The sequence below is a fragment of the Clostridium lacusfryxellense genome, assembly GCF_018861735.1.
Classification (GTDB): domain Bacteria; phylum Bacillota; class Clostridia; order Clostridiales; family Clostridiaceae; genus Clostridium_AD; species Clostridium_AD lacusfryxellense.
On the sequence record NZ_JAHLEB010000008.1, the window covers coordinates 57,672 to 115,342 of the forward strand.

Consider the following 57,671-nt stretch of genomic DNA (forward strand, 5'->3'; position numbering starts at 1 on the left):
ATATGAATTAATAAAGTATATTACAGTTGATAATAATATTAGCAATATTATAGTTCCAAATATGAATATATTTTTATTTGTAGAAATGGATTTTAACACAGCTTCAAAAGAATCTACTTTTAAAAGATAACAATGGATAGAATCAATATATACATATGAAACCATTAATTTTTTGCTATGATCATTGAGTATAAAGCCACCTTTTTCATAGTTAGTTTTAGATTCATGAAATTTCTTCTTAATTAGCTCAGTAGATATATTATTGTCTTTTAAGTATCCGTCATTACAAATTACTGTTCCCTCTTTATCTATTGCAATAAATTGATAATCATTATTTTCTGTATTATGAAAAACTGGTCTAAAAAAATCCTTAGTATTCATGTTGACTTCAACAATTCCTATATGGTTATCAGATGGAATATTTATAGACCTATATAAGGATACTACATTTTGATAATTCCCATTTATACCTGTATTTGTATCCTCAACATTATTTGCTACCCAATACTCCTTTCCTTTACTTGTAATAACTTGATTGAAATTTTTTTTGTTTTCCATTTCATTCTCATGATATATGTAAGGATAAATTTGAGGTATATATTTATCTTCTTTAATATAAAATTTTATTCTATTAATTGCTGGATTTGTGGATTGTATATTTTGAATGTCATAAAATGTATCTAAACTATATTTAACATATTCTTCATTAGATATATCTCTATTAGTTTCAATAAAATTCATCAGATTTTTGTTAGAAACTACAAGTTGTGCTGTAATGCTCATGGCTTCAATATTATGTTCAATATCCAATTTTTGCCCGTCCAACAGATACCCATTTTCTTGTAATTTGCCTATTTCTAATTTATTTCTTATGTTCCCAAAACCAATAACTGCAATTAGTATTAATGGAATAGCAAGTATAGTTATATTTGCTACCATGAGTTTTTTAGTTATGTTCCATTTTATTTTTAACAGACTTTTATAAAAACGCATATTAAGCACATCCATAGTATTTATATTTTATTTTATTATAACATATACATCCAAATTGGATAGTTACATAAAAACCCAGTTTTTACTGAGTCTTCATATCCCTTTTTATAATCAGAACTTGCTGATATTATTCAATAAACCTGCGTAAATTATAGTAGAAATACATCTATTAAATTTACTTCACAATTTCTAACGATTTTTGCATTTTCTCCACAAATATCGCTTCCATTGATCAAAATAATTTTCCCATTGGCTTTAGTTATTCTAATTTCACAAGGTTTAACCCCATTAGATCCATAAGTATTAATTTTTTTAGGATTATGATAACAAACGTTTATTTTACCTAAAAATTTAAAAGTAACTTTACCTTCTTTGTTAAATAACCATCCTGGTAAAATTGGCCTTAAAGATAGAATTAGTTCCTTATGTTTATAAGAGAATGCCTTTATCCCTACCATCATTATAAACCAAATACTAAGCATTTCAGCAGTTGAACCACTAAGCCTAGCTACATACCCACGTCCATGTGTAGAAGAATCTGGGTTTACTGAACTGGCTATAAAAGATGAATTTTCAAGGATACTTCTCCCATAAACATCTGGGTTTAAAAATGGAACTAATGTTGTAGTTATATCTTCATAATACTGTTTATATAAACCTGATTTTAAAAGAGCTAAAAGGTATTTATATTCCATATGCATGAAAACAGATTCTCTTTCAAGCCATCCAGCAGTAAATGCTCTTGCTCTTCCTATTTCATTTGACATAGCGTCAATAGGTTCAGATGTCTTATACATTTTTAATTTATTATCATATATATTACTTTCCTTAATTGCATTATATAGTTTTTCAGCCTTATCTTTGTCCTTCATTCCCTTTAATATTCTTGTAGGACCTTCAAGAAATAATGGAAGTAATTTAACTTCAAATTCTGTAACTTTTACATTTTGATATCCATTTATAGGATTACTCTTACCATCAAGGATTTCATAACTCTTTGCCTCGTAACACATGTAAGTTGGATATATTCCTTTTCCATATACTAAAGCGCGTTCTAATCCTTCATCAATTTTTCTATTAAACTTTTCAAAGACTACTAATATATCTTTTGTAGTAAAGTTCTCTTCTTTACCTACAATTCCATAACGTATTTCATCTCTATAGTTTTCTCTGTTTGTTGAGGTCTTATCCCAGTAGCTAAAATCATTTAATTTTTGCTGTAAATATTTATCCAATGTTACTGTGGTTACTTTAAGCAATTCTGCGATTTCTATAGGAAGCATTACCTCTTTATTGAATTCTGATGATATTTCAATAATAAACTCTACAATTCTTTTTAATTCTGCAGTTTCATTGATACCAGAACCAAATATTCCTGGTAACCCATTCATAGCATCGTTCCAGCCTGGCTTACCAGCTTCCATTTCAATTCCCATTCCATACGGATCTAAAGTAACAAATTTATTTAGTGCTAAAGAAATAAGTTTTACATATAGACTGGTTTGATATATTGCCCCTAGTCCACCTTTTGTTTTCAACCAATTGGTATCATTAATACTTATACTTAATTTTTTACATTTTTCTTCATCCTTTTCAATAGCTCCATACTGACGAACATTCCCCTTTGTAATTATATACTTCTCTTTTCTCTTAAGTATTCTAACAGGACTATCAAAAAAACGATAGCTATAATCTTCAAACATAAATTCTTCGATTTTATCAGGATAAATGTCAAGATAAGAGTCAACTAAATCCATATTATAAGTAAAATGGTCCGTCCAATAACCTTCAGCAAAGGCTGCATCAAAGTCTTGATTGGATACTTTAATAATATTTTCTAATAATTTTTCCTTTGAAACCTTTAATTCTAGTTTGTTATCTACTATATATGTGATAAGACTTCCTGGAGTAAAGTTATCTTTAATTATTTTTGAGATTCCGGATTTATCGGTTATTATAAGATCCATAATCCCTTCTAAAGCTCCCTCTTTTAATTTGAAAGTTGAACCTTTTACTGAAAGTGGGTTATATCCATCTACTTGAATTAAATTCATAAATTGTTTTACATTAAATGACCCTGTTTCTGGTTTGAAATATACATCATTTCTTCTATTTTGATTTATATCTCTAAAATTACCATTACCTTGAGAATAGTAAGCAGGTTCGATAGAGAAAAAATTATATTCTCTTTCTAAATCACCATGTTTTCTTGAATAAACGTGGTAAACCTGATTTTCATCGCTATTATTAAATGTAAGAGGATATCCGCCTCTAAGTATATTATCTAAATAACACTGCTCCACGTATTTATCAAACAAATGGTTTGATGTAATAGTTAAAGTATCTTCTACTATTTTCTCTACTATTTCTCTTGCTTCTTTTTCCTTTTTAGCTATATACTCAAAAGAAAATTCTGATATTTTTGTGTTAATAAGTTCTACACTAGAACTATGTCCAATAAGTGTGCATAATTCAAAGTTGTCTTTTAGCACTGCCATAAAACCTGAAAATCCACCAGACGCTTTATTTTCTACTACTTGCTTTTGATTATAAATTTCATGGAGTGAATCTATAAATTTTTCTGGAAATGTAAGTGATGTATTGCTTCCAAAAATCAAATCCATATCTATAATTGGCTTAACTAATTTCTTACTTTGTGAAGAAAAGCTCAGATAAAAGTTACCTTTACTAATTTCTCCAATTTCTTCAGAATCTCCAGTAGTAGCTCTTACCTTGTAGTAAGGCACGTTGTTTTCTAAATTATATACATCAAACCAAGCTCTTGAAAGATTAGACATAGCTTGATATTCATCATTTTTAACGCCTGCTGGAAGTATTTGCGTAATCCCATCTAATATTTCAATTTCCTTTTCTATTCCATCTAAATTTTCTATATTAACCTTCCGTACAATTGCTGCGAAACTTTCCTTTGGCATAGTAAAATAAGTGACTAAGATTTTCATATTTAGGATCTCATTTATCTCTTCAATTTTAATAATATTTTTTTCAATTATCATTCTTCTTTTATATTTATCTTGAGACGTAGAGGAGAAGATTTCGTGAATTTTACCTTGGTATTTTATAAAAGTTCTAAATCCTTGAAGCTCTATATTTTTATACATTACATTTGCTGGGAAAAACTCCATTATAGTGTTATCCTTATCTTTAACTCCAAAGCTCCCCATAGCTTGACCTCTATTTACATAAAAACTCCACATGGGTATTCCATCAAGCCCAGCAATTCCTGGTAGAAAGCTTGCAAAGGTCTTAGCTTTATCATAGTCTTCAATTATAAATTCATTTTTTTTATTAAAATTATATTTTACCGGCATTATTATCCCTACTTTCATTTATATTTTAGTCATTTAACAAAAACATTAACCTTCACTAAATAAAATGTGTTTGTCTGTGCCTTTATAATTATTAATACATAAAAACCCAGCTTTCACTGAGTTTTATGTAACTTGTTTATATTTTTATTTGATGTTTAGTTTTTTCTTATTTTCTGCTATTTTTACCTCTCTGAATTTTACTAAAGCGTCAAACCCTGCTTTGCTTCTCTTAGCTTTAAACTGTTCGAAAATAGTATCGAAATCAGCCTCAGATTTAGCCATTAAAAGTTTAGGAAGTGCAGTACCCCATAAATCAGCAATTTTCGTTGCACTAACACCTTCATTTGAGTCATTTAAAGGGTCAGTATTGTCAAACTGAGAATAATTAAATGTTTTTCCTTTTGTCCAATCTTCCATTTGTTTTGCTGGTTCTACAGCGGCAGGAGCCCATTTAAGATTCAAGTTAGTATCCATAAGCTGCCAAAATGTGAATGATGCACCATATTTTTTATCAAAAGCACCTCTATCAGTATTAAGCATTTTTAATACTTCGGGTTTAAATTGATCTTTACCATCAATTGAATCATAGCTTACACCTTTTTCACCTAGATATAGATCCTTTTGTCCTTCTTCACTAATTAAATAACCTAACATTTTTATAGCTCTTGCTTTATCTTTACAAGTTTTTGATATCATAGTAACTGTCCATCCCGAAACACCATTACCTGAAAGTTTAGGAGCATCTAATGCAGCATTAGAAGGCCCATCTACAGCTATATATACAGAATTCGGATCTTTATTATATAGTATTTGCTCTTGAGTTGCCATATCACTTCTTTGATAAAGCATTGAGAAGTATCTACCTTGGGCAATTTTCTCTTCCATTTGTGGTCTCTTATCTATATATACATCTTTTGCAAGTAAACCGTCTTTATTCATAGTTCTAAATGTTTTTAACCATTTTATATAGTCTGGGTCTGATAATTTATCATATAACTTACCATCTTTTTCAAATGGGATTGCTAAGAAATTTTGTAAATAACCCTCAAGTGAGTAATTTCCTGCATTTGTGAATTCATGTAATCCAAACGGAATCATTGGTTTTCCATTAACACTTGGGAATTTTTCTTTAGCCATCTTTAATGCATTTAAAAAACCTTCTGGTGTTCTCATATCTGGTTTTCCAATTGCCTCATACATATCTTTTTTAACCAAGAATGTCTGATTCGAAGGTTTTACCTCCTTGTATTTTTCAAAATCTGCTGGAGATGATGATGAATTAGGATATGCATAATAATGTCCATCAGCTTGTGTATACCACGAAGCTTTTGCTGGATCTGCTATTTTTGTAAAGTAAGGATCATATTGTTTAGCAAGTTCATCAAGTGGTTCTACAAGCCCTCCCTCTATAAGCTTCTTATATCCGTCTTCAGTCCAGCCCATAGTAATAATATCTGGTAATGATCCAGAAGCTATCATTGTGTTCAGCTTCTGATTTGCATCCCCTGCAGGAACTTGGATGTTAAAATTTACTCCTGTTTTTTTAGTAACATATTTTGAAGTTAAATCTTCTCCCCATTTTGCTGGAAACCAGTTGTAATTAATGTACCAATCTAAAGTAACTGGTGTTATATCTTGCTTCCACCCTGGTTTAGTTGCATCTACAGTTTTTTTAACTGTTGTAGTTTCAGTAGTTTTAGTGCCACATCCAGCAAGTAATGATGCACTCATAACTAAAGTTAATGCCATGCTAATCATTTTAGATAATTTTGTTTTTTTCATACTTTCCCCCTAAAAAAATTATTTTTTAACTCATATATTAATAAATACATTTTTTTCAAATGTACTTACTACTACCCTTTTACTGACCCAAGCAACATTCCTTTTACAAAATACTTTTGTAAGAATGGGTACACACATACAATTGGGAAGGTCGTTACTACCATAGTTGCAAATTTAATCGATTGAGATGTTACTGTAGATTTAGATACACTAACTGAACTACTTTGCATCATTTGATTAGCCCCCGATTGAGCTATTACCTTATATAAATATGTTTGAATGGGCTGAAGCGCAGAATCATTAATATAAATCATTCCTGCAAAGTAATCATTCCACTGGTACACTCCATGAAATAATGCAATTGTAGCTATAACAGGCATTGAAAGTGGAATAATAACTTTTAGAAATATGTAAAAGTCATTGGCTCCATCAATCCTTGCAGCTTCTTCAAGACTACTAGGAATTGTTTTAAAGAAAGATATAAATATTATTAAATCAAACATGCTAAAAGCTACCGGAATTATATAAACTATAAACTTGTCAAGCATCCCCAAATTTCTTATAAGTAAGAAGGTAGGAATTAACCCACCACTAAAAAACATAGTAATTATTCCTATAGTCATATAAAGTTTTCTTCCAATTAGTTCACTTTTAGATAAAGAATAGGCAACCATTGATGTGAAAAACACATGTACGGCTGTACCTATAATTGTTTTTAATGCCGTTATTTGAAGAGCTTTAACTATACCAGCATTCTCTAATACAGACTGGTAATTTAATAGACTAAATTTTCTTGGCCACCAATAAATTCCTCCTAACATAGCATCCATTCCGTCATTTAAGGAATTTACAACCACGTACCAAATTGGATATATAGTTAAAAAACAAATAATAATCATTATTATTACATTGGTTATATCGAATATTGCTTCGCCTTTTGTTCTGCGGTTTAAAATTTTCATGTTCATTTTCCACCCCCTAAAATAGTGATGTTTCATTTAATTTTTTACTTAAAGTATTTGCACTTACTAACAATATAAATGCAATTATAGATTTAAATAATCCTAATGCAGCAGAATAGGAGAACCTTCCTGACACTATACCCATTCTATAAACATATAAATCAATTACGTTACTTGAACTAGCATTCAACTGATTATTTAAAACTAATATTTGGTCAAAATTTGCATTAAGTATTCCTGATACGGCAAGAATAAATAAAATCACTATAGTAGGTTTAATACATGGCAAAGTGATTCTAAACATTTTAACAAACCTTCCTGCGCCGTCCATAGTTGCGGCCTCATATAACTCTTGATCAATACTAGCTATAGCAGCAAGATAAATTATAGCAGACCAACCAAGTTCTTTCCAAATATCAGATATAACTGCTATTGCCCAGAAATAATTAGGTTCTGCTAAAAAATCCGTAGGTACTTTAATAATATGAAATGTCAATAGAATATTATTAATTACTCCTCCATCTGATAACCAAGTCATTAGTATCCCACCAAGAATAACCCAGGATAAAAAATGTGGTAAATAAGATATAGTTTGTACAATTTTTTTTAATCCAACATACTTTAACTCATTTAAAAACAAAGCAAATAAAATTGGCAATGAAAACCCTATAGCTAACTTGTAAAAACTAATTCCTAATGTGTTTTTCATAACAACCATAAATTGTTCATCTTGAAAAACTTCTATAAAATATTTGAAACCAACCCATGGTGCTGATGAGATTGATTCGACTATGTTGAATTTTTTAAAAGCAATTATAATACCGTACATTGGAATATAATTAAAAATCAGCATCCATATTATTCCAGGTATAGCCATTAATTGAAGATATTTCTGTCTTTTTAATCTCAACATAAAATTCTTTTTGCGAATCTTTTTTTTGTTACCTTGTGGTCCAATTGGTAAATCAATCTCCATTTACATACCTCCATATTTTTTTCTATATGAGAAACGATTAATTCTGATACCGTTTTCTTAACTCTTCTCTATTGTATATGCTTTTCATTAATCCCATAAGATACCAAAATTCTGTTTTAGTGTGTTCTTTTCGGAAGTTTGCACAATGTTATTATTTTCACCGAAATATGAGCACCTAACCGAAAATAGAGGTATATTTATATTAAGAAATATTCATTATAATTAAACTTGAAAATATGTAAACATATTCATAGGAGGTTAAATATATGAAGGCCAATGAAAATAACCTAGTTTATAATTTCGAGAATGGAACCTTCTCCCTTAAAAATCCAGAAAACTCAAGCTATTTGTATTTTCCCCTTGCTAATACAAACAACATGATATCTTCAATAACACCACTCCTTGGTGGAGATATTAAAAGTTCACAAAATACTTTTCTTTTAACCCCTACTTCATCTGAGGACCTACACACTTTAAGAAGCAGCAGAAATTTTTGGGTTTATATTGATAAGAAAGGGCCTTGGTCGGCTACTGGTAATTCAGTTACTCAAATATCCAAACTTTATTCTAAAGAAAAAGAAGAAACTTCCTTAGAATGTGGTTTCCTATGGCATAAAGTAACAAGAATAAGTAAAGATTTAAATATCAAATCTGAAATAATAAACTTTGTGCCTGTTAATGAAGATAAAGTTGAATTAATGAAAGTTAAACTTATAAACTTAAGTGACAAAGACATTTTTATTACTGCAACCTCAGCCATTCCTATTTATGGTCGCTCTGCTGATAACTTAAGAGATCATCGCCATGTTACTTCCCTGCTTAACAGAATAAATACTAATACTTATGGTGTTAATGTAAACCCCACATTAACCTTCGATGAGAGAGGACATAAAAAGAATGAAATATCCTACTTAATTATTGGATCTGAAGCTAACGGTAACCCACCTATAGGTTTCTTCCCAGATGTTGAAGGTTTTCTTGGTGAGGGTGGAACCTATGATTGGCCTAGGTCTATTGTAAACAATGACCCACCTACTCATATTAGCAACCAAACGGTAGATGGATATGAGGCAGTAGGCGCTATTAGGTTCGAAAAAGTGCTACTTAAACCTAATGAAAGCAAAACTTATATAGTTGCAATGATAATTAATGAAAATCATGATACTGACTACTTTGATCAAAACTACTTCGCTCAGAACTATTTAAGTGAAGAAAAATTTGACATACTCCTTAAAGAGAACAAAATTCATTGGGAAAATGAATTAGGTAAACTAAAGTTCTCCTCAGCAGATAAACGGTTCGATTCATGGTCAAAGTGGGTTACCATTCAACCAATTTTAAGAAGAATATATGGTTGCTCATTTTTACCTCATCATGATTATGGTAGAGGTGGCCGTGGCTGGAGAGATTTATGGCAAGACTGCCTTGCTCTTATTTTAATGGACTCAAAAAATGTAAGAGACCTACTAAAAAATAACTTTTCTGGTGTAAGAATTGATGGCAGTAATGCTACAATAATTGGTAGTAAACCGGGTGAATTTTTAGCTGATAGAAATAATATCCCTAGGGTTTGGATGGATCATGGCGCATGGCCTTTTATTACCACGAAATTATATATAGACCAAACTGGTGATTTAGATTTCTTATTCGATAACCAAACTTATTTTAAAGATAAATTAGCGAATCGTTGTAGCACTGTAGATGAAAAATGGAGCTTAGATGAGGGTACTAAACTAAAAACTATTCATTCAAAAATTTATAATGGTACAATACTTGAGCATCTTTTAATTCAGAATTTAACTGTATTTTTTAATGTAGGAGAACATAATAATATTAAGCTTGAAGGCGCAGATTGGAATGATGCCTTTGATATGGCTACGCATAAAGGTGAAAGTGTTGCATTTACAGCCTTCTATGGTTCCAATCTTATAGAGCTTAGTAAATTATTGATTGAAATTAAAAGTAGGAAAAAAATTAATAATATTGAAATCGCCACTGAGGTTCTTTTACTTTTAAATATCAGAAATGAGATTGACTATAACTCAATTGAAAAAAAGAGGAATCAACTTAACAAATACTTTTCGGCTGTTAAATATACTGTTGCAGGCGAAAAATCTAATGTAAATATTGAAGAATTATCTAAGGATTTAAAAGAAAAAGGTGTATGTCTCCTTAAAAACATAGAAGAAAATGAGTGGATAAAAAATAAAGAAGGTTTTAAGTGGTTTAATGGTTACTACGACGACTGTGGAGAAAAATTAGAGGGTGATTTTTCTTCTGGTGTAAGAATGACTTTAACTGGACAAGTGTTTCCTATTATGAGCAAATATTTTCCTAGAGAAAAAGTTCAAGAAATAATAAAAACATCAAATAAATATTTAAGGGATGAAAAAGTTGGTGGTTTTAGACTAAATACAGACTTTAAAGAATTAAAGCTTAATATGGGTCGTGCTTTTGGTTTTGCATTTGGGCATAAAGAGAATGGAAGTATGTTCAGCCATATGGCCATTATGTACTCCAATTCCCTTTATAAAAATAACTTTGTTCGAGAGGGTTATGATGTTATAAGTATGATTTATAATCATTGTAATGACTTTGAAAAAAGTAGAATCTATCCTGGTATCCCTGAGTATATAAATGAAAAAGGAAGAGGAGTTTATAATTACCTAACTGGCTCTGCAAGCTGGCTTCTTCTAACACTTTTAAATGAGGTTTATGGAGTTAAATGGGATTTTGGGGACTTAATGCTAGAACCAAAGCTTGTACGTGAACAATTCGATGAAAACAATGAAGCTAAGGTTCAAACATTTTTTCAAAATCGTTCATTAGAAGTTGTATATAAAAATTCTAATAACCTCGATTTTGGTGAATACTCAATTACTTCTGTTAAAATAAATGAATGCTTAATTGACGTAACAATAAATAAAAATTATGTTTTAATATCTAAAAATATAATTGATTCATTAGGTTGTTCTTCCATTCACCAAATCGCGGTAGAGCTTTTGTAGTTGGAACAAAAACATAAAACTTTACCTTCATGTAACAAAAAAGCATCCAAATGGATGCTTTTAATATATTGTTTCTTCATTCATAGTTACTATCTCTTCATTTAATTCAAACAAATCTTGAAAAATACCATCAATAGTACTTTCATCAATAAATGCTCTAAGTTTTGGGTTACGTTCTTCCGTATTAATGTACTGTATGAAGTATCCTCCTACCTTCTCAGCAATACTTAATTTAATAGTTACATTTTGCTGAATTCTGTCTTTATTAAGTAAACTAAATAGAACATTTTTATCAGTAGATTTTATTTCAATTCTTTTATAATCCTTTATATCAATATATTCATTTGTATCTGTTGTAGCTCGAATGTTTTTTATATTATATTTGTCTAAATTACTATTGAATACTTCAACAAAATTTTGCATTGCCCTGATAACAATTTTTTTATCAATAGTTAAATTTCTTAATTGTAAAACTAATTGTTCTTTCCAATTCATCTCATTCACCACCCCCTATTAAAATATTCAGAGGACGAGGAAAAGATTACAATATCTTTTGTTTTACTCTAGTTGCTTAACATCTTTCTTGTTTTGGTCTATATCGTATGAAATAACAGAAAGCTTGTCACCATTTATTGTAATGCTTCGAAGTTTTGAATAATAAGTCAATTAGTTATTAATATTCTTTAAAATTTCTTCAGTTACTAACCTACTTGAATTTAAGACTAAAGATACTCCGGGACCAGGATGCAAAGAACTACCAACGAAAAATAGATTATCAGCTTTACTTGATTTGAAATGTGGTCTAAAATAGTTTGTTTGCATTAGATTCGGGCTAAGGCCAAAGGCTGTGCCACCATAAGCATTAAATTTGCTTTCCATATCTAATGGTGTAAGATAATTTTTATATTCAATATTTCCCTCTATATCCTCAAGTCCTTTGATACTTTTCAATTCACTTAGAATTGTATCTGTTAACATGTTAATGGTATATTTATCCCAAGTTATTTCTTTAAAAAACAGATTAGGTACCCGAAGCATAATATTTAAACACTCGCCATCATTTTTCGCCATACTCTTATCTATTCTACTTGGGCAATAAATATATAGAGAATAGTTTTTAGGTAAGGTACCTTTGAATGCTGACTCAATTCCCTCTTTAAAATTTTTACCTAAGTATATATTATGAACTGATAATTGTGGATATTTTTTTCTAAGACCTAAATAAATAATAAAGGTAGAACAAGAGTATTTCATTTCGGACAGCTTCTTATCAGTGTACTTATCTTTGTAATACTCATCTTTTACTAAGCTTTTCATAACATAAGGAAAATCAGCATTGCATACAATTATATCTGCTTTTTTTATGCCTTGGGATGTTTTTATACCAACACATTTATCCTCTGAAAATAGAATTTCATCCACAGTTACTTCATTCTTTATGATTCCACCAAATTCAATTATTAGCTTTGATAAAGCATCAATAAATGAATACATACCACCCTTAAAATACCACAATCCATATAGCTGAGTTGCAACAGGTATAAGAGTATAGATGTTAGGACCATTAAAAGGAGATATGCCAATATACATACACTGAAAGGCTAAAAAGTTTCGAAGGTTTTCATTCTTTATATATTTTGAAATATAATCATACGCATTAGAAAAAGTATGAATTTTTAAAGCTTTTAGGAATGTTTCTAACTTAAGAATATCTTTAGGTTTTTCTTGAGGTTTTCGCAAAAAATATTCATTTGAAATCAAATACTTTTCATAAACATCAGCTATAAATTTAAAATATCCTAGAGAATCTTCTTTCGAAATACCTTCTAGTGTCTTTGTTAAAGAAGAGATATTGTTATTAAAATCCAAAGTATTTCCATCAGCACAAAAAAGCCTATATGTAGGGTCTATTTGTATAAATTCCAAATAGTCATTATAATTTTTATTAACATATGAGAATATTTCTTTATAGGGATCAGGCATCATTAAAATAGAAGCTGATAAATCAAAACGAAAAGTTTCCGTTTCTATAAAATTAACACATCCACCAATAGTTTTATTTTTTTCGTAGATTTCCACCTCATACCCATTTTTCAAAAGTCTTAAAGCAGTAGAGAGTCCGCCAATTCCAGCACCCACAATAATTACTTTTTTATTCATAAAAATACTCCTTTCAAAATCACCATCATATATTATTTAGCATTTCCAAAAGTTTCAATAACTATAACATTACTACCATAAGTAGTTATTACTTTAGGATGAAATAAAGATAAGAGAAAGAATAATCCAAATTAAAGAAATGTAATACAGCAATATAGTTGCATTCGCAACTATATTGCTGTATTATATAATTAGTAGCAAGTGCAACTAATTTGGGAGGAATAAGACTATGAATGAAAATAAGAACTCATTGGGAAGATGGATTTCTCTGTTACATAGATATGGTCACGTCTATATCGGAAGACAACTTAAACAATATAATATAAGTAAAGGTCAGTATACCTTTTTAAATGCATTATATAAAAAAGATGGATTAAGACAGGAACAATTATCAGATTACCTTAAAATTGACAAAGGTACCACCGCAAAGGCTATTAAGAAGCTGGAGGATGATGAGTATATCACTCGAAAAGTAGATGAAAAAGATAAAAGAGCTTATAATGTTTATCTTACGCAGAAAGCATTAATAATTAAACCTGTTGTTAGAAAAGCGATGATGAATTGGACAGATATTTTGTTTTCAGGATTTAGTGAAGATGAAAAAAAGACATCCTTAGCATTACTCGAACGAATGGGTGAAAATGCCACAAGCATTACACAAAACTATTTTAGTGATGATTCAGCGCATTAGGAGATGATAAAAATGAACATAGCAGTTTCTGCTAAGAGATTTGTTAACAATAATTTTCATGCTCTTACACATAAAAATTATAGATATTTTTGGTTTGGTCAATGTGTTTCTTTAATTGGTACTTGGACACAAAACATAGGGCAATCCTGGCTAGTGCTTTCAATAACAGGCTCTCCATTCTTACTCGGAGTCGTTGCAGCCATGCAGTTTTTACCTATAACTTTTTTCTCATTATTTGCTGGGGTATTAACTGATAAGTTTCCGAAGAAAAAAATACTTATTTTTACTCAGAGCGTATCTATGGTATTAGCATTTACATTATCAGCTTTAGTGTTTACTAATACTTTAAAATTTGAATATATATTGGCTTTAGCTTTATGTCTTGGATTTTGTAATACTTTAGATATGCCAACAAGGCAAGCTTTTAATGTTGAAATAGTAGGAAAAGAAGATCTAATGAATGCTATTACTTTAAACTCCGCTACTTTTAATTTGGCGAGAATTATTGGACCAGCTATTGGAGCCATGCTTATGGGATATCTAGGAGCAGGATGGTGTTTTTTATTAAATGGTTTTAGTTTTATGACAGTTATTTATGGACTGATTCATATCGAGTCAACCAACTATGTGAGAAAGAAAAGTTCTGAAAAAGGTATACTTAAGGAAATACTTGATGGTCTAAAATATATTAAAAACAAACCCGTATTATTAGAAACCCTAATATTAGTTAGTATTATGGGAATATTCGTTTTTAACTACAATGTTCTAATCCCCGTATTTACAAAAAATATACTTCATATGGAGGAAAAAACCTATGGTATTCTACTGTCTTCACTAGGAGCTGGTTCCCTCTTTGGAGCACTTATTATGTCCTTAAAAAGTAGAAATGGACCAAATAAATTTCTTATGATCGGTAGCTCTATCGGAATTGGCATAATGTTAATTTTTACAGGAATCAGTAATATATATTATCTTACTGCAATTAGTTTAGCCATAACTGGTATATTTAATATATTTTTTTCAACCACAGCAAACACAACATTACAGTTAAATTCTAAGGATGAATACAGAGGGCGTATTATGAGTGTGTATTCACTTGTATCTGCTGGACTCGTACCACTTGGAAGCCTCCTTTCGGGACTTGTAGCTGAGAAATATGGTGCTGACACTTGTTTCATATTATCTGGCATTTCAACAATAATATTATTATTATTACTTGTCTCCTGGTCTAGACTTAGAGAAAAAAGCATTCTAACATCAGAATAAATTATCCGCCTTAGGTAGTAAGAGTTAACTTAAAGTTAGCTCTTTTTTATTTGAAATCTAATATTCTCTTTAATTAAACACTACTTTATGATATTCAAAAAAACATACTAGAATAAGATATTTATAAATGGGCAAAATTAATATATCTACCTTGAAAATGCTAAATATAATATATTTCAATATAAAAGTTCCACTAATATATTCCACTTCATATTATAAATTCAGTAGAAAGAAGGGTTTAAATGACAACCGAAGCAAAAATACAATTAACCTCATCAGAATTAGGAACGTTATGGATGACTTATCAATCAGCATGCGCAACTATCGTAAAGTCCAATTTTATGAAAGTAAAAACTATTGATAAAGAGGCTCAAGACATACTAACCGCCTATATTGCCGAAGGTCAAAGCGTAAAAGATAAAATTGTAAGTGTATTTAATAATGAAAAGGCAGTTATCCCAATAGCATTCGATGATAGAGATATTATTATTGAAGCGCCCCCTCTATTTGATGACATCTTTAATATAATGATTCTTAGACAAATGATGAAATTAAATTTTGGTCATTCTGCTGTGTTTTCAGCAATGTCATATATGAAAGAAGTTCATGATATATTAAAACTTAACTATGATATTGCAGATAAATATTATGTTATTACAACAAACTATTTGCTTGGAAAAGGAGTGCTTGCAAAACCACCATATGTAGCTATGCCAACACAGGTAGAAATGATTGAAGATAAAAATTACATGAGTAGAAATAATATTTTAACTGATAAGCGCTCATTAAATGTAATTGAGGTTGGTTTTCTTAATGAAGCTATTGAAGATAATATTTTTGGAATGCAGTTAATGACAGGATTTTCACAAGTTGCAACAGATATAGAAGTGAAAAAATACTTTCTTGAAGGAAAAGAATTAGCAAAAAAGATTATCTCTAAATTAAGCGATATTTTATTACAAAGTGATATTCAACCTCCAAGTACCTGGGCCGGTAAAGCTACAGCTTCAACTAAGACTCCTTTTTCAGATAAACTAATGATGTATACAACCAGTTTAATGTCCGCCTCAGCAATAGGCTACAATGCCCTTGGTACATCTTTTAGTATGAGAAGCGATTTGCATACTAAACTTTCACTTATTGCAAAAGATACCTTTGGTTATGCAAAAAAAGGTGGGAAACTAATGATTGAACATAAATGGATGGAAGAGCCACCACAAATGGAAGACAGAAATCAGCTTACAAAATAAAATAATTACAGGGTAGTAGAGAATATTCTACTACTCTTTTTATTGAAAATACAGAATATAAATCTATTACTAGATTGTTAAAATAATTCTACTATGCTAAAATTATATTAAGATACTAAAATAAGAAAGAGGTGAATTATTAATGAAATACACAACTGGTGAAAAACCTGGAGATGGTACATATGTTTGTAAAATTTGTGGTCAAAAGGTAGTATTAGATGATAATACTGATACTTTACCTCCCTGTCCTAAATGTAAAAAAACTAACTATAGAAAAGCTTAATATAGATTAAGCTTTTCTTTTATAAAATCATGTTGGAACTCATCGGCAGTCATTGGTTTTCCAATTAAATACCCTTGAATATAGTCACATCCTAACTCCTTTAGTGTAATAAATTCTGTTTCTGTTTCTATTCCTTCTGCAATAACTTTAATATCTAAACTATTAGCAACCGCTATTATAGATTTAATTATAGCTATATTTTTAGAATTATTATCTAAATTTATGATTAGTGATCTATCTATTTTGATTGTATCAATAGGGAGTTTGCTTAACCAATTTAGTGAAGAATAGCCTGTACCAAAATCATCCATAGAAATTTTTATTCCGAGGGATTTTAACTCTAAAAGGACTTTTATTATTAAATTTATGTCCCCCATGGCCTCATCTTCAGTAATTTCAAGATTTAAATACCTAGGATCTAGTAACTGATCATTTAATGCATTCATTACTAATTCAACAAAATCCAATTGAATTAGTTGATTATAAGATGTATTTACGGATACACTAAAATCCTTTGCACCAAGATTCTGCCATTTTTTACACTGTGCACAGGCGTTATATAACATCCAATTATCAATTTCAACCATTTTACCTATCTTTTTTGCAATTGAAATAAAGTCCATGGGTTGTATTACTTTCTCCTCTCGTTTCCATCTTATAAGAGATTCTGCCTTTAATACCATCATTGATTTCAAATTAATTATAGGTTGATAATAAGTTATAAATTCATTTTTCTCCATAGCATCTTTTAAGTTTTTTTCCGTTTCTAACCTAAGTTTGTTGTTATCATTCATGATGTTATTATATTGAATATACCCATACCCACCACTTTTTTTAACTTCATACATAGCTAGATCTGCATTTTTTATTAAAGTATCTGCATCGGTTCCATGTTCTGGAAATAAGCTAATACCTATACTTGCGCCAATATATAGAAATTCCTCATTATAAACGAAAGCTTCAGTTAATACTTCTACAAGTTTTTCGGCAATTTCTGTTGCAGTCGATGAATACCTTAAATCTCTGAGAATTACAATAAATTCATCCCCACCAATTCTACTAACTATATCAGTAGGTCTTGTATTTTTTTCTAATCTCTCTGCTACTTTTGCAAGAACCATATCTCCAGCTTGGTGGCCAAAACTTTCATTTATAGCTTTAAATTTATCTAAAGCTATAAATAGAAACGCTAAATACTCATTACCATTATCTAGTAAATCACTAATGTATTCCAGCAATTTTTTTCTATTTGTAAGCCCTGTTATAGTGTCATAATTTGCAAGTGAAACAATGGTTTCATCTGATGTTTTTAATCTATGAAACATATCATTATATTTGGATCCAAGTTCAGAAATTTCATCATTTCCCTTCAGTATTATGCTCGGAACTCCATCATGATAATTATGTACATTCTCAACTACCGAGTTTATAATTTTAATTTTTCTTACAACAAACACATGTATTAATATAAAAATACTTAAGGAAAACAGCGTCAAAGCTGCAAGTAAGATTAAAAGGTAGAAATTCATAGTATTTTGTGCATTATTAAAAATACTTCTGTGTGATGTAACCTTCACTAAAAAAGATGGACTTGAAAATATATTGTTATGTAATCCATAACTAGTAATAGTATTTTTATTAGTTACTTTAACAAATGTATCTATCCTTATAGAGTCACTTTTTAAAATTAGGTCTTTATTATAATCAACTAACTCTGTTTTAACTTCTGTATTTTTCCTAATATCATTCATTTCATCTTTATCATAATACCTAGCAAAAATTAAAAAACCAGTACTAGAACCTGAGCCATCATTTCTTGTAATTCTTTCTGCTGATATTAAAACTGGAATCTTATTATAAAGAATAAATCCCATAACATTTTTAGTAGTACTATTACTTAATAATTTAGAAACACTTGATGTTATATTTTGATCAAGATCCTCTGTAAATATATTTTTAGTATCATCTTCAATATTTTTTTTATATATTGTATTTCCAAGGCCATCAGTTATAAAAACAAAGTTGATTTTTGCCATTGACATAGCAGTTGAATCATCAAAATTAGTTAATAAGTATTCATTATTTCTATCATTTAAATATTTATAAGTAGCATTCCATCTTGCATAGTCTACATTCATAGCATTTATCCTATCAAGGTCATTCTGAATATAATTAAGCACAACATTGGCATCTGTATGTGCCTTATCAATTTCAATATCGTTGAAGCTCCCTAATAAAAATGTTTTTGAGAATAAGTAAAGAAAAGCTATTAAAATTAAGCTTACAAGAAATACAATTCCAAATAATTTTACCGAAAGTTTCACATTTATCACCCATCCCTAATCTATAACGTATTAACATAGTTATTGCTATTGTAATAACCATGTATTATTATTTTAAATTTTCCAGCTTAAATTATCTTTTTTTATTTCAGTGGAATATATCTTAAATCCATTTCCACCCTTTCGCTTAACTTCATACATACATGAATCAGCTATCTTAATTAAGGTATCTGCATCAATACCATGCTCTGGAAATATACTAATGCCTATACTCGCTCCAATAAATAATAGATTTTGTTTATAGTTAAAAGCCAAACCTAATGTTTTCAAAGCATCTTCTGCAATTTTTTCAGCATTTGAAGTTTCTCGTAAATTTCTAAGTATTACTATAAATTCATCACCACCAATTCTATAAATCGTATCTGTAGACCTAATAATATACATCAACCTTTTTGCGGCTATTTTAAGAATATAATCTCCAGCCTCATGACCATAATTATCATTAGCACTTTTAAACTTATCTAAATCTATAAAAAGAATTGCAGATTTTTCTTTTTCATCATTTAATATTGTTTCAAGATCCTCTAACATTTTTTTTCTGTTAAAAATTTCTGTAAGTGCATCATAATACACAAAATGACGAATTTGATCCTCAGCGTGTTGTCTATCTGTAATCTCATTTTGAAGTTTAAGATTTGATCTTTCTAGTTTTAAAGTATATTTTTTTTGCATTTCAGCTATGCTTTTCCTCTCTGAAACATCATGTAATATAATAAGTATTCCTAATACATCTTTGTATTCATCATATACAACTGTTGCCGATAGATCACAAACAAGCTCTTCTTCATTTTTCCGAAGTAAATCAACTTCAATATTAATGATCTTTCCCAACTGCATTATAGTTTCAAATTTAAAATTTCTAAAATTTATTATTTTAATTAGTGAATTTCCTTCTAACTCTTTATTATTATGGCAAGTAATATTTAGTGCAGCCTCATTACATTTTTTCACAACAAACTCCTCATCTAATATAAAAATCGGTTCATTTACAGCTTCAAAAATATACTCAGATACAAGTTCATAAGAGATTGACAACATTTTATGTTTATTAATTGCATACCACATCCCACCCATTCCAATAGTGAAAGCTAGGACCACAAACTGAAAAATCACAATACCAAGTAGAGGAAGTATAAAACATGATGTTGCCGCTAAAGAAAAACTTATTGAACAAGTAACTAAAATAATTCTCATCTGTTTTTTTACTCTATTTTTATTTGACCCTATTAATTGAGAATACATTACTACAAAACCCGCTGCAGTTACTACTGCGATATATATACTATAAACAACACCAATAGTTGAAGTAGAATAGAATATATCTATAAATCCATAAGCTTCCTTACTTATTGACTTAGATGGAATATAGAACAAATTGTTAATAGTAAATATAAGTGAAATTATATATATTGGATATTGTATTTTCGCAATATGATTTTCTTTTTTCGTACCTTTAAGAGCAAATGCAAAAGATAACCATAACCCACAAAAAAAGCATATGCCTAATACAGAAACAATTCTCCATATATTTGCAATTCTTATATTTGGTGAAATTAACATGAATGCATATCCTATGGTCCATATGCTAGTAGAAGTACAAAGGCTAAAAAATATTAAGTTAACTTTTGATTTTTTATCTTTTTTATAACTATAGATACCTATAAATAAATAGAAGATAAAACATATACATAATAATGAAAACAACATAGTTCTAATATTATCTCCCAAAGACATTTCTCTTTCCTCCTAACTTTAAAACATTTACAATTATATATCGTATGTATTCAACAAAACTTTATACATATAGCATCTATTCGACTCACAGCAAATCTTAACTAAAAATATTTTTTAACCATAGCAACTAAAATAAGGTATTATTGCATGTATCTCAACATGCAATAATACCTTTAAACGACTAATCCATATTATAATTATATATTACTCCACAATCGAAATCTTATAACTATATTTAAACTCTTCTCCAATTGCTAGTGAAATAGCTCCTTCTTTCTCTTTAAATTCACCAGTAAAATCTTCATAATCAGCATGTCCAAACCAAGGTTCTATACATAAGAATGGTGCTCCCCCTTTTGGTGCCCATATTCCCATATACGGAAATCCTTTAAATTCTAGGGATATAGACTTTTCATGATTTTTTGATTTTATAGTTATCTTATCAGATTTCAAATCATCAAATACTAATGCATCATCTTTAAATAAATCTTTTGAAAGCGGCATTATATCAGTATCTTTTAAACATTCTTTTCTCTTATGTGAAAAATAACCTTCATTAGTTATTTCCATAATATCGCTTGTTTCTCTCTTATCAAATTGAAGATAATAATCTTCTAATTTTTCATTATCTTCAATAGGGCACATAAATGCAGGATGTGCACCTATTGAAAAAGATATGTTCTTGTTATCTAAATTCATAACATTGTAAGTTACTTTAATTGTATTTGCCTCAATTGTATAACTAATAAGCAAAGTGAATTTATAAGGATATCTTTTAATCGTATCATCTGAATATTTTAGTTCAAAAGTAATTGAATCATTTGTTTGTGATATAAATTTAAAATCTGATATTCTACCTAACCCATGAGATGGCAGTTGATATGATTTTTCATCAACCCTATATTTTGAGTTTACTAGATTGCCCACTATTGGAAATAAAATTGGTGAATGATACTTCCAGTACTTAGGATCTCCATTCCAAAGATACTCTGTTCCCTCTTTTTTTCCTGTTATTGAATGTAGTTCTGCGCCATGATCGCTGGCTGTTATTTTTATTGCTGAATTTTCTATAGAATAAATCATTAAAACGTCCTTCCTATACGTACTTTAAAATTGTCTTTTTAAATTTAACATTTTATCTTTTTCTTAATTCCACTAAAGTACATCCCTCTATTGCTTGAATTCCATTTTCAATACAAAATTTAAGTATTTCAGGGCTTTCTGCTCCTGGTTGAATAAGTACCTTATCTATTTTTAACTCATGAGCTTCCTGAAGTATTTTAATACCTTTTATTGGATTAATGCATAAATTTAAAACATCTATCTTGTATGGTACATCACCTAAACTCGTATATGCATCTGCAGTTTTAACAGAAGGGTTTAACCCTACTACATTAAAATCAGCTTCCGTAAGTGAACTCAATATCTTATATGCATATTTTAAACGATTTAATACATCACCTACCACAACCCAATTTTTATACTCTAAAAATTCACTAGCCTTCAATATCATCATCTCCTAAAATTTAAAAGCAACAATTTGTTGCTCGTGTTTGTTACTTTGTTAAACATAACTATGTTAAATTTTTCTTAATATCATTATAAGTTTAAAATATAAATTTTGCTACATCCTTTTTATAATAGCAATGAACTTTTTGTTATTATAACCAAACCACTACCTTTTTACTTAAGTAATAAATATTATCTCGCCCACCCTATTCTATAGGAGTATTCTAACTCAAAATGTAATTAATTCTACTTATAAAAAACAATATCTTTCATAGGTTTTCTAATCCTTTTAAATTCTCCATCGCCTGCATAACCAATCGGCGAAAATACGACTGGCTCATAGGTTTCATCAACCCCCAGTAATTCTCTTGCAGCATCTATATCAAACGCCCCTACCCAACATGTACCAAGTCCAAGTTCAGTAGCTTCTAGTATCATATGATCCATAACTATAGCAGCATCCACATCGCTAAAATTTTTGCCGTTGTTTCTTATCCAACATTTACTTGGAATAGTACAAACACATACAACATAAGGTGCCGCACTAAACCATTCCTTAGGATATATTTTCTTAAGAACATCTACCTTATCTTTTGTACTTATCACATATACTCTAAATGATTGTTTATTTGCTGCAGTAGGCGCAAGTAACGCTGCTTCTAAGATTTTATCAAGTTTTTCTTTCTCCACATTTTTATTTGTATAAGTACGAACGCTGTGTCTTTTATTAATAAGTTCTAAATAGTTCATTAATGTTCCTCCCTATTTATAATATTTATTATTTGTAATCTAAGTTTTTAATTTCTTCTATGTCTACTCAATATTGTACCTCAAATTCTAACTTAATCCATACACCTTTATCTTTAATTTGAAAATTTATGCATACATAAAATAAAGTATCAAAATTAAAATAGACTCTAATCTATGCTTCTAAACGTCTTCTCATACCTATTTAAGGATAAATATGCTATAATTTAATTACTCTAATAAACAAAGGAGGCAATGTATCATGAGAATTGGATTTATAATTTCTTTGATTTTTGCTATTTTAGTCGCTTTATTTGGTATACAAAATTCTTCAGTAATATCCGTTAATTTCTTTTCTACAAAGTTTAATATTTCCTTAGCTCTTGTAATATTTGTAGCCGCAATTATAGGTGCAATAGTAGTTACTTTATTGGGACTACAAAAGGAATTTAAACTAAGTCGTGATAATAAGCGCATGACAAAAAAATCTAAAAATTTCGAAAATGAAATTGAAACATCTAAAAGTGAGATTGTAGACTTAAAAATTGAAAATGAATCTTTAAAAAGCAAAACAGAAGCTTTACAAATTGTTATAGAAGCATTAGAAACTAAAAATAAAACCTTTAATGATGAAGTAAGTTCGTTAAATGTTGAAATTAAAAGACTTAACACTAATTTGACAAATGAACCTGAATCAATAAATTAAAAGTAACTATATGAATTTCAAATAAAATGAGCATCAGCAGCTATTTATAGTCACTGGTGCTCATTTTATTATTTACTAATGTTGCTAACATCCATTCACATTATGTCACTTTATTTTATTTAACAACATATTTATATACTTTTAAATTATCTTCTGCGAAGCAACTATATCTAAAAAGGAGAGATATTGTGAATTTTCAAGGATTAACCGGTAAAGTGATAACCCCTTTTGATAAATCGCACAAAGTTTTAAGGCTTGAATACAACCTAGCCATTAACAAATTCCCATTAGCGATTGTTTATTGTTATAATTATATAGATGTATCCAATGCAATAAAGTGGTGCAATCAAAATTGCATAGAACTTCGCATTCGCACCAGAGGGCATAATTATGAGGGCTATTCAACAGACACAGGTGTTTTAGTAATTGATACTTCTTATATGAACAAAATTGATATAGATACAAAGCGCGATATTGCAGTAATCCAAGCAGGCTCAATGCTGGGGAATATATACTCACAACTGGCTGATAAAGGTTATGCATTCAATGGTGGTACCTGTCCTACAGTTGGAATTTCAGGTTTAGTATTAGGTGGCGGAATAGGTTTATCATGTAGAAATTTTGGTTTAGTTACAGACAATCTTTTAGAAATGCAAATAGTATGGTTCATATGTAAATTTTCCTTATGCTGAGCTCCAAAACTATGGCTACGAATACTATGGTAAAAACTATATTTGTCTTAGAAAAGTAAAAGAAATCTATGATCCAAATAATATATTTAATTTCCAACAATCTATAAGACCGTTATAATCAATTTATATCATAAGAAACCCGTCAACTAAGTAACTCAGCGGGTCTTATTACTTATCGGATTTAGATTAACCTAATTATTAGCATCAATAATTTAAAACGGGGTGAAAACAATATGAGATTTACTTATAAGCACACATTATACGCAAGTTATTTAGGTTATATTACCCAAGCAATAATTAATAATCTAGCACCTTTGCTCTTTTTAATTCTTCAACAAGAATTTAATATTTCATTAGAAAGCATTGGTATATTAATATCTCTTAATTTTGTAGTTCAAATCATAACGGATTTGTTATCTGCCAAATTTGTTGATAAAATTGGTTATAGGACATCAATAGTAGGCGCACATGTTCTATGCACGTTAGGGCTAATATCAATGGGTATTTTGCCATATGTATTTGTAAATCCATATGTGGGACTAGCTATTGCAATTACCATAAATGGCATTGGTGGCGGGCTTATAGAAGTTTTAATAAGTCCCATTGTACAGTCACTTCCTGGTGATGAGAAAGCTTCTGCCATGAGTATTCTCCATTCTTTTTATTGTTGGGGACAAGTTATAGTTGTTTTGCTAACTACTCTCTATTTTTATGCGTTTGGAACTATTAACTGGCTATATATTCCTATTTTATGGTCAATTGTACCCTTATTTAATATGATTCTATTTATTAAGGTGCCCCTTTCAACAATTGAAGACAATGATGTTATAATTCCCTTTCAAAAACTGTTCACCACCAGAGTATTTGGGTTGTTTATAATTCTTATGATATGTGCAGGAGCCTCTGAGCAGGCTATGTCTCAGTGGGTATCTTTATTTGCAGAGTCTGGTCTTAAAGTATCTAAAACAATTGGAAATTTATTAGGTCCTTGTTCCTTTGCAATTTTAATGGGTATAGCAAGAGTTTTCTATGGAATAAAGGGCTCTAAAATCAATATGAAAAAAGCATTAGTATTTAGCAGCATTCTTTGTGTTATAAGTTATCTATTAGCAGTGTTTTCAAAGGTTCCACTAGTATCGCTGATTGGATGTTCATTGTGTGGTTTGTCAGTAGGTATCATGTGGCCGGGAGTATTCAGCTTATGTGCACAGTATTTTCCAAAAGGAGGAACATCAATGTTTGCAATTTTAGCTTTAGCCGGCGATGTCGGATGCACAGCGGGACCAGGTCTTGTTGGTTTTATATCAAATAGAGTTGAAAACGCTACTATGACTTTATCTAACAATTGGTTTTACAGTACAAGTCTCACAGAAATAGGTTTAAAAACAGGATTACTATTTGCTATCGCATTTCCTGTAATTATGTTTTTTAGCGTTATTGTGCTAAGAAAAAATAATGTACAAAAAAGTGATTATGCATCTAGTAGTAATAAATCATCTAAATAGTTGATTTAACATGAAAAAGAGCCAATATTTATATATATTTAATCACCTTTTGTACCTCATTAATGCTTTCATAATCACCACTTGCTACTAAAGAAAATAATGCAACACCATAAGCTGCTTCCTCTTCATGTATAGGAATATTTAGCTTTAAATTAAATAATTCTTCAATTATTCTTTGTAAATGTTTATTCCTGCGAATTCCATTTCCTGAACCTACCAAAATAGTTGCTTTCGCTTGCTTGATTTCACACATTTTATCATATAAATTAAATAGTTCTCTTGCTATTTCTTCAAGCATGCCAGTAATCATATTGATGGGCGTAAAATTATGAATATCTATATTACTAATACTACCCCTTTCTTCTGGATTCTCTCTTGTTCCACTGAACCTTGTGGAAATAATTAATGGACTTTGGCTTGCCTTTCCTTCTGACATGACTTTATCCATAACATCATAAAGAGATGGACAAGCAGTATTAGAATTTAACATCATTACTTCTCTAAAGAAAGATTCGAGCATTGCATAAGCTCTACCACCGCATAAGGTCGAACCAACAAAAATAAAATCATCACAAATACTTGGTCTTAGTTCTATATCCAAACATGATTGATTATCTAAATAACTCAAAACGCCTACTGATACTTGACTCCCTGTTCCAACATTGACAAGTACTGTGTTTTCCATATCTTGCACTGACCCAAGAACACTAGCTTGGTTATCTCCTATTGCAACGCTGACGGGAATGCTCTCTTTTGTTTTACCAACAATCCCATATCCTATTTTTATTGTTGGAAATATCTCCTTATAAATGTTTACTTTTTCTAAAACCTTAAAATCAAATCTCTTATTTCTTAAATCAAAACATCCAAGGCTTGCAGCATTTGATGGAGTCATAACCAAAACTTTTTCATTTGCAATTTTCATAGCAATATAATCACTAATTGTACAAATAGTTGATATACCTTGTGGAACTAAATTATTACACATATTATAAAAATGTGTTGTAACTCCATATCCAGAAGCCATATGATACCCAGTTTTCTTAGACAGGTATTGTGCATAAGTATCATCTTTTGTGTATGGTAAATTACCTCTACCATCTTGCCATGTGTATAGTGGACTAATAGCATTGCCTTCTTTGTTGACGTACAAAATACCATGCATTTGACCAGTAACACCAATACAATTTATATTTCCATAAGTCTTTATAAATTGTTGTATTATTGTAGTTACCTTATTTAATATTAGATCCACACTTTGTATTTTTTCATAATCATATTCACTTGATATAAAAGTATCATTAGCAACTGTTCTACTTTCTAAAACGCCCCCAGTTTCCCCATCTAAAATAACGACACAAATAGTGGTTGTTCCAATATCTACTCCTATTGCCCTCATATTTAATCCTCCTTTAATACCAATGCATCCTCACAATCATCTAAATAATCTATATTTCCTTTTACTATCGTTATTTCCATACAACACCTCTACCTCAGATTTGATTAAATACAATTATTACGCTACATAGTATATTGCACTTAATTATATCATATCTTTATATTTTGACACTTTGACATTGTTGAAATAGAAACAAATTTTTGATATAATATTGTTAATACGGTAGCGGATAGGAGGCTGGCCATGAACAAAGAAGAACAGGTCATAAAGGGTTTCAGTTTCAGGCGTATTATGATTATACGAAAAAAATGTTTCAGATGCTGGAATTTGATGTTAAAGACGTAGTTGTAATTACCGGTATGAGAAATGGACCGGCGCATGAAAGAAAAGATCTGCATACCGGCATGAAGGATATCGGTTCGTCATTGATTTTGGATAAAATCCGTTGATAACCTCTCCATAATTCTATTACATAATATGAAATTGATTTATTACATCCTATAATATCTAATCATATCTTCTTGTGAATTTATTCCAAAATTTTGTGGTAATGCTAGCTCCTTTAAATCTTTCCCTATAAATCTACCATTTACATAATATTCAACCCCAGCAAAGTCCTCAAACCACATAAGAATTTTATCAATAAACGGAGTTTTAATTTCTGCTATTTCGCAAAAGCTCTTAATAATGCATAGTCCAGATGGAAAATCCTCCAAAAAGTATCTTGACTTAAAATCTGGAACGTACCCTTTCGCTGTTAGTATCATTGGAGATTGGATATTCTTAAGCGCAATCTTATTGCTGATTTTAGCAGTCATCTTCTCTGCTGTTTGTGCTCCAAAATACTCTTTTACAGAACCAACGCCACGAAGCTCAATTTTATCTAACTTATGGCATAATTTCTGAACCTCTTCATCAGTTCCAAGTAGCATTGTCGAAGAGTCATCTGTCCACTGGCTATAAAAATTAACCATTTTATCCCAATAGAATTCACCACCACCATTACCTGGCATCAATCCGATCCATGCCCCAGCTTTTATAAAAGGCTTAATCTTTTGAATTACTTCCCTTAAAATATTTGCAGGAAGCGTGGATATGATAATGTCCGCATCACTAATTACTTCCTCTGGATTACTTGATATTACATCCAATCTTCCTGAGTATTCAAATGTACCATCCCTATCAAAAACCTCAATAATATTGTTCCATTCATCTGGCCTTGACGTCAACAATCGTACAGAGATATCATCTTTCGCGCCCAATATCTCCAATTACAAGTGTACCTATATTTCCCCCACCTAAAACACATACATTCATATTGTATCCCCCTTATTTATAATTAGTTTAACTCTCTTTCTTAGCTACAATCTCTTTTCTAGCATAATCTTTACCAAATATAAGGAACTCTCTTTCAGCATTACTAATATCACCATAGGATACCTTTGCCCAAATAGCCAACACTATACCTATAATCATCCATACAAAAACAATTCCCCATTCATATGGCCACACTAAAGATCCTGGCCCAATAGGTAAATATAAGCTAATAAAAAATAACGAAATGATTACCGCGCCATATCCAACAAATTTCCCACCTGAAACTTTAAATGGTCGTTCTAGATTTGGCTCCTTTTTCCTTAGACTAATAAATGATACTGACACAAGTAGATAAGCAATTACAGTTCCAAATGCACTGGCATCAACAAACCAAACTAACGCGTTCTTTCCCAGTAACGGAGATAAACAACTAATTAAACCAACAAGAAGAATAGCCGCCGTTGGCGAATTATACTTTGGATGTAGTTTTGCAAAAACAGCTGGAATCATTTTTGCTCTACCCATTGCAAATAGCACCCTTGTCGCTCCCATAATAAAGCCATTCCAACTCGTAAGAATACCACACAATGCGCCACCAATTAAAATTTTCCCAAATATAGGTGAGTTAAAAGAAAATGCCATAGCATCTGCCACCGGAACTCCACCTGCTTGTCTTATTTCCGTGGGTGCCGATATAGAAATACCAACAATCATTAATATGTACCAAGCGGCTGCCATTAAAATTGAAATAATTAAAACATTAGCGATCTGTTTGAGTGGTATATTCATCTCCTCAGCTGTTTGAGGAATAACATCAAATCCCACATACATAGATGGTGCCATAAGCAAAACAGCAACCAAACCAGATCCACTTGTAAATAAAGGTACTGCATACTCTGTACTGCCAAATGCAACACCCCCAAACAAAAATAGAAGACCCACGAGTACTAATCCTACTGTACCCATAACTTGAAAAATAGCAGAATTCTTTGTTCCAAAATAGTTTAATGCAGTAATCACTATTGCACCTGCAATTCCAATTATCGCCCATGAGAAATATACATCATATCCAGCTATAGTCCATAGTAGTCCCATCTTTGGTATCGGAAATATATAATCTATCGCCGTAGACATGGAGATTCCTTCCATAGCTGCAACTCCAACATATGCAAATCCTATGGCCCATGACGTTACCCACGACCAAAAATAATTAAGTCCTCGATAAGCAAAAACCATCTCCCCACCAGCCAGTGGCAATGCAGGTGTTAATTCTGCATAAGTCAGCCCAACAAAAATGCACATCACCGCACCAATAAGAAATGCTAATATGGCACCGATTACACCAGCCTCTGACACCCAATTGCCAGTAAGCATTACCCAACCCCAACCTATCATAGTCCCAAATGCCATAGCCAATACGTCAACTCTACCTAAAACCTTACTTAAACTTTGTCTTTTATGTTTCATTCGCCTTCCCCCTAGTTCTTTCTTTTTAAAATTAATATTATTATTTATATTTCTACAAATGTTTTCATATTCCTTTAAAATCCTATTTTTCTAAAATTATCTATAGATTCCTTATATGCTTAGCTTTATAAACAAACATTAAAGCATTGCGCTCATCAATGGGTAATCTTCCTCCCCATCTGCCATTCCACCACACATGCTATTTAATCCTGAGTGAAGAAAGCAAGACCTAACTACAGCTTTTGATCCATATTTTAATCTTAATTTATCAACTGTATCATTTATCCTTTTATCTTTCTCATAATCAAAATTGTCTAATAAAGAACACTGATAAAAGTCATTATTACAAAAATCTGTTATATGTATCCCCAAGTGCCTTATTGGATTACCTTTCCAAACATTATCAAATAAATAACATGCTATTTCATATATTTTGCGGGTTGAATCAGTTGCTACGACTAATTTCTTTTGACGAGAATAAAATATTAAATCACTCCCCCTAATGCTTATACTTATCACATTGCAGCAATTTTGAGAATCTCTTAAACGCATAGCAACTGTTTCACATAAGGATAATATCACTTTATGAGCTGTATTTTTATCCTCTACATCAAAAGCGATTGTTGTAGAATTACCTATGCCTTTCATTTTAATATAATTACTCTTTCGTACTTCTGAAAATTCGTTGCCATTTGCATAATTCCAAATTACTTGTCCGTGACTCTTTAACTTATTCTTTAAAATTTCCAGATTATAATTTGCGAGTTCCCCAATAGTGTTGATATTTAGGTTATGCAATTTTGGTGATGTAGCTCGTCCAACCATAAATAAGTCTTCAACAGGTAGTGGCCACATCTTTTGCTTTATATCACTTGGAAACAAGGTGTGTATTCTATCTGGCTTTTTAAAATCTGATGCTACCTTTGCTAACAATTTATTGCACGATATTCCTATATTTACTGTAAACCCAAGTTCATTTTTTATCCTATTCTTTATAATTTCAGCTAGCTCCATATAATCTGGATATAAATGTTCCATATTTGATAAATCAAGAAAACTTTCATCAACTGAGAAACGCTGAATAATAGGAGTGTATTCTAAAAAGATTTGATGCATAGCTTCACTACACTTCATATATAATGAATATCTTGGAGGTACAATAACAAGGCCAGGACACTTAGCCCTTGCACTATATAGAGTCTCTCCTGTGTGAATATCAAATTTTTTAGCAGGTATTGATTTAGTTAAGACAATGCCATGCCTGCTTTCTTCATCTCCACCTATTACAGATGGGATTGTTCTAAGATCTAATTGCTCACCTCGCTGGAGTCTATATGCTGCTTCCCAAGATAGATAAGCACTATTTGCATCTATATGAAATATTAATCTACTCATATTATAAATCATCTTCCTTTTTATTAATCTTATTTGCACTTAATAGAACATTTGTTCGTATAGTTATTATATACTATTTGGTTACTTTTTAGAAGTAAATATACATATTTTTTTTTAGTAATTTATGTGTTTTTCTTTATTCTAAAATAAAATCAAAACAAAATAGTAAATAACCTAAGTAATGGTTAAACTATAAAAAAAGTGAGGTGTTAAAAATGGCTATAGCCCATAAAACAGTAATTTCATTTGGTCTTGTTGCTATACCAATATCCATGTATACCGCAACGCAAGATAACGATATACATTTTAATCAGTTACATAAAGAAGATAATTCAAGAATTAAATACAAAAAATCCTGTAGTCACTGTGGCAAGGAAATAACAACAAAAGATATTATTAAAGGGTATGAATACGATAAAGAACATTATGTGGTCGTTACTGATGACGATTTAGAAAAAATTAAAACTGAAAAAGAAAAAACAATACAGATATTGCATTTTGCACAACTAAATCAGATCTCCCCAATTTTTTATGACAAAACATATCAGGCTATTCCTGAAGCTGGTGGAGATAAGGCATTTGAACTTTTGAGAGCTGCTCTTATGTCTGAGCAAAAGATTGCGATTGGCAAAACTGTAATGGGTACTCGAGAGACTTTACTTGCTATAATCCCCCGTGAGGATGGAATATTAATCTCGAAAATGTACTATGAAGATGAAATTAAAGACCTTCCCAAATCGTATAACAAACCCGAGATAATAGATGCCGAACTTACTATGGCAAAGGCATTAATTAATTCAATGGTTACTCCTTTTAATCCAGCTGAATATAAAGATGAGTATCAAGTAAAGTTGAGAGAACTCCTTGAAACGAAAATAGCTGGTAAAGATATTGTTGCTTCTAAATCAGAAGAACCAAGTAATATCATTAATCTCATGGATGCATTAAAAGCTTCAATTGATCAAAATAAAGCAAAAGCAACTCCAAAACCTAAAGTAAAACGCGAAAAAGTTCCAAAAGGTGCCTAATGGACTTATTCGAAAGTAAAGAAATTAAACCTATGTTGATAGGTGAGATGCAAGAAGCATTTGATAACCCTGATTATATATATGAGTTAAAGCTGGATGGAGAACGATGTGTTGCTTATTTAGATAAAGACGTAACGGATTTGCGTAACAAACGAAATGTAAAAATGCTTGTAAAAGTACCTGAATTATCGAATATACACAAACAGGTCAAATGTCGTTGCATTCTAGATGGCGAGTTAATCGTCACAAAGAATGGCAAGCCCGACTTTTATGAGATTCAGCGGAGATCTCTTATGTCAAACTCTTTTAAAATTAAGCTTGCATCAACTAGATTACCAGCCAGTTTTACCGCATTTGATATCCTTTATTACAAGGATCACTCAGTTATAGACTTACCTTTAATGGAGCGTAAAAAGCTGCTTGAAAAAGTCATTATGGAAAACGAATCTTTAGCTATCTCTAGATATATAGAAGAACAAGGAATACAGTTTTATCAACTTGCTAAGCAAAATGATCTTGAGGGTATAGTTGCTAAGAGAAAGGATAGTAAATATCATCTGGGCAAAAAAACCAAGGACTGGATTAAAATTAAATATCTACTCGATGACGATTTTGTAGTGTGCGGTTACATCTTTAAGGAAAAAGGTGTAATTAGCATTGTTCTTGGGCAATATTCAGGCAAAGCATTAGTATACAAGGGGCACGTTACCCTTGGAATGTCAGGAGAAGATTTTAATATAATAAAATCCACTCCCAAATTAAACTCGCATCCCTTTAATGAATTGCCTTCTGGAAACGATAATGCGGTGTGGATAGAACTTAATCTTGTATGCATTGTAAAGTATATGATGAAAACATCAAATGGCTCACTGCGCCAACCTGTATTTAAGGGTTTGAGGGATGATAAAGATCCCAAAGATTGTACCATAAACTAATAGGGAGAGAGGAATATGTATAAAGAAAGACAAGGCGAATACCAAAACAGTAAAATCACTATAATTGAAGACAATGAGGATATATCAAAAATAGATATTACTACATCTAAAGGACACATGTTTAGAGATAAAGCTTTAATGATAGCTGAGGATAATCATGAAGGAGATTACACGGTACTCGTTTCAAATCTTACAGATATAGAGAAAGTAAATATATTTGATGCACTGGACGCAAGTTTACATGAAAATACTGACACCAATGTTTATATGGTGGATAAGATTATAAATTTAGAAGATCAAATAGATAGTTTAACTGAATCATTTGAGTGTACTAATGAAGATAGTGAATATGATGGCGAATATGATTTTTACGAAAAATAACTAGCAACTAAGGAGATTTCCTATGACATCTCCTTAGTTGCTACTATATAAGTTAATGAGCTAATTTTTTATACTCTATTTATATTTTTAATTAATAAACTTTCTTAACCATTCTTTTGTTTTTACATCAGCAAAAGCTGCATCAACACTATTATAATATACTTGCTTATATTCCTCTAAAGTAATGTTAAAATGCTTAAATACTACTTCACATTCCTTAGTCATATTTGTATCTGACACAGTTCTATTGTCAGTATTAATTGTTACCCTTATTCCATCATTAAAAAAATTGTAGAAAGGGTGGTTTTCATAAGTATCTATTGCTTTAGTCTGAATGTTACTTGTTAAACACATTTCAAGAGTAATTTTATTATCTTTTACAATATCATAAGCTTCAATGCAGTCTTTTATAAATACTCCATGGCCAATTCTTTCTGCGCCCAACATTTCTACTGCTTCAAGGACATTTTTACCTATTCCTGTTTCACCTGCATGTATAGTTACTCTATACCCGTATTTTCTAGCTATTGCTATAGGTTCTATAAACTTACTACAAAAGCCTTCCTCTTCGGCTGCACATAAATCTACTGCAACCACACCCTTGCCTAGATATTTTTTTCCAGCTTCCACAACATCTATTGCTTTTCCCGCAGGCATAAACCTCATGCAACAGAGTATTATATTACCTCTTATATCATATTTATCTTCTGCTTGCCTAATTCCAAGTATTACACTCTCTATAATTTCACAAACACTTAACCCTTTATTTATATGAAGTAATGGTGCAAATCTAACTTCAATGTATTTAACATTTTCTTTTGCAGAGTCCTCAAGAAGTTCATATGTTATTCTCCGTAAACTTTCTTTGGATTGCATTACTAAATTTGGTATTTCAAATCTTTTTAAATATTCGTCCAGTGACATGCATTCTTCTGGCGCAGTAACTTCTTTTCTAATATTGTAGACATCATAAAACGGTATACTTATACCCTCTGCCTTTGCTATATCAATTATGGTTTTAGGTCTTAAACTACCATCTAAATGACAATGCAACTCTATTTTAGGTAGCTCTTCAATTTCTTTACTACTATATTTCATATATCCTCCAATTCAAATTTGTTAACCTGTATTCTATTCATTAAATACATTAACTAGTTTTTACTTTTGACAACTTAGAATATATTCACGTACTAAATCGTACGGCTTATTAGCCTTCATAATAGAAGACATAACAGCTATTCCATCACTACCAGCTTCCATTACTAAATGAGCATTAGAAGGGCGAATTCCGCCTATTGATATAATGGGAATATTTACATGTTCTCTTATTATTTTAATAATATCTAAACCTCTTGGAGGAACACCTTTCTTACAATCGGTTTTAAAAATATGCCCTAATAATATATAATTTGCACCATGTTTTTCAGCCTCTATCGCCTCTTCAAGGCTATGGACAGAAACCCCTCTATCTCCACTAAACGATAAGTTTTCATTAACAAATCTTGTAAAATTAGTATGATAACCGTCAGCGCAGGCTGCTTTAGCCACCTCTATATTATTATTTATTATAAGCTTTACACCTGAATCACCTATAATACCCTTTATCTTAAGGGCTATAGGTAAAAGTAAGTCATAAGGCAAATCCTTTTCACGTAAAATAATAGCGTAAATACCAGCATCTATGGCTTGTTGAATGACTTCATAAAAGCCCACATCGCACGCTAGCTTTCTATTTGTTATAAGAAAAATCATCTATATAACCTCCCAATAATATTTTTAGTTTCGCGATTTGAATTGGGTATTATATAAATTTTTATAATCCCATTTTCTAAGTATAACATCATTTGCTCTCTTAAAAAATGCAGACATAATTGATATATATTATCATATAATATTTTGTTTGTACATTGTTATATTTATTCGCATTAATTACAATATATGAAACTGTTGTATTTATGCTACTTAACAAAAAAAATAAAAGTCCTGAATTAATTCAGAAGTTTTATTTTTAAGGAAAATTCTATTTTATAATCATTAAATCATTTAAAAGATTTAAAAGTCTAGTTCCTAAAGTAGTTAACTCTGTGTTCTTTATTGTAGATTTTTCAAACATATTGTCTAATCTTTCATTTAATTTCTCTAAGTAAGTTTTCTCTACAGCCACTACCGGAACTGTAGGATCAACTACTGGTTTTACACAAGCTGTCTTAGTAGTTGCATCTTTTACAGCTAACAAAACTGAATCAGCTTCAGTTTTTACTACTGGATCTAATACTATCTTACTATCTTCAATTCTTTTTAATTCTACCTTAACTGCTTCTGCATTTTTAACAATCGTAGTTTTTAAAACTTTATTAGCATCTCTAACTGCTGCTATTTTGCCCATTTTAACTTTTAAAGCTGCTTTGTCTGCCACACTAATAACTGGCTTCATTTCTCCGTTTTTATCTTTATTAACATTTTTTGAACCTCTATGAATCTTATTAAAATTTTTCTTATCAACATGATTTTTAACGAACTTAACATCCCGTTGCTGAGCTTTTTCATTCTTGATCTCTAATTTTTGTGCTACAGTGGTTGGTTTTACACAATTCGTATCTTTATTTCGTTCACTAGCATAAACCCCCGATGATACACCTATTGATAATGTTAAAGCGATTACAAATAAACCTAGTTTTGCAGTTTTCATGTTAATTCCTCCTCGTATTATCCTTATGTAAATAACAATTATTAATCATTATCCCATATTTATCATTCTCTTATATATACGATACATGATATGATTTTTTAGAGGGTTTTTTCATTTTAGTTTAAATCAAATACATAATTCTTTGATGGTGCATAATTAAAACTATATTTTCCAGCTAAAAGACTACATACAACATTGTTTTTATATTGACTTCCTTTCAATCCACTTTCTGAAAGTTTTCTTCCATTTACCATAACACTTTCAACATCAGCATCTGGAAGCTCAAGTTCTGCCTCTGTATTGAAAGGAACAGTAAAATCAAAGGACAACTTGCCATCTTCATTTATTCTCCACTCACTTTTAATAATACCTGTAGCAGAATTTAAAGTTGCTTTGGCATATTTTAAACTTCCGTAGGGCTGTGGTGATAATTTTATTTTTCTGAAGCCCGGTGCCTCCTCCACAGGATTTATGCCACACATATTTCTATACATCCATTCAGCCACAGATCCATAAGCATAATGATTTAAAGAATTCATACCAGTTCCACTTATACTTCCATCAGAAAGAACCGAATTCCAACGTTCCCAAATAGTTGTTGCTCCTAGCTTCACAGCATAAAGCCAACTTGGATAATCCTCATTTAAAAGTAATTTGTAAGCATAATCATTAGCTCCATTTTCTGATAATACTCTACAGAAATATGGTGTACCTACAAATCCTGTATTTAGATGCATGTTATCATCTTTAAGTTTCATTTTCAAATCCAAACTAAGTCTATCTCTGTAACTGTTTGGTACTAAATCCATATAAAGCGCAACTATCATGGCAGTTTGAGTATTTATTGCACTTCTTCCATTAGGCGTAAAATATTCTAACCTTATTGCTTCTTTTATTTCATTTGCTAAAATAGTATATTCCTTTTCTAATTCACTCTTACCAAGAACCCTTGCTGCCTTTGCAACAAGTTGAACTGAATAGCAGTAATAAGCTGATGCAATATAATAACTATCCGTAGCTCCAAAAGGCGAAGAGGGATCTTTACCATCTAAGGCTAACCAGTCAGCGAAATGAAAACCTACGTTCCAAAGCCTCTTCGAACCATTACTGTCATCAACTTTTTTTATATAATCCACCCAATCCTTCATAGCTTCAAACTGACTGCCAAGAAGTCCTTTATCACCATAGTGTATATAAAGCGTCCATGGAATCACTGTAGCTGCATCCCCCCAAGCAGCTGACCCATGACCATTTATAAATCCATTATCGTCCTTGGGTTTTATGCTTGGAACCACAAATGGTACAGATCCACCTAATCTCTTTTGTTCTTCATGAAGATCAACCATATATTTATTGTAAAAAGCTGGTGAATACATGTTGTAGCAGGCTGTAGACGCAAATATTTGAGCATCACCTGTCCATCCCATTCTTTCATCTCTCTGCGGACAATCTGTTGGAACATCTAAGAAATTGCCTTTCTGCCCCCAAAGTGCATTTATAAATAATTTATTCACCAAGGGATTCGAAGTTTCTATACTTCCTGTTTGATCAATATCTGAGTATATAACACATCCTACAAAGTCTTCAATATTTAGATTCTCACCAAAGCCTGTGAGCTTAACATATCTGAATCCATAGTAAGTAAAGTGTGGTTGAACCTCTTCTAAAGTTCCATCAGATATATATCTAAACTCTGCTTTTGCAGTTCTCAAATTATCTTGATAAAAGCATCCATTTTGAAGTATTTCTCCAAACTGGAGCATAAGTTCTACCCTTTTATGTGTATTGGCTTTAAATCGAATCCAACCTGTCATATTTTGACCCATATCAAGAACAATTTCCCCAGCAGGAGTTTTAATAATTTCTAAAGGCGTAATTTCCTCTTTTATCTTTACAGGTAAGCTTAATCTTGATGTAAGTTTATCAAACCCTAATTTAATTAAATTTACATTCTTCCATTTAATATCATCCAGTTCAGAAGTTGACCAGCCTTTAATTTTTTCATTTGCATCATATATTTCACCGTCATATATACCACTGAATTTTACAGGTGAAGAGATACATTTCCAGCTTTCATCAGTTCCCAAAATTACAGTTGTGCCGTCCTTAAGTTCAACAACAATATCACATATGGCAGCAAATTTATCACCATAAAGTTCGTTATGTCCGCCATCAAAACCAAATCGGCCCTTGTAAATCCCATTACCAAGCATTATTCCAATAGCGTTATCACCACTTTTTAGCAGGTTTGTTATATCATAAGTCTGATACTGAAGCCAAAAATCATATGCATTAAAGCCTGGTGTAAAATACTCTTCACTTACCCTCTCTCCATTTACTTGAAGTTCATATAGTCCTAATCCACATATGTAAACTCTTGCGGAATGGATTTCAGAGCTTAATTTAAAACTTTTTCTTAATAAGGGATGAATCTCTTTATCTAAGTTTGGAGTAATCCATTCACCTACCCAAGGTTCTTCAATCTTTGAACTTTCAAACCAAACAGTTTCACTTACTCCACTATCGCCTGCATCACCCCAAACCATAACCCTCCAATAATAACGTGTTCTACTATGGAGTTCTATACTAGGCGTATAGGCTAGACTGTCAATATCACTTTTATTTCCACTGTCAAAAATTATGTCCTCAAACTTTTCCTCTAAGGATATCTGAACTTGCGCTGAAGTTTGAAACTTAGAGATAGTATCCGCTGTAATCCATGAAAAACTTACGGTATCTAATTTAAATCCTAATGGATTTGTTATATGGTTAGTCCTTAAATTTTCTATTCTCATTTTTATCCATCCTTTCATATTTACTATACTTTATTTTACTGCAAAGCATTTCATTTTTCACGGTAGTATATTATCATGTTTATGGGGGTGTTTAATTATAGATAATCTTACTTACTATACAAAATTCGAAGAACTACTTAGTGATGAGCCAATATATATGAATAAAGTGAAAGAACAACCGTATGGTCACCTTCATGCCCATGATTTTATAGAAATAGCCTATGTAGTTTCTGGCTGTGGCACTCATAAAATAGGTGATAAGGAATATGAAGTGTCTAAGGGAGATCTTTTTATAATAAACTACGATATACCCCATGAATTCAGATCTTTTCAGGACCCCTCAAAACCTGAGCTTTGGGTGTATAATTGCATTTTCAAGCCTGAATTTTTAGACTATAAGATGGTTAACTGCAAGGATTTTTATAATATAACTCATCATTTTTTATTTCGTTCTATTTTCCCAAAGGATTCTGCAATAGATAATGATATAAAACTTTTGGCGAGAGATAGCCTTGAAATAGAAGACCTATACGAAAAGATGTACCGAGAGTATACCCTTAAAGAGGAAGGGTATATTGAAATTTTAAGAGCCTATGTTATTGAACTTTTAATAACTATTTTCAGGCTTTTCAGAAAAAATACTGCTTTAGGTGGTTATGTAGAAACTAAAAGACAAGAAACAATTCATAAAGTTATAAAATATATGAAGGCTAATTATTCCCAGGATTTAAAGCTGGAGGATTTAGCTACCATAGCTTTTCTAAGTCCAAATTATTTCAGCAGAATTTTTAAGGAATGTACTTCTATGAACATTTCAGAATATATACAGAAAATAAGAATTGAGGAAGCCTGTAAGCTACTTAAAATGACAGACAAAAAAGTTATTGATGTAGCTAACGACATCGGCTACAAAGATATTAAATATTTTAATTCAATTTTCAAAAAAATCACTGGGAAAACTCCAGGAAAATATAGAAAAGATCCTATTTGAATAAATAGTGTTTATTAAACAATTAGAAAACCCTCGACTAATTAATCAGTCGAGGGTTTCAATAACTATAACTTACATTCTTCTTCTCTTGCTTTCTCAAGTGTCTCTAAAAATAATTCAGGTGTTTGTGCACCAGATACCGCATATTTATTATTAATTACAAAGTAAGGAACACCACTAATTCCAAGTTTTGAAGCTGTTTCTTCATCTTTTCTTACTTCTTCACCATACTGATCTGATTCCAAAATACTTAATGCTTTATCTCTATTAAGACCTACTTCATAAGCAAGACTAGCTAATACTTTATGATTTGATATATTTAAAGAATCTACAAAATACGCCTTTAAAATTCTTTCTGATAACTCATTCATCTTACCTTCTGTTTTTGCATAATGTGCTACTCTGTGAGCATCAAAAGTATTGGTTGGAATTAAATCATCAAAGTTATAGTTAAGGCCTATATCTTTAGCCTGCGCCACTAATTGATCATTTGATGCTTTTGCTTGTTCTACAGGTATGCCATATTTTTTTGCTATAATTTCATGGATATTTCCATCAAATTTCTTTTTAGATGATGGATCAAGCTCAAAACTTTTAAAAACTAATTCAACTTCATCCCTATGTTCAAATTTTTCTAAAGCAATTTCTAATCTCCTTTTACCCATATAACAAAACGGACACACAAAATCAGACCACACTTCTATTTTCATTACTATTCCTCCTCTTAAATTAATATATCAAAATTCTATAACATTAAATTTAATTTCTTATCTATATATAATATTCTACTCTTATGTATCTTAATTACAAGTACGCACTTTTATATTGTATAGTACCCAAATTAATACTATCAAATTTACTATATTAAAAATAAGTTCATTACTATCGGCCTATAATTCCATTGGCAGCCCCTTATAAAACTATTTAGTTATAGTTTTAGTAACCTTTAGTAGGTTTTAGTTGCTATTTTGTTAGTTTTGTTGTATAATAGTGTTAAGTTATTAATAAGGAGATGTGTATTCTTGAATTTTGACGACCTATGGTTGGTAAGAACTAATCCTGAAAACATTAATAGATTAAAAGAGTTTTTAGAAAATGACATAATTGCTATAGGTTGGAGTAACTTAATTGACTTAACAGGTATGGATAAAAACGCGCTTCTTGTAGAGCTTGCTAGGAATAATTATTCCTGTTCAAATGTGAAGCTCGGTGTTATAAATCAGTTTGTAAATAATATTCAGGTTGGTGATTTATGTATTATACCTTATGGAGATAAGATATATATTGCAAAAGTTACAAGTCCATATTATTATGATTCAACTAAAATAGGTGAGGGTTATCCTCATCAAAGAAAAGTTGAATTTATTAATAAAGATAACCCAATTAGTCGATCTAGTTTACCTGAAGCTGTTCGAAAATCATTAGGAGCACAAAATTATGTTGCACATCTAAAACATCGTATATATGAATTTAAGGCATTTTTATCTGAGGTGGAAACTTCTACCGAAAATATTAATATACATGAAAGTTTGATAAAGTTGCTACCACTCGCTCTAGAAACTATAAAAAACGCTATGGAAAGTGATGATATTCAGAGAAGATTTGATGCATCCATTGAAGTGCTTAGATTAATACAGAAATATGAATAATTAAAAATTTGAAGGAGGAAATAATTATGTTATTTTCAAGTTGGTTTAAAAATAGGAAAAAAGAAATACTAAAACAATCAAAAATTAAAACTGCTAAAAAGGTAGCTATTGGAACTGTAGCTGGAAGTCTTAGTGGATTATTAGGAGGTTTACTTTTTTCACCTAAATCTGGTAAGGAAAATAGAGATGATATTGTTAAATCATCAAAAGATATTACAAACAATATTAAAGATAGAACTACAGAACTTAAGGACACCATTGACAATAAAGTTACTGATGTAAAAAGTAGTGTAACAGAATCTAAGACAAAAATCTCTGAATACTTAAATGGCAAAAAAAATTCAAAAGATATTGTTACTGATGAAGAAACTTCATCTAAATAATATTATAAAAAGAATATAATTAATCATTCAATTGGTATACATTTACACCACATTCTTATAGGAGTGTGGTGTTTTATTTTATCTAAAATCAGCTTATTTCTCACTCCTATCTAGATATATATACATTTATAAAAACTGAATCAGAAACATCATTAAATATATCCAGCGCCTGAACCTGAAATTTATATGTTTTTCCAATTATTAAATTAGAGATAGTAATGAAATTGTTAATATTTGTTGTAATCCAAACCCCGTCTTTATAAACATTATAACCTTTTAAATCTATCTCAGTGTTTTTGTTCCAACTTAAATTCACTGTCCCCTTTGAGGCATTAAATCCATTCAAGTTTATTGGTTTAGCGGGCACCGTTATTAAATCAAGTGAAGGACACCAATTTAAATCCATCCGCGTATACCCACCAACAATTGCTGATTGCGTGAATTGCCATATATTATAGCCACGCCAACCACCAAAACTCATAGGAGTATCATCACTAAATCTCAAATAAGCACCAAACTCATAAAATTCAGCATTCCAGAGAGGTAAATCATTTAATATATTAATTTCAGGCGTAATATTCCAGTCGCTCCAGAAAGATCTATTTGTATAAATCATTATAGTTCTTCCTGTATATGATTTAAAGTGGTCACAAAATGCTTTAGCCCAATCAACTATTTGTTTTCCAGTAAGTCCGATTTCGCTTTGACCTAAGGGCGGCTCTATATCTAATGCAGGAAGTAGGTCACCATATCCATTTATACCAACTTTATTCATTAGACTTAATATATGGTCTGCATAACGTTCAGCCTCAATACTCGCCTTATTTAAATCATAATCTAAATTAGACCAGTGTGGAATATAATAGAATCCTACTGGAAGTCCTACAGACTTTATGCCTATAGTATGTTTTTGCGCCATAAAATCGGGTGTATATCCCCCATTTAGAACACTACCTCCTGCTCTAACATAAACAAATTTTATATCATCATTCTTAATTTTATTCCAATCTAATTCTGGTGTATAAAAAGAAACATCTGTACCTTTTAAGTATCCAGAATATTGGTTAGCTTTTGACCAATAGACAGGCCCTATATATGTTGTAATGCTTACTCTAACAATATTACTGTAACCAGAAAAAATTTTATCAGCGGTATATGACGTGACTTTATAATTGTAAGTTTGACCTATTTTAATATTAGTATCTACAAAAACTCGATTTTGGGTGAAACCGATTGGAATGTTATCTCTCAAAATATAATATCCACTCACCTGTATATTGTCATATGCAGGTTCCCAAAATAGCACTACACTAATTAAAGTATTTCTTTGTACTATTAATGACCTTGTGGCTCCTGGCGTGGCTCTTTTTAAATCCGAATCATAATTTCTATCAATATTCCATTTATTATCACTAAATCTCATGCTACGATCCTTTTCCCCAAGTGGCACAAACAAAGTCTGATTTATAAATAGCTGCACTGAATTTAGTAGTCCATTTGCTTCAATAATACTTTGCGGCGAAACTCCATATTGATTTGCAATAGACCAAACAGTATCACCTGATTCAACTAAATGCACCCCCACCAAAACACCTCCTTATATGTAATCTTATAATTAATATATTCATTAAACCATTTTATTGTGAATTAGATATTCTCTTTATTTTCTAATAAAAAAAATAAATCACCATTGAATTCCTCTACATGTTAAAATATATTTATTATTACTCTTAAATGAGACTTAAAATTTAAATATACAGGAATATTATTTAAATGAGAAAGGAGAAAACATGAAAAAAATTACAATTGCTTTTGATTCTTCTTCACATGCTATAGCTGCTGTAAAAGAAGCCAAAAATATTAAAGTAGGGTTTCCACAAATCGAAATAATTATTTTATCGGTTACTGAAATTTCAACAGCAAAAGACCAAGCTCTAAACTTGTCTGACGATGCTGAAACTAGGAAACAAAATCGCATACGAAAAATTAATAAAGAACTTTCAGGTTTGCTTAATGAAAGTGAATATTCTATTGAACTGTTGTATGGCGACCCAGCAACTGAAATTCTTCATTATGTAAAACATAACACTACAGATATGCTAATTATCGGAAGTCGAGGTTTAAATATGATACAAGAATTTGTCATGGGAAGTGTAAGTCATAAGGTCGTAAAATATGCTACCGTACCTGTTTTAATAGTTAAATAAAAGAAAAATTTGAAAAGGAGTTTGATAAATTTTTATGTTACTGAGTATAAAAAAAGAAGAATGGTTTGGAAATATAAAAAATGATATTCTCGGGGGATTAGTTACTTCTATTGCCTTAATTCCTGAAGTAATAGGATTTGCTATTATTGCAGGAGTGAATCCTATTACAGCCTTATTTGCATCCGTTACTACTGTAGTTGTTACGTCATTTACAGGTGGTCGCCCCGCTATGGTTTCAGCTGCTGCAGGTTCAATGGCTTTAGTTATGGTGACTCTTATTAAGAGTCATGGTATTGAGTACATGGTCGCCGCCACCATTTTAACAGGAATTATTCAATTGATTTTAGGTTATTTAGGAATCCAAAAGTTACTGAAATTCATTCCAAAATCTGTTATGTTAGGATTTGTTAATGCCTTAGCATTACTAATATTTATTGCTCAAATTCAACAATTGGGTAGTAAAAACACATGGACTTATATTATGGTTTTAGTCACAATTGCAACGATGTATTTAATTCCAAAACTAACAAAAGTAATTCCACCTGCACTTATTGTCATCATAGTTATGACGAGTTTAGCTGTTTTCTTACCTTTAGGAGTTCAAACCGTGGGCGACTTAGGGGATATGAGTGGAACTATTCCCTTTATATCACTCCCTACAGTTCCTTTTAATTTTGATACTTTAATTATAATTTTCCCAACAGCCATTGCTCTTTCCATGGTTGGATTGATTGAATCATTATTGACGCTTCCATTAATTAATGAAATGACAGATACATCTGGTGACAATCAAAGAGAAGTTAAATCTCAAGGACTTGCGAATATAGTGACTGGACTTTTCGGAGGACCAGCCGGATGCGCAATGATTGGCCAAGCTGTTATTAACGTTAAATCTGGCGGATTAAAACGACTGTCTACATTTACTGCTGGAATGTCATTATTATTTCTAATAGTCTTTCTAAAAGGAATGATGATTCAAATTCCAACAGCTGCTTTAATTGGAATAATGATTACTGTATCTTTTGAAACTTTTGACTGGAAAAGTTTTAAATATGTAAAACATGTTCCGTTTACGGAAAGTATAGTTATGCTCTTAACTGTATGTATAGTAGTGTACACCCATAATTTAGCTATAGGAATTGTTGTTGGAGTAATGTTAAGTTCAATTATTTTCATGTCAAAGTTATCTAAAGTTAAGGTTACTAAACAAGGACAAGAAGTTAGTATCAAAGGACAATTATTTTTTGCCTCAACACACGGATTCTTAGAATCCTTTGAAACCATTGAATTTGAAGAATATACAATATTAGATTTTACTGATTCTCAAATTTGGGATGATTCAGGTGTTGATGCTGTCCTTAAAATAATTAAACAATTAAATATTGAAAATAAAAATTTCAAAGTAATCGGATTAACCTTTCATAATTCCAAGCTGGCTGTAAATTTAAAAGAATACAATTGAAAATAAATTACAGAAATAACTAAATAAATAAAATGAAAATACCGCTAAGTCAAAGTTTTTAATTTTGACTTAACGGTATTTTATCATTTATCTGAGGATCAAACGTGGCTTTCAATCTTGTTTATTATTCTGTATTAATTTCTAGCATAATCTTCTTTTGTTGACCTATAATTCTTCTTATACTTTTATCCGAAAGAAAGTACCCCTGAGCTAAATCCAAAATCCCAGCCCCTTTTATATATTTCAAATAAATTTGTTCATTTCTTCTTTTCAAAGTATCTCTTGAGCCGCTTTGTTCTCCCCATTTTTTTTGTTCTTCTTCTTTTCTAGGTATATATAAATATTCCCCATCCACATATTCTTGAATAGCTTTTACTATATCCTTTGGTAAAACATTGTATGCATTACTATATTTCATATCTTTACTCCTCCAAAAAATTATTTTTTGTTGAAGCAAAGACCAAAAAAACTGTCACAAATCTACGTTTGCAACAGTCTCCATTCTTATATAAAGGAAGGAAGGAATGTATGAAATCATCTATTAAATTAGCTGATGCTAAATAATTACGCACTAACTAAAGCCCTTTTATATAAATTTAAAAAGAACTTAGCAAGACCATATAATTAAAGCATCAGCTATTTTAATAAACTAATCTCCAAGCAAAGCATAGCCGATTTAGTTCTTATGGCCTTCGCAAGGAGTTTCCTTAAATCCAAATCACTTTTGTAAATCATACTGTTCACACCTTTCATAAAAACAAACTTTTAGCTCTGATTACATTGATAAATAATATTTACATTATACTATCTTTTTATACAAATTTCAATTTAAACTATGGCGTCCATTAGAACAACTTATATGCTCATAATCATTACAGAATTATTCATTAGATTGAATGTTTCTTTTAAACTATGTTATGATTTCTTTGTAATAATTATTTTAGAAAAGAGGTACTAGATTTTATGAAAGCTTTTATTAAAAAACATGAATATAATTATATAAGAAAGCGCTTATATGATTTAGATAATACTTTTAGAGTCTGTTTAGATCCTAATATTATTGAAGTTACTAAAGCATATAAACATCAGCAAATATTAAATATTTTCACAGATTTATCCGAGGAAGAAAAAGAAATACTTGATATTAGTAAACTAACAACCCCTATGCATATCGATAAGTATTTAGCTGAACTTAATGAATATGTATATGGAATGCCAAACATTACAAATTCACAAATTAGTAGATTGTTTAAAAAGGAAAAGAAACTCAAATTACCTAACTTAAATGCACAGGAAACAAACAATGTATATTTAGGTTGGATTGATAACTCCACCAGTAAATTATTTGTGGCTTATAATATGAATGGTAAACTTATGGGTATGGCATGTAGAGTTTCAAGTTCTGGTTCCAATAACGCTCATAGATGTGTGCTTTGCAATCACTCAGCTGGGGATAGTGAAGTAAACTTTGTTTCACCTATTTGCAAAACAACTGGGCAAGATTCCTATAGGTCAATAGGCTTTGATCTATGTTTAGATAGCAAGAAGTGTAACGAAAGAGTTGTATCAACCGAAAATCTTGAGAAACTTTTAAAAGATGTTAACAATATAAAGTGATAGCCACTAATAACCCACAATTCCAATGAAACTTATCCACTTTTTATAATAAAAAATACACATACTAAAATTTTAGTATGTGTATTAAACTATTAACGATTTGCTAATTTATATATTTGATAAGTATCTTCTCTATCTAGCTTCTTAAAACTTCCAACCTTGCGTTTGCCATAGAAGACGCATCGGTCAGCCAGTTCGCCAAGTATTTCTTCGCTTTGTACTCCTATCCCAAGTTCTGTAAAACATGTAGGCATACCGAGCGCAGCAAAGAACTCTACAGTTGCATCGATTGCTGCGCGAGCTGTTTCTTGCGTGCTACTTTTCTCAATTCCCCATACCTGTTTTGCAAAGCGAGTAAAACGTTCCGGTTTAGCTTGATAACAGTGCTGTGCCCAGGAACCCCAAATTGCAGAAAGGCTAGCTCCATGAGCTACATCAAACTTGCCACTGAGCTCATGACCAAGTTGATGTGGAGCAAAATCTGTTGCCGCTCCAAGACCAGTTAGTCCGTTGTGTGATATACTTCCACACCACATTATTTCACTTAACGCATGATAACAGTGTGGATCTTCCATTGCAATTTTTCCATTTTTAATAACAACGCGCAAAAGTGACTCTGCTATTTCATCTGTAATCTCATTGCCTTCGGTTAGAGTAAAATATCTATCCATAGTATGCATCATTATATCAACGATACCACAAGAAAGTTGAAATGATGGTAGTGTATAAAGTAACTTCGGATTCATAATAGCAAATCTTGGACGATTAAAATCTGAATTTAGTCCTCTCTTTGATGATGTAACTTCATCAGTAAGCACAGCTGAATCGCTTGTTTCACTTCCTGCTGCTGCAATAGTTAAAACCACACCGACTGGCATGCTTTTAACAAGAGCCACCTCTTTCATCCAAAAGCTCCAAATGTCCGTTTCTGGATTAGCGGCGCCATGTGCAATTGCCTTTGCAGTATCAATTACACTACCGCCACCAACTGCAAGTATAAAATCAGCCTTAAATTCTTTTGCCGCATCTACGCCTTTTCTTGCTAAGGACAGTCGTGGATTGGGACACACACCACCAATTGAAGTAAATAAAAGACCACCTTCTCTAAGTGAATTCTCGATTTTCAAAAGCAATCCGCTTTTAACTACACTTCCACCGCCGTAGACAATAAGAACCCTTGAACCACCATGTTTCTTAATTTCATCAACAGTTTTTAGTTCAGAGTCTTTTCCGAAAATAACCTCTGTAGGTGAGTAAAAATTAAAATCTTTCATATATTATATCCTCCTAATTTAATTCATAAAAATACAGCTATAGACTCTATTCTATAACTGTACTGGAATTCCTCCAAAAATCAGGAAAATTGTTTTATACTTTTCTATACTTTTTCTAAGATTTAGATTTTATTTTAGAAATAACATCAAATGCTACAGCAGTCAAAAGTACTAAGCCTTTAATGGACATTTGCCAGTCACTACCAACTCCAAGTATAGACATTCCATTGTTTAATACACCCATTACTAGTGCTCCAACTATAGCACCAACAACTGTACCAACACCACCATATGCAGATGCGCCACCTATAAAACAAGCTCCAATTGCATCTAATTCGAAGTTTAGACCTGCCGAAGGTGATGCTGAGTTAATACGTGATGCGAACATCATGCCTGCCACAGCAGACAAAACTGCCATATTTACATATGCAAAGAATAGAACTTTATTTGTATTAATACCTGAAAGTTTAGCTGCCTTTTCGTTCCCTCCCATTGCATAAAGGTATCGCCCTGGAACAGTTCTCGTTGTAAATGTAGAATAGACTACTATAAGAACTCCAATAATTACTAAAGCTATTGGAATACCTTTATAAGATGCAAGCCAAAAGAAAAACAAATTAATTATAAATACCATAACTATTATTTTAATTACAAAAAACGTTAATGATTCAACTTCAAAATCAGTTTTTTGTCTTTTAGCCCTCTGTTTTAACTGGATAGCTGCATATAAAACAGATATTATAACACCAGCAATAATAGCTGTAACATTTAACTTAACACCAAATACATTAAAAATATCTGGGATAAATCCAGAACTTATATTTTGAAAACTCTCAGGAAAAGGAGCTAAAGTTAATCCCTTAAGCATTGTAACCGTTAGACCTCTAAATAAAAGCATTCCTGCAAGGGTTACTATAAATGAAGGAATTCTTATATATGCAATCCAAAACCCTTGCCAAATTCCGATAATTAGAGCTAAAAGTAGAGAAATAACTATTGCAAGAAATATACTCATATGCATAGTTATTATCAATGTTCCTGAAATTGCTCCGATTAACGCACATAAAGATCCTACAGATAGGTCAATATTTCCACCGGTTAAAATAGTAAGTGTCATACCTATTGCCAATATAAATACGTACCCATTCTGAAGTATTAAATTAGTTACGTTCATTGGAACTAAAAGGATGCCTTTTGTAGCAATTTGAAAAAACACCATTATTACTACTAGTGCAATAAGCATTGCGTATTGCCTTACGTTTTTCTTAAAAAGATTTTTAATCACATCCATTAGGTTACCTCCATATCGTGTTTCATTATACATTTCATTATGCTTTCTTGTGATGCATCTTTTTTAGATAACTCACCAACAATTTTACCTTCGTTCATAACATAAACACGGTCACAAATCCCTAATATTTCTGGAAGTTCTGATGAAATAAATATAATTGATTTCCCATCATCCGCTAGCTTGTTAATGATGGAATAAATCTCATACTTAGCTCCCACATCAATCCCCCTTGTTGGCTCGTCTAATATTAGAACCTCAGGGTTTGTAAATATCCATTTACTGAGTACAACTTTTTGTTGATTTCCACCAGATAGGTTTCCGGTATTTTGAAAAATACTTGAGGATTTTATATTCAATTTTTTTCTATACTCCTCAGCTACCTGAATTTCTTTATGTTCATCCACAAATTGATTTACACTAATTTTATTAAGATTTGCAAGTGAGATGTTACTCCTAATGTCCTGCATTAGAACTAGTCCTGCGCTTTTGCGATCCTCAGTAACATAGGCAAGTCCATTATCTATTGCCATACGAACATTTTTAAGAACAATTTCCTTACCATCTTTTATTATTTTCCCACTAATACGTTTTCCATATGCTTTGCCAAAGATACTCATAGCAAGTTCTGTCCTTCCTGACCCCATCAGACCAGAAAACCCTACGATTTCGCCCCTGCGTATGTTAATACTTACGTTATCTATAACCTTTCTATTTTCAATAATAGGATCATATACGTTCCAACTTTTTACTTCGAACACAACCTCACCAATTTTAGAATCGTGGACCGGAAATCGGTTTGTTAATTCTCGACCTACCATGCCCTTAATTACTCTGTCTTCGCTTAAATCCTTATCACCTTTATTTAATGTCTCTATTGTTGAGCCGTCACGGATTATAGTAATAGAATCTGATATCTTTAATATTTCATTTAGTTTATGTGAAATAAGAATTGATGTAATTCCATCTCCCTTTAACTCCAATAGTAATTTCAATAAATTATTAGAATCTTCCTCATTAAGTGCAGCTGTGGGTTCATCAAGTATTAGAAGTTTCACGTCTTGAGCCAAAGCTTTAGCAATTTCAACGAGTTGCTGCTTGCCAACGCCAATATCTTTAATTATCGTTCTAGAATCTTCCTTAAGTCCAACCTTTTTTAATAGTTCTTTTGATTTTCTATGGGTTTCATCCCAGTTTATAAATTTATGTTTTGCCCTCTCATTTCCTAAAAAAATATTTTCTCCTATAGAAAGATAGGGGCTAAGAGCTAATTCCTGATGAATTATACCAATTCCTGTTTTCTCACTATCTTTTATATTCTTAAAGATGCATTCCTTACCTTGATATATTATTTTACCGTTATAGGTGCCATATGGATATATTCCACTGAGTACATTCATAAGTGTGGATTTTCCAGCTCCATTTTCACCAATTAGAGCATGAATAGCTCCTGACCTGACTTTAAGATTTACATTATCAAGTGCTTTTACACCTGGAAAAAGCTTTGTTATATTTTTCATTTCAAGTATAAATTCATCCATACCTACATCTCCTAACTTTATTAATATAGATGTTTAGACATATTATTAAGACGAACACCTACTAGCAGGTGTTCGACTTTAATATATCAAATGGTTAATATTTTTATTTTAAATCTGCTTCTTTATAATATCCACTGTCTACAAGAATTGATTTATAGTTTGCTTTATCTGCATAAATCGGATCACAAAGGAAAGATGGAACAACTTTTGAACCATTATCATAAGTTTTTGTATCATTTACATCAGCTGTTTTTCCTTGAAGTATTGAATCAACCATTTCAACAACTTTAGTAGCTAAAGTCCTTGTATCTTTAAAAATAGACATAGATTGTTGATCTTTAATCATTGCAAGTACATTAGGTTTGTCACAATCTTGCCCAGTTAATACTGGATATTTCTTATCACCACTACCGTAACCTGCATTTTTAAGTGATGCAACTATACCTATTGCTAAACTATCATTAGGTGATAAAACTACATCGAGTTTTGTTCCTTTTGCATATGTTGAAGTAATTAAGTTATCCATTCTCGCCTGAGCTTTAGCTGAATCCCAACCCTGAATTGCTATAGTTGTAAAGTCTTTTTGCTTACTGCCAATAACGAGTTTGCCATTGTCTATATATGGCTGTAGTATACTCATAGCGCCTTTAAAGAAGTATGTTGCATTGTTATCGTCTGGAGATCCACCAAACAATTCAATATTGAAAGGTCCTTTCCCATCTTTAAGAGCAAGTTTAGTCTCTATATATTGTCCTTGAATAACACCAACTTTAAAATTATCAAAAGTAGCATAATAATCAACGTTTGCTGTTTTCATAATTAATCTGTCATAAGCTATTACCTTAATACCATTTTCTCCTGCCTTTTTAAGAACATCTGTAAGGGTTGAACCATCAATAGCAGCTACTACAAGAACCTTACATTTCTTAGTTATCATATTTTCAATGCCTTGAATTTGAGTGTTTACATCATTGTTCGCATACTGCAAATCAACCGTATATCCTTTAGTTTCAAGTTCTTTCTTCATATTTTCACCATCTTGATTCCAACGTTGAAGTGATTGAGTAGGCATAGCAACACCAATGAGTCCACCAGCTGCTTTTTCAGTAGTTGTAGCAGGTGCATCTTTTGTAGTAGTTTCAGTTGTTTTAGCTGGACTACAAGCTACTAGACTTAACATAAATACTGCAGCCAGTACTGTCGAAAGTATTTTTTTCATTAAATAATCCCCCTTTGATATTTTTATTGAAAATGTTTACATTTATATATTAACTTAAAATTACATAATTTACTCTACAAAAAATTATCCTAAACTATTACTAATATGTTGTAGTTAAAATAAAAAAATGCCATATAGCATTTTTTTGCTATATAGCATTTTTTTATCAATGATTCATGCCCTATTTTTCTTTTGGCCACTCTGATCGGGGTATATTCCTATAAATATCTTCGATTTTATGAAAATTACTTTTCACAACTATATCCAACATATTAGTTTTTGTAACCTTTGTTGAAAATTCTTTAAGTGTAGGTATAATAAATAATCCATCATTTATTATATCATTTGTACTCATTCTGTCGCCTTTCCCCATTTTCACAGCGGCATCTGCTGCGTCTCGCGCCATTTTTACTATAGGTTTGTATACAGTCATGAGTTGTAGGCCCTCAACCACTCTTTGACAGGCAGAAAGGTCTGCATCACCCCCTACTACAGAAACCTTACCTGCCATCCTATTTTCCGATAAAACCTCAATAACAGCTTGGGCAAGAGCATCATTTGCAGCTACAATCCCATTGATTTCCACTCCGCTTGCTATGGTTTCTTCAACGCATTTTATTGCTTCTTCCTCATTCCAGTTTTCTGACCAAACCTCATTAACTATTTTTATATTTCCACTATCAATGCTAGGTTTTATTGCATTCATATAACCTTTATTAAATTCTATTGCGTTGTAATCTTGTTTATTTCCATTTATGATAATATAGTTTCCTTTAGGTACCTTCGCAACTATAGCTTCTCCCATTAATTCGCCAACCTTTTCATTATCAAAGGTTATATAAAGGTCCACATTTGCTTTTCGTATTAGTCTGTCATAAGAAATTACTTTGATCTCTTTTTTCTTTGCAGCTGCAACAACTGGTGCTAATGCATCACTATTATTTGGAACTATTACTAAAACATTAACTCCTTGATTTATTAAATATTTTATTTGGATAATCTGCTCATTGCTATCACTTCCTGCATTTTGGACAATTACTTCAGCACCAAGTTCTTTAGCCCGAGCCATAAAAATGTCCCTGTCGATCTGCCATCGTTCAATTATAAGTGAATCCATACAAAGTCCGATCTTTAATTTGCTTGAATCTACTATTTGATCCTTTTTTTTATTAACTTTAAAAACCCAAAATCCAACTATAAAAATCAATACTAGTAATATAGCCATATGTCTATGCCTTTGTTTTCCCCCATAAATCATATTCTAACCTACCCCTTATTACAGTTTTTTATATATTCCGAAGGTGTTAATTTTTCAGTTTTCTTGAAAATATGACTAAAATAATTTGGGTCAGTATAACCAGTCTTAAAACATATTTCTTTTATACTTAAGCTTGAGCTTTTCATAAGTTGTTTTGCCCTATCAATTCTAACTTTAGTAAGATATTCAATAAAATTTTGACATGTTTCCTCTTTAAAAAGTCTACTAAAATATTGTGGACTTACACACACCACTTTAGAAACACCCTCCAAAGTTATTTCATCACTAAAATTCTCATCTATATACAACTTTGCATTAAGAATTACTCTATTTATTTTCTTTTTTTGGAATTCACCAATATTTTTAATTACATGTATTATTCTTTTTCTACATAAGCTTTCAAGGGTGAAATAATCTTCAATGTTATTCATATTAAAAAAGTAATTTTTATCTTCGTCCTTACTTGTGAAATCAAATAATACCCTATCTATATTCAGCATTAATTCCATAAGTTTCCACTTTCCATCTTTATGCAAATTTTTATAATTCTTATAAACCCATATATAAATTTTATTAAAGGCGTCAAAAGCACCTTGTTCATCAGTATTCATTATCATTTCAATAAGTCTATTTTCTTGATCCTTTGGATATTCAGTTATATTTTCAACATCAACAGTTATGTCTTTAATATGAGTTATTCCTTTATCTTTATAATGCAGCGCCCTCAATGCTTCTTCATAGGAACTAGATATGTTTTTTATACTTTTATAACTACCAATTCCAATACTTAATTTAAATTCATTACTATAGTCTTTTAATTTATCCACCACATAAGTGGCTATATCATAGGCCTTTACTCTTCCTTCATATTCCTTTGTATAGTTTCCAGATATAAATACAACCATCCTATTTATCATCAAAGTCCCAACAAGACATTTACACTTATACTTAAATGTATCCCTAATCATTTTATAATATCGATGTTCATCCCCTTGCTCTAACATTTCATTAAAATCAGCTTGAGTTTCATTTATACTAGACTCCAAGATCATTATATAACCTCCGGGTTCACTAATTCCTAAAATTTCCTTATACTTAGCTGCCTTAGCTGCATAACTTTCGCCTAGTAGTATAGAATATATAAATCCATGTTCTACAAAAGGAATTAGACTTTGGTAATTTTCGATATTTTGAAGGTCTAACTGTCTTTTTTCTCTCTCTCTATTTAGCCTTTTTATAATATTTTCAAGGGTGTCTACTAAATTGTTTTTTATAATTGGTTTTAAAATATAATCATTTACGCCTAAACCTATAGCCTCTTTCGCATACTCAAATTGCTCATAAGCAGAAACAATTATAAAAACAATATTTGATTGAGTTTTCTTTATTTCATTAATAGCATCAATACCATTAATACCTGGCATCCTAATATCCATTAGGACAATATCCGGATTAAAGCTTTGACACTTCTCTATAGCTTCTCGACCAGATTTTGCAGAAACCGCCTCTATGATTTCTTTAAATTCCTTATTTATAATAAAGCTTACAGCATCTATTACAATTTTTTCATCATCAACAATCAAAAGTTTAAACAAGTACATCTTCCTCCTTTACTAAAGGCAGTTTTAAAATAATACTAGTCCCTTTGAAAGCTTCAGACTTTATCTCAATGACATCATCTTGTCCATAAAAAGCCTTGAGCCTCTTTATTACATTTCGCATTCCAATACTAGTACTACGACCTTTATTTGCGGGCTTTTCAAAATTCAAATCACATATTTCCTGGATTGTTTTAGCATCCATTCCTTTGCCATTATCTTCAATAATAACCTGAACCATATCCTGAACCTTTTTTACCCTTAGGCATATCTTACCTCCACATTCCATATCATTAATTCCATGATTGCATGCATTTTCGATAATAGGTTGAATTATTTGAGATGGCATAATAATATCTATAACTTCCTCATCAATATAATATTCATATTTTATTAAATCCCCGAATCTTGTTTTAAGCAAATATATATATGCATACACATTCTCAATTTCTTCTCCCAGGGTTACAGGGGTATCCATTTTTCTTAAGTTATATCTAAAAAGGTCAGACATTTTTTCGAGAAATACACCTGTTTTTTCTGCACCCTCCATCATAGCTAGCTGAACACCTGCATTCAGAGTGTTAAAAAGAAAATGTGGATTTATTTGTGATTGTAATGCTTTAAGTTCAGCATTTTTTAGAAGATTTTTCATTTTTAAGTTAGATAGTTTTTCATCCTTAAGCTTTAATTCAGTCTCAGCTTGATATTTAAGTTCCCCAATATGATTCCTAATATGACCTTTCATTTTATTAAAAGCATCTGCCATAACTCTCAGCTCATCGTCAGTGTCAACCTTTACATTTTCTGCATCAAAGTTGCTCCTAGACATTTCATTTGCGGATGTTGCAAGGCTCACGATTGGAGCAGATGTTTTATTTGCAAACCAAAAGGTTAGAACTACATTTAATAAAAATGTGCTGGCGATAATAACTATATTAAATGTTTGAAGAAATTTTAGTTTTTCTGTTATAGAAAAATATTTTTCAGCATTTTCATGAAATTGATTTAAATTCAACTGCTTTATGTAGGTATCTATATACCCTACAATTTCTTTACTTTCACTATACCTTAAATTGCATTCTTCTACATCTCTTCCACGTTTTGATCTTATAGCCGCATCACCTTGATCCAAATACTTATCTATCATATTACCAATATCCTTTAACATTAATTCTCCATTAACATAGGAAACATCTCTACTAATTTTATTAGAACTAATTCTTAAACTATCACTAATTTTTGTATAGTCTCTCAAACTATCAGAACTTTTAGTTGTTAAATAACTTAATAATTTTTCATCTATATTCTGTATATCTAGTGAGAGATTATTTAAATACATATCATTAATAAACATATAGTCAAATTTTTCAAGAATATGTTTAGCATTATATAATGTATATAAACTTGTAGAAATCATTATAAAAATTAATAGTAAAGAATAAAGTAATAACTTCCCTCGAATAGTATTAAACCCTAATAGTTTTTTTAAATAATCTGTCACTTTTTTCTCCCTCATTTAATTCTATTTTCTAAGGTACTGACTCAAATTTGATTTAGTTATTACAATTGAATCAGTATGTTTGTAGGCTGCTACTCCTTTGTTCTCCTTTAAACCTACTAATGTTTTAATGCTGTCACATCCGATTTTATATGCCCCCGGAACTATAGTTCCATAAATTACACCCTTTTGTATATAACTTAGAATTTCAGGAGTACTGTCATAACCTATAATTGTAATATCCCCTACTCTATTAAAATCCACTACTAACTGCGCTGCCCCTATTGCATCTTTGGAGCTTGTACAAACTATTGCATCTACATCGGGATGATTGTTTAATAT

48 protein-coding genes and 1 pseudogene (2 of these 49 cut by a window edge) are annotated in these 57,671 nt (G+C 30.9%); 18 read left to right on the forward strand and 31 right to left on the reverse strand.

Translation table 11 applies throughout. The annotated features are described in order from the left end of the window. The 5 genes from KPL55_RS06850 to KPL55_RS06870 all read right to left on the reverse strand — a co-directional run. Positions 1–993, reverse strand: the 5' portion of a protein-coding gene (locus KPL55_RS06850) for a sensor histidine kinase (protein ID WP_216305963.1). Its footprint begins 864 nt before the window's first position; only the first 993 of its 1,857 coding nucleotides appear in the window; its start codon is at positions 991–993; the stop codon falls past the left edge of the window. Between the two features lie 149 nt (positions 994–1,142). After that, complete coding sequence (locus KPL55_RS06855) at positions 1,143–4,343, reverse strand: cellobiose phosphorylase (protein ID WP_216305964.1); 3,201 nt, start codon at positions 4,341–4,343, stop codon at positions 1,143–1,145. Between the two features lie 126 nt (positions 4,344–4,469). Further along, a complete protein-coding gene (locus tag KPL55_RS06860) occupies positions 4,470–6,107 on the reverse strand; it encodes a type 2 periplasmic-binding domain-containing protein (RefSeq protein WP_216305965.1) in 1,638 nt (545 codons plus the stop codon). A 71-nt stretch (positions 6,108–6,178) separates the two neighbouring features. Next, positions 6,179–7,075, reverse strand: coding sequence for a carbohydrate ABC transporter permease (locus tag KPL55_RS06865; RefSeq protein WP_216305966.1), 897 nt, complete (start codon positions 7,073–7,075; stop codon positions 6,179–6,181). Between the two features lie 10 nt (positions 7,076–7,085). Beyond that, on the reverse strand, positions 7,086–8,045 hold the full coding sequence (locus KPL55_RS06870; protein WP_246599333.1) for an ABC transporter permease: 960 nt from the start codon (positions 8,043–8,045) through the stop codon (positions 7,086–7,088). Between the two features lie 266 nt (positions 8,046–8,311). Between KPL55_RS06870 and KPL55_RS06875 the strand changes: the two genes are divergently transcribed. Continuing rightward, positions 8,312–11,053: a GH36-type glycosyl hydrolase domain-containing protein gene (locus KPL55_RS06875; protein ID WP_216305967.1), complete on the forward strand. Its 2,742-nt coding sequence runs from the start codon at positions 8,312–8,314 to the stop codon at positions 11,051–11,053. A 60-nt stretch (positions 11,054–11,113) separates the two neighbouring features. Here KPL55_RS06875 and KPL55_RS06880 read toward each other — a convergent pair whose 3' ends face one another. Beyond that, positions 11,114–11,548 (reverse strand): hypothetical protein, encoded by a 435-nt coding sequence (locus tag KPL55_RS06880; RefSeq protein WP_216305968.1) that lies wholly within the window; start codon positions 11,546–11,548, stop codon positions 11,114–11,116. A 171-nt stretch (positions 11,549–11,719) separates the two neighbouring features. Continuing rightward, positions 11,720–13,213, reverse strand: coding sequence for a phytoene desaturase family protein (locus KPL55_RS06885; RefSeq protein WP_216305969.1), 1,494 nt, complete (start codon positions 13,211–13,213; stop codon positions 11,720–11,722). Between the two features lie 229 nt (positions 13,214–13,442). On the opposite strand from KPL55_RS06885, the gene KPL55_RS06890 reads away from it, so the two are divergent. The 4 genes from KPL55_RS06890 (at position 13,443) to KPL55_RS06905 (ending at position 16,703) form a co-directional block, all read left to right on the forward strand. Continuing rightward, a complete protein-coding gene (locus KPL55_RS06890; protein WP_216305970.1) occupies positions 13,443–13,904 on the forward strand; it encodes a MarR family winged helix-turn-helix transcriptional regulator in 462 nt (153 codons plus the stop codon). A gap of 12 nt (positions 13,905–13,916) precedes the next feature. After that, positions 13,917–15,170 carry an MFS transporter gene (locus KPL55_RS06895; protein ID WP_216305971.1) on the forward strand — a complete coding sequence of 418 codons (1,254 nt, stop codon included), beginning with the start codon at positions 13,917–13,919 and terminating at the stop codon, positions 15,168–15,170. A gap of 242 nt (positions 15,171–15,412) precedes the next feature. Then, on the forward strand, positions 15,413–16,420 hold the full coding sequence (locus tag KPL55_RS06900) for a DUF3231 family protein (RefSeq protein ID WP_216305972.1): 1,008 nt from the start codon (positions 15,413–15,415) through the stop codon (positions 16,418–16,420). Between the two features lie 142 nt (positions 16,421–16,562). Further along, complete coding sequence (locus KPL55_RS06905; RefSeq protein ID WP_216305973.1) at positions 16,563–16,703, forward strand: zinc ribbon-containing protein; 141 nt, start codon at positions 16,563–16,565, stop codon at positions 16,701–16,703. On the opposite strand, the gene KPL55_RS26525 is transcribed toward KPL55_RS06905, so the two are convergent. The 5 genes from KPL55_RS26525 to KPL55_RS06930 all read right to left on the reverse strand — a co-directional run bounded on the left by KPL55_RS26525 (position 16,700) and on the right by KPL55_RS06930 (position 23,038). Further along, positions 16,700–19,027 (reverse strand): EAL domain-containing protein, encoded by a 2,328-nt coding sequence (locus KPL55_RS26525; protein WP_216305974.1) that lies wholly within the window; start codon positions 19,025–19,027, stop codon positions 16,700–16,702. The genes KPL55_RS06905 and KPL55_RS26525 overlap by 4 nt on opposite strands. Before the next feature lie 72 nt (positions 19,028–19,099). Then, positions 19,100–20,779 carry a diguanylate cyclase domain-containing protein gene (locus KPL55_RS06915; RefSeq protein WP_216305975.1) on the reverse strand — a complete coding sequence of 560 codons (1,680 nt, stop codon included), beginning with the start codon at positions 20,777–20,779 and terminating at the stop codon, positions 19,100–19,102. Between the two features lie 204 nt (positions 20,780–20,983). Further along, complete coding sequence (locus KPL55_RS06920; RefSeq protein ID WP_216305976.1) at positions 20,984–21,862, reverse strand: aldose 1-epimerase family protein; 879 nt, start codon at positions 21,860–21,862, stop codon at positions 20,984–20,986. Positions 21,863–21,914: 52 nt separating this feature from the next. Then, positions 21,915–22,286 carry a CoA-binding protein gene (locus KPL55_RS06925; protein ID WP_216305977.1) on the reverse strand — a complete coding sequence of 124 codons (372 nt, stop codon included), beginning with the start codon at positions 22,284–22,286 and terminating at the stop codon, positions 21,915–21,917. Between the two features lie 248 nt (positions 22,287–22,534). Further along, positions 22,535–23,038: a nitroreductase family protein gene (locus KPL55_RS06930; protein WP_216305978.1), complete on the reverse strand. Its 504-nt coding sequence runs from the start codon at positions 23,036–23,038 to the stop codon at positions 22,535–22,537. Positions 23,039–23,297: 259 nt separating this feature from the next. Between KPL55_RS06930 and KPL55_RS06935 the strand changes: the two genes are divergently transcribed. The 4 genes and pseudogenes from KPL55_RS06935 (at position 23,298) to KPL55_RS06945 (ending at position 25,938) form a co-directional block, all read left to right on the forward strand. Beyond that, positions 23,298–23,741 carry a LapA family protein gene (locus KPL55_RS06935; protein ID WP_216305979.1) on the forward strand — a complete coding sequence of 148 codons (444 nt, stop codon included), beginning with the start codon at positions 23,298–23,300 and terminating at the stop codon, positions 23,739–23,741. A 188-nt stretch (positions 23,742–23,929) separates the two neighbouring features. After that, the gene (locus tag KPL55_RS06940) at positions 23,930–24,433 is read left to right on the forward strand and encodes an FAD-binding oxidoreductase (RefSeq protein WP_312887236.1); all 504 of its coding nucleotides are present in this window, start codon (positions 23,930–23,932) and stop codon (positions 24,431–24,433) included. 34 nt (positions 24,434–24,467) lie between these two features. Then, a pseudogene (locus KPL55_RS26710) lies at positions 24,468–24,551 on the forward strand (BBE domain-containing protein); the annotation flags it as partial. Positions 24,552–24,666: 115 nt separating this feature from the next. Beyond that, the gene (locus KPL55_RS06945; protein ID WP_216305980.1) at positions 24,667–25,938 is read left to right on the forward strand and encodes an MFS transporter; all 1,272 of its coding nucleotides are present in this window, start codon (positions 24,667–24,669) and stop codon (positions 25,936–25,938) included. Between the two features lie 28 nt (positions 25,939–25,966). Here the strand turns inward: KPL55_RS06945 and KPL55_RS06950 are convergent, their stop codons facing one another. The 4 genes from KPL55_RS06950 to KPL55_RS06965 form a co-directional block, all read right to left on the reverse strand. Next, positions 25,967–27,337, reverse strand: a complete 1,371-nt coding sequence (locus KPL55_RS06950) for a sedoheptulokinase (protein WP_216305981.1) — start codon at positions 27,335–27,337, stop codon at positions 25,967–25,969. A 491-nt stretch (positions 27,338–27,828) separates the two neighbouring features. Continuing rightward, complete coding sequence (locus KPL55_RS06955) at positions 27,829–28,599, reverse strand: NAD/NADP octopine/nopaline dehydrogenase family protein (protein ID WP_216305982.1); 771 nt, start codon at positions 28,597–28,599, stop codon at positions 27,829–27,831. A gap of 82 nt (positions 28,600–28,681) precedes the next feature. Continuing rightward, a complete protein-coding gene (locus KPL55_RS06960; protein WP_216305983.1) occupies positions 28,682–30,121 on the reverse strand; it encodes an APC family permease in 1,440 nt (479 codons plus the stop codon). A 138-nt stretch (positions 30,122–30,259) separates the two neighbouring features. Next, a complete protein-coding gene (locus tag KPL55_RS06965) occupies positions 30,260–31,516 on the reverse strand; it encodes a Y-family DNA polymerase (protein WP_216305984.1) in 1,257 nt (418 codons plus the stop codon). 215 nt (positions 31,517–31,731) lie between these two features. On the opposite strand from KPL55_RS06965, the gene ku reads away from it, so the two are divergent. From ku to KPL55_RS06980, 3 genes are read left to right on the forward strand one after another with little or no spacing between them, the layout of a single operon-like run. After that, positions 31,732–32,544, forward strand: coding sequence for a non-homologous end joining protein Ku (ku, locus tag KPL55_RS06970; protein ID WP_216305985.1), 813 nt, complete (start codon positions 31,732–31,734; stop codon positions 32,542–32,544). A 47-nt stretch (positions 32,545–32,591) separates the two neighbouring features. Further along, entirely contained in the window at positions 32,592–33,479 is an 888-nt protein-coding gene (locus KPL55_RS06975) for an ATP-dependent DNA ligase (protein WP_312887238.1), read from the forward strand. Positions 33,480–33,494: 15 nt separating this feature from the next. Next, positions 33,495–33,860 carry a hypothetical protein gene (locus KPL55_RS06980; protein WP_216305987.1) on the forward strand — a complete coding sequence of 122 codons (366 nt, stop codon included), beginning with the start codon at positions 33,495–33,497 and terminating at the stop codon, positions 33,858–33,860. An 87-nt stretch (positions 33,861–33,947) separates the two neighbouring features. Here the strand turns inward: KPL55_RS06980 and add are convergent, their stop codons facing one another. The 4 genes from add to KPL55_RS07000 form a co-directional block, all read right to left on the reverse strand. Continuing rightward, positions 33,948–34,958 carry an adenosine deaminase gene (gene add / locus KPL55_RS06985; RefSeq protein WP_216305988.1) on the reverse strand — a complete coding sequence of 337 codons (1,011 nt, stop codon included), beginning with the start codon at positions 34,956–34,958 and terminating at the stop codon, positions 33,948–33,950. 60 nt (positions 34,959–35,018) lie between these two features. Continuing rightward, positions 35,019–35,612, reverse strand: coding sequence for a thiamine phosphate synthase (locus KPL55_RS06990; protein WP_216305989.1), 594 nt, complete (start codon positions 35,610–35,612; stop codon positions 35,019–35,021). A gap of 268 nt (positions 35,613–35,880) precedes the next feature. Further along, a complete protein-coding gene (locus KPL55_RS06995; RefSeq protein WP_216305990.1) occupies positions 35,881–36,549 on the reverse strand; it encodes a hypothetical protein in 669 nt (222 codons plus the stop codon). A gap of 116 nt (positions 36,550–36,665) precedes the next feature. Continuing rightward, positions 36,666–39,344: an alpha-L-rhamnosidase gene (locus KPL55_RS07000; RefSeq protein WP_216305991.1), complete on the reverse strand. Its 2,679-nt coding sequence runs from the start codon at positions 39,342–39,344 to the stop codon at positions 36,666–36,668. A 157-nt stretch (positions 39,345–39,501) separates the two neighbouring features. Between KPL55_RS07000 and KPL55_RS07005 the strand changes: the two genes are divergently transcribed. Beyond that, positions 39,502–40,335 (forward strand): AraC family transcriptional regulator, encoded by an 834-nt coding sequence (locus KPL55_RS07005; protein ID WP_216305992.1) that lies wholly within the window; start codon positions 39,502–39,504, stop codon positions 40,333–40,335. Between the two features lie 65 nt (positions 40,336–40,400). On the opposite strand, the gene KPL55_RS07010 is transcribed toward KPL55_RS07005, so the two are convergent. Continuing rightward, positions 40,401–41,045 carry a DsbA family oxidoreductase gene (locus KPL55_RS07010; RefSeq protein WP_216305993.1) on the reverse strand — a complete coding sequence of 215 codons (645 nt, stop codon included), beginning with the start codon at positions 41,043–41,045 and terminating at the stop codon, positions 40,401–40,403. 312 nt (positions 41,046–41,357) lie between these two features. Here KPL55_RS07010 and KPL55_RS07015 point away from each other — a divergent pair, with 312 nt between their 5' ends. Both KPL55_RS07015 and KPL55_RS07020 read left to right on the forward strand, forming a co-directional pair. After that, on the forward strand, positions 41,358–41,984 hold the full coding sequence (locus KPL55_RS07015; protein ID WP_216305994.1) for a DUF8426 domain-containing protein: 627 nt from the start codon (positions 41,358–41,360) through the stop codon (positions 41,982–41,984). 26 nt (positions 41,985–42,010) lie between these two features. Beyond that, on the forward strand, positions 42,011–42,367 hold the full coding sequence (locus KPL55_RS07020) for a YtxH domain-containing protein (RefSeq protein WP_216305995.1): 357 nt from the start codon (positions 42,011–42,013) through the stop codon (positions 42,365–42,367). 106 nt (positions 42,368–42,473) lie between these two features. Here the strand turns inward: KPL55_RS07020 and KPL55_RS07025 are convergent, their stop codons facing one another. Beyond that, complete coding sequence (locus KPL55_RS07025; protein ID WP_216305996.1) at positions 42,474–43,952, reverse strand: GH25 family lysozyme; 1,479 nt, start codon at positions 43,950–43,952, stop codon at positions 42,474–42,476. A 205-nt stretch (positions 43,953–44,157) separates the two neighbouring features. Between KPL55_RS07025 and KPL55_RS07030 the strand changes: the two genes are divergently transcribed. Further along, positions 44,158–44,574 carry a universal stress protein gene (locus KPL55_RS07030; protein WP_216305997.1) on the forward strand — a complete coding sequence of 139 codons (417 nt, stop codon included), beginning with the start codon at positions 44,158–44,160 and terminating at the stop codon, positions 44,572–44,574. Between the two features lie 34 nt (positions 44,575–44,608). Continuing rightward, positions 44,609–46,036 (forward strand): SulP family inorganic anion transporter, encoded by a 1,428-nt coding sequence (locus tag KPL55_RS07035; RefSeq protein ID WP_216305998.1) that lies wholly within the window; start codon positions 44,609–44,611, stop codon positions 46,034–46,036. A 124-nt stretch (positions 46,037–46,160) separates the two neighbouring features. Here KPL55_RS07035 and KPL55_RS07040 read toward each other — a convergent pair whose 3' ends face one another. Next, positions 46,161–46,454, reverse strand: a complete 294-nt coding sequence (locus tag KPL55_RS07040) for a CD3324 family protein (RefSeq protein WP_216305999.1) — start codon at positions 46,452–46,454, stop codon at positions 46,161–46,163. Positions 46,455–46,999: 545 nt separating this feature from the next. Between KPL55_RS07040 and KPL55_RS07045 the strand changes: the two genes are divergently transcribed. Beyond that, on the forward strand, positions 47,000–47,653 hold the full coding sequence (locus KPL55_RS07045; protein WP_216306000.1) for an FBP domain-containing protein: 654 nt from the start codon (positions 47,000–47,002) through the stop codon (positions 47,651–47,653). Between the two features lie 92 nt (positions 47,654–47,745). On the opposite strand, the gene KPL55_RS07050 is transcribed toward KPL55_RS07045, so the two are convergent. From KPL55_RS07050 to KPL55_RS07085, 8 genes are all read right to left on the reverse strand, one after another. Further along, positions 47,746–48,927 (reverse strand): iron-containing alcohol dehydrogenase, encoded by a 1,182-nt coding sequence (locus KPL55_RS07050; RefSeq protein WP_216306001.1) that lies wholly within the window; start codon positions 48,925–48,927, stop codon positions 47,746–47,748. Positions 48,928–49,042: 115 nt separating this feature from the next. Next, positions 49,043–50,218: a multiple monosaccharide ABC transporter permease gene (gene mmsB, locus KPL55_RS07055; RefSeq protein ID WP_216306002.1), complete on the reverse strand. Its 1,176-nt coding sequence runs from the start codon at positions 50,216–50,218 to the stop codon at positions 49,043–49,045. Then, positions 50,218–51,756: a multiple monosaccharide ABC transporter ATP-binding protein gene (mmsA, locus tag KPL55_RS07060; protein ID WP_216306003.1), complete on the reverse strand. Its 1,539-nt coding sequence runs from the start codon at positions 51,754–51,756 to the stop codon at positions 50,218–50,220. Before mmsA ends, mmsB begins: the two co-directional genes overlap by 1 nt. A gap of 103 nt (positions 51,757–51,859) precedes the next feature. Further along, entirely contained in the window at positions 51,860–52,975 is a 1,116-nt protein-coding gene (gene chvE / locus KPL55_RS07065) for a multiple monosaccharide ABC transporter substrate-binding protein (protein ID WP_216306004.1), read from the reverse strand. 181 nt (positions 52,976–53,156) lie between these two features. Beyond that, positions 53,157–54,233, reverse strand: coding sequence for a D-xylose ABC transporter substrate-binding protein (locus KPL55_RS07070; protein ID WP_216306005.1), 1,077 nt, complete (start codon positions 54,231–54,233; stop codon positions 53,157–53,159). An 8-nt stretch (positions 54,234–54,241) separates the two neighbouring features. After that, on the reverse strand, positions 54,242–55,828 hold the full coding sequence (locus KPL55_RS07075) for a response regulator (protein ID WP_216306006.1): 1,587 nt from the start codon (positions 55,826–55,828) through the stop codon (positions 54,242–54,244). Further along, positions 55,821–57,332 (reverse strand): sensor histidine kinase, encoded by a 1,512-nt coding sequence (locus KPL55_RS25925; protein WP_216306007.1) that lies wholly within the window; start codon positions 57,330–57,332, stop codon positions 55,821–55,823. Before KPL55_RS25925 ends, KPL55_RS07075 begins: the two co-directional genes overlap by 8 nt. 21 nt (positions 57,333–57,353) lie before the next feature. Continuing rightward, on the reverse strand, positions 57,354–57,671 hold the 3' portion of the coding sequence (locus KPL55_RS07085) for an ABC transporter substrate binding protein (RefSeq protein WP_216306008.1). 681 nt of this gene lie beyond the right edge of the window; only the last 318 of its 999 coding nucleotides appear in the window; the start codon falls outside the window, past its right edge; its stop codon occupies positions 57,354–57,356.

What these genes read in the sequence shown, in the direction of transcription:
- KPL55_RS06855 (WP_216305964.1), bottom strand. Translation starts at nt 4,343, where the DNA reads ATGAAAGTAGGGATAATAATGCCGGTAAAATATAATTTTAATAAAAAA.
- KPL55_RS06860 (WP_216305965.1), bottom strand. Translation starts at nt 6,107, where the DNA reads ATGAAAAAAACAAAATTATCTAAAATGATTAGCATGGCATTAACTTTA.
- KPL55_RS06865 (WP_216305966.1), bottom strand. Translation starts at nt 7,075, where the DNA reads ATGAACATGAAAATTTTAAACCGCAGAACAAAAGGCGAAGCAATATTC.
- KPL55_RS06870 (WP_246599333.1), bottom strand. Translation starts at nt 8,045, where the DNA reads ATGGAGATTGATTTACCAATTGGACCACAAGGTAACAAAAAAAAGATT.
- KPL55_RS06875 (WP_216305967.1), top strand. Translation starts at nt 8,312, where the DNA reads ATGAAGGCCAATGAAAATAACCTAGTTTATAATTTCGAGAATGGAACC.
- KPL55_RS06880 (WP_216305968.1), bottom strand. Translation starts at nt 11,548, where the DNA reads ATGAATTGGAAAGAACAATTAGTTTTACAATTAAGAAATTTAACTATT.
- KPL55_RS06885 (WP_216305969.1), bottom strand. Translation starts at nt 13,213, where the DNA reads ATGAATAAAAAAGTAATTATTGTGGGTGCTGGAATTGGCGGACTCTCT.
- KPL55_RS06890 (WP_216305970.1), top strand. Translation starts at nt 13,443, where the DNA reads ATGAATGAAAATAAGAACTCATTGGGAAGATGGATTTCTCTGTTACAT.
- KPL55_RS06895 (WP_216305971.1), top strand. Translation starts at nt 13,917, where the DNA reads ATGAACATAGCAGTTTCTGCTAAGAGATTTGTTAACAATAATTTTCAT.
- KPL55_RS06900 (WP_216305972.1), top strand. Translation starts at nt 15,413, where the DNA reads ATGACAACCGAAGCAAAAATACAATTAACCTCATCAGAATTAGGAACG.
- KPL55_RS06905 (WP_216305973.1), top strand. Translation starts at nt 16,563, where the DNA reads ATGAAATACACAACTGGTGAAAAACCTGGAGATGGTACATATGTTTGT.
- KPL55_RS06915 (WP_216305975.1), bottom strand. Translation starts at nt 20,779, where the DNA reads ATGTCTTTGGGAGATAATATTAGAACTATGTTGTTTTCATTATTATGT.
- KPL55_RS06920 (WP_216305976.1), bottom strand. Translation starts at nt 21,862, where the DNA reads ATGATTTATTCTATAGAAAATTCAGCAATAAAAATAACAGCCAGCGAT.
- KPL55_RS06930 (WP_216305978.1), bottom strand. Translation starts at nt 23,038, where the DNA reads ATGAACTATTTAGAACTTATTAATAAAAGACACAGCGTTCGTACTTAT.
- KPL55_RS06935 (WP_216305979.1), top strand. Translation starts at nt 23,298, where the DNA reads ATGAGAATTGGATTTATAATTTCTTTGATTTTTGCTATTTTAGTCGCT.
- KPL55_RS06945 (WP_216305980.1), top strand. Translation starts at nt 24,667, where the DNA reads ATGAGATTTACTTATAAGCACACATTATACGCAAGTTATTTAGGTTAT.
- KPL55_RS06950 (WP_216305981.1), bottom strand. Translation starts at nt 27,337, where the DNA reads ATGAGGGCAATAGGAGTAGATATTGGAACAACCACTATTTGTGTCGTT.
- KPL55_RS06960 (WP_216305983.1), bottom strand. Translation starts at nt 30,121, where the DNA reads ATGAAACATAAAAGACAAAGTTTAAGTAAGGTTTTAGGTAGAGTTGAC.
- KPL55_RS06965 (WP_216305984.1), bottom strand. Translation starts at nt 31,516, where the DNA reads ATGAGTAGATTAATATTTCATATAGATGCAAATAGTGCTTATCTATCT.
- ku (WP_216305985.1), top strand. Translation starts at nt 31,732, where the DNA reads ATGGCTATAGCCCATAAAACAGTAATTTCATTTGGTCTTGTTGCTATA.
- KPL55_RS06975 (WP_312887238.1), top strand. Translation starts at nt 32,592, where the DNA reads ATGCAAGAAGCATTTGATAACCCTGATTATATATATGAGTTAAAGCTG.
- KPL55_RS06980 (WP_216305987.1), top strand. Translation starts at nt 33,495, where the DNA reads ATGTATAAAGAAAGACAAGGCGAATACCAAAACAGTAAAATCACTATA.
- add (WP_216305988.1), bottom strand. Translation starts at nt 34,958, where the DNA reads ATGAAATATAGTAGTAAAGAAATTGAAGAGCTACCTAAAATAGAGTTG.
- KPL55_RS06990 (WP_216305989.1), bottom strand. Translation starts at nt 35,612, where the DNA reads ATGATTTTTCTTATAACAAATAGAAAGCTAGCGTGCGATGTGGGCTTT.
- KPL55_RS06995 (WP_216305990.1), bottom strand. Translation starts at nt 36,549, where the DNA reads ATGAAAACTGCAAAACTAGGTTTATTTGTAATCGCTTTAACATTATCA.
- KPL55_RS07000 (WP_216305991.1), bottom strand. Translation starts at nt 39,344, where the DNA reads ATGAGAATAGAAAATTTAAGGACTAACCATATAACAAATCCATTAGGA.
- KPL55_RS07005 (WP_216305992.1), top strand. Translation starts at nt 39,502, where the DNA reads ATGAATAAAGTGAAAGAACAACCGTATGGTCACCTTCATGCCCATGAT.
- KPL55_RS07010 (WP_216305993.1), bottom strand. Translation starts at nt 41,045, where the DNA reads ATGAAAATAGAAGTGTGGTCTGATTTTGTGTGTCCGTTTTGTTATATG.
- KPL55_RS07020 (WP_216305995.1), top strand. Translation starts at nt 42,011, where the DNA reads ATGTTATTTTCAAGTTGGTTTAAAAATAGGAAAAAAGAAATACTAAAA.
- KPL55_RS07030 (WP_216305997.1), top strand. Translation starts at nt 44,158, where the DNA reads ATGAAAAAAATTACAATTGCTTTTGATTCTTCTTCACATGCTATAGCT.
- KPL55_RS07035 (WP_216305998.1), top strand. Translation starts at nt 44,609, where the DNA reads ATGTTACTGAGTATAAAAAAAGAAGAATGGTTTGGAAATATAAAAAAT.
- KPL55_RS07040 (WP_216305999.1), bottom strand. Translation starts at nt 46,454, where the DNA reads ATGAAATATAGTAATGCATACAATGTTTTACCAAAGGATATAGTAAAA.
- KPL55_RS07045 (WP_216306000.1), top strand. Translation starts at nt 47,000, where the DNA reads ATGAAAGCTTTTATTAAAAAACATGAATATAATTATATAAGAAAGCGC.
- KPL55_RS07050 (WP_216306001.1), bottom strand. Translation starts at nt 48,927, where the DNA reads ATGAAAGATTTTAATTTTTACTCACCTACAGAGGTTATTTTCGGAAAA.
- mmsB (WP_216306002.1), bottom strand. Translation starts at nt 50,218, where the DNA reads ATGGATGTGATTAAAAATCTTTTTAAGAAAAACGTAAGGCAATACGCA.
- mmsA (WP_216306003.1), bottom strand. Translation starts at nt 51,756, where the DNA reads ATGGATGAATTTATACTTGAAATGAAAAATATAACAAAGCTTTTTCCA.
- chvE (WP_216306004.1), bottom strand. Translation starts at nt 52,975, where the DNA reads ATGAAAAAAATACTTTCGACAGTACTGGCTGCAGTATTTATGTTAAGT.
- KPL55_RS07070 (WP_216306005.1), bottom strand. Translation starts at nt 54,233, where the DNA reads ATGATTTATGGGGGAAAACAAAGGCATAGACATATGGCTATATTACTA.